The sequence below is a fragment of the Bradyrhizobium sp. Ec3.3 genome, from assembly GCF_000472925.1.
Lineage (GTDB): Bacteria > Pseudomonadota > Alphaproteobacteria > Rhizobiales > Xanthobacteraceae > Bradyrhizobium.
In genome coordinates, this window is record NZ_AXAS01000019.1 from 114,914 (window position 1) to 171,968 (window position 57,055).

The 57,055-nt window shown below is 63.9% G+C and carries 48 protein-coding genes (1 of these 48 only partly in view); 19 read left to right on the forward strand and 29 right to left on the reverse strand.

Annotation, left to right across the window (positions count from 1 at the left end):
* Positions 1–1,998 carry the 3' portion of a DEAD/DEAH box helicase gene (locus YUU_RS0121120; protein WP_027524193.1) on the forward strand. 1,107 nt of this gene lie to the left of the window's left edge, so 1,998 of the gene's 3,105 nt are visible here — the last part of the coding sequence; its start codon lies beyond the left edge, outside the window; the stop codon is at positions 1,996–1,998.
* A 64-nt stretch (positions 1,999–2,062) separates the two neighbouring features.
* Here YUU_RS0121120 and YUU_RS0121125 read toward each other — a convergent pair whose 3' ends face one another.
* The 21 genes from YUU_RS0121125 to YUU_RS0121225 form a co-directional block, all read right to left on the reverse strand.
* The gene (locus YUU_RS0121125; protein WP_027524194.1) at positions 2,063–4,435 is read right to left on the reverse strand and encodes a xanthine dehydrogenase family protein molybdopterin-binding subunit; all 2,373 of its coding nucleotides are present in this window, start codon (positions 4,433–4,435) and stop codon (positions 2,063–2,065) included.
* 15 nt (positions 4,436–4,450) lie between these two features.
* The gene (locus tag YUU_RS0121130) at positions 4,451–4,909 is read right to left on the reverse strand and encodes a (2Fe-2S)-binding protein (RefSeq protein WP_035662919.1); all 459 of its coding nucleotides are present in this window, start codon (positions 4,907–4,909) and stop codon (positions 4,451–4,453) included.
* 16 nt (positions 4,910–4,925) lie between these two features.
* On the reverse strand, positions 4,926–5,819 hold the full coding sequence (locus YUU_RS0121135; protein ID WP_051389825.1) for a xanthine dehydrogenase family protein subunit M: 894 nt from the start codon (positions 5,817–5,819) through the stop codon (positions 4,926–4,928).
* On the reverse strand, positions 5,816–6,829 hold the full coding sequence (locus YUU_RS0121140; RefSeq protein ID WP_027524197.1) for an ABC transporter permease: 1,014 nt from the start codon (positions 6,827–6,829) through the stop codon (positions 5,816–5,818). The genes YUU_RS0121135 and YUU_RS0121140 overlap by 4 nt, the downstream gene beginning before the upstream one ends.
* On the reverse strand, positions 6,822–7,838 hold the full coding sequence (locus YUU_RS0121145) for an ABC transporter permease (RefSeq protein ID WP_027524198.1): 1,017 nt from the start codon (positions 7,836–7,838) through the stop codon (positions 6,822–6,824). The genes YUU_RS0121140 and YUU_RS0121145 overlap by 8 nt, the downstream gene beginning before the upstream one ends.
* Positions 7,835–9,373 (reverse strand): sugar ABC transporter ATP-binding protein, encoded by a 1,539-nt coding sequence (locus YUU_RS0121150; RefSeq protein ID WP_027524199.1) that lies wholly within the window; start codon positions 9,371–9,373, stop codon positions 7,835–7,837. The genes YUU_RS0121145 and YUU_RS0121150 overlap by 4 nt, the downstream gene beginning before the upstream one ends.
* Before the next feature lie 70 nt (positions 9,374–9,443).
* The gene (gene torT / locus YUU_RS0121155; protein ID WP_027524200.1) at positions 9,444–10,541 is read right to left on the reverse strand and encodes a TMAO reductase system periplasmic protein TorT; all 1,098 of its coding nucleotides are present in this window, start codon (positions 10,539–10,541) and stop codon (positions 9,444–9,446) included.
* Positions 10,542–10,647: 106 nt separating this feature from the next.
* Positions 10,648–12,609 carry a hydantoinase B/oxoprolinase family protein gene (locus YUU_RS0121160; RefSeq protein ID WP_027524201.1) on the reverse strand — a complete coding sequence of 654 codons (1,962 nt, stop codon included), beginning with the start codon at positions 12,607–12,609 and terminating at the stop codon, positions 10,648–10,650.
* A gap of 4 nt (positions 12,610–12,613) precedes the next feature.
* Entirely contained in the window at positions 12,614–14,638 is a 2,025-nt protein-coding gene (locus YUU_RS0121165; protein WP_027524202.1) for a hydantoinase/oxoprolinase family protein, read from the reverse strand.
* A 170-nt stretch (positions 14,639–14,808) separates the two neighbouring features.
* Complete coding sequence (locus tag YUU_RS0121170; protein ID WP_027524203.1) at positions 14,809–15,768, reverse strand: helix-turn-helix domain-containing protein; 960 nt, start codon at positions 15,766–15,768, stop codon at positions 14,809–14,811.
* A 106-nt stretch (positions 15,769–15,874) separates the two neighbouring features.
* Complete coding sequence (locus YUU_RS0121175; protein WP_027524204.1) at positions 15,875–16,840, reverse strand: LysR family transcriptional regulator; 966 nt, start codon at positions 16,838–16,840, stop codon at positions 15,875–15,877.
* A gap of 172 nt (positions 16,841–17,012) precedes the next feature.
* On the reverse strand, positions 17,013–17,990 hold the full coding sequence (locus YUU_RS0121180; protein ID WP_027524205.1) for a biotin-dependent carboxyltransferase family protein: 978 nt from the start codon (positions 17,988–17,990) through the stop codon (positions 17,013–17,015).
* Positions 17,980–18,855, reverse strand: coding sequence for an allophanate hydrolase subunit 1 (locus YUU_RS0121185; RefSeq protein WP_027524206.1), 876 nt, complete (start codon positions 18,853–18,855; stop codon positions 17,980–17,982). Before YUU_RS0121185 ends, YUU_RS0121180 begins: the two co-directional genes overlap by 11 nt.
* A gap of 43 nt (positions 18,856–18,898) precedes the next feature.
* Positions 18,899–20,293: an acetyl-CoA carboxylase biotin carboxylase subunit gene (locus tag YUU_RS0121190; RefSeq protein WP_027524207.1), complete on the reverse strand. Its 1,395-nt coding sequence runs from the start codon at positions 20,291–20,293 to the stop codon at positions 18,899–18,901.
* Positions 20,294–20,309: 16 nt separating this feature from the next.
* Entirely contained in the window at positions 20,310–20,552 is a 243-nt protein-coding gene (locus YUU_RS0121195; RefSeq protein WP_027524208.1) for an acetyl-CoA carboxylase, read from the reverse strand.
* A 43-nt stretch (positions 20,553–20,595) separates the two neighbouring features.
* Positions 20,596–21,324, reverse strand: a complete 729-nt coding sequence (pxpA, locus tag YUU_RS0121200; protein ID WP_027524209.1) for a 5-oxoprolinase subunit PxpA — start codon at positions 21,322–21,324, stop codon at positions 20,596–20,598.
* Between the two features lie 88 nt (positions 21,325–21,412).
* A complete protein-coding gene (locus YUU_RS0121205) occupies positions 21,413–22,600 on the reverse strand; it encodes an ABC transporter substrate-binding protein (RefSeq protein ID WP_051389826.1) in 1,188 nt (395 codons plus the stop codon).
* A 30-nt stretch (positions 22,601–22,630) separates the two neighbouring features.
* A complete protein-coding gene (locus YUU_RS0121210) occupies positions 22,631–23,704 on the reverse strand; it encodes a branched-chain amino acid ABC transporter permease (RefSeq protein ID WP_027524211.1) in 1,074 nt (357 codons plus the stop codon).
* A 4-nt stretch (positions 23,705–23,708) separates the two neighbouring features.
* Positions 23,709–24,623: a branched-chain amino acid ABC transporter permease gene (locus YUU_RS0121215; RefSeq protein WP_027524212.1), complete on the reverse strand. Its 915-nt coding sequence runs from the start codon at positions 24,621–24,623 to the stop codon at positions 23,709–23,711.
* 1 nt (position 24,624) lies between these two features.
* Positions 24,625–25,347, reverse strand: a complete 723-nt coding sequence (locus YUU_RS0121220) for an ABC transporter ATP-binding protein (protein ID WP_027524213.1) — start codon at positions 25,345–25,347, stop codon at positions 24,625–24,627.
* A complete protein-coding gene (locus tag YUU_RS0121225; RefSeq protein WP_245288064.1) occupies positions 25,344–26,120 on the reverse strand; it encodes an ABC transporter ATP-binding protein in 777 nt (258 codons plus the stop codon). The genes YUU_RS0121220 and YUU_RS0121225 overlap by 4 nt, the downstream gene beginning before the upstream one ends.
* Before the next feature lie 98 nt (positions 26,121–26,218).
* Between YUU_RS0121225 and YUU_RS0121230 the strand changes: the two genes are divergently transcribed.
* The gene (locus tag YUU_RS0121230) at positions 26,219–27,139 is read left to right on the forward strand and encodes a LysR substrate-binding domain-containing protein (RefSeq protein ID WP_027524215.1); all 921 of its coding nucleotides are present in this window, start codon (positions 26,219–26,221) and stop codon (positions 27,137–27,139) included.
* A gap of 103 nt (positions 27,140–27,242) precedes the next feature.
* Here the strand turns inward: YUU_RS0121230 and YUU_RS0121235 are convergent, their stop codons facing one another.
* Complete coding sequence (locus YUU_RS0121235; RefSeq protein ID WP_027524216.1) at positions 27,243–28,274, reverse strand: LacI family DNA-binding transcriptional regulator; 1,032 nt, start codon at positions 28,272–28,274, stop codon at positions 27,243–27,245.
* 350 nt (positions 28,275–28,624) lie between these two features.
* Here YUU_RS0121235 and YUU_RS0121240 point away from each other — a divergent pair, with 350 nt between their 5' ends.
* The 12 genes from YUU_RS0121240 to iolB all read left to right on the forward strand — a co-directional run bounded on the left by YUU_RS0121240 (position 28,625) and on the right by iolB (position 43,061).
* On the forward strand, positions 28,625–29,419 hold the full coding sequence (locus YUU_RS0121240) for a TIM barrel protein (protein WP_027524217.1): 795 nt from the start codon (positions 28,625–28,627) through the stop codon (positions 29,417–29,419).
* 82 nt (positions 29,420–29,501) lie between these two features.
* The gene (locus YUU_RS0121245) at positions 29,502–30,440 is read left to right on the forward strand and encodes a sugar ABC transporter substrate-binding protein (protein ID WP_027524218.1); all 939 of its coding nucleotides are present in this window, start codon (positions 29,502–29,504) and stop codon (positions 30,438–30,440) included.
* Positions 30,441–30,560: 120 nt separating this feature from the next.
* The gene (locus YUU_RS0121250) at positions 30,561–32,099 is read left to right on the forward strand and encodes a sugar ABC transporter ATP-binding protein (protein ID WP_027524219.1); all 1,539 of its coding nucleotides are present in this window, start codon (positions 30,561–30,563) and stop codon (positions 32,097–32,099) included.
* Between the two features lie 54 nt (positions 32,100–32,153).
* The gene (locus YUU_RS0121255) at positions 32,154–33,176 is read left to right on the forward strand and encodes an ABC transporter permease (RefSeq protein ID WP_051389827.1); all 1,023 of its coding nucleotides are present in this window, start codon (positions 32,154–32,156) and stop codon (positions 33,174–33,176) included.
* A 185-nt stretch (positions 33,177–33,361) separates the two neighbouring features.
* On the forward strand, positions 33,362–34,264 hold the full coding sequence (locus tag YUU_RS0121260) for a sugar phosphate isomerase/epimerase family protein (protein WP_027524221.1): 903 nt from the start codon (positions 33,362–33,364) through the stop codon (positions 34,262–34,264).
* Between the two features lie 25 nt (positions 34,265–34,289).
* Complete coding sequence (locus YUU_RS0121265) at positions 34,290–35,465, forward strand: Gfo/Idh/MocA family protein (RefSeq protein ID WP_027524222.1); 1,176 nt, start codon at positions 34,290–34,292, stop codon at positions 35,463–35,465.
* Positions 35,466–35,475: 10 nt separating this feature from the next.
* Positions 35,476–36,405: a sugar phosphate isomerase/epimerase gene (locus tag YUU_RS0121270; protein ID WP_027524223.1), complete on the forward strand. Its 930-nt coding sequence runs from the start codon at positions 35,476–35,478 to the stop codon at positions 36,403–36,405.
* A gap of 28 nt (positions 36,406–36,433) precedes the next feature.
* Positions 36,434–37,444: a Gfo/Idh/MocA family protein gene (locus tag YUU_RS0121275; protein ID WP_027524224.1), complete on the forward strand. Its 1,011-nt coding sequence runs from the start codon at positions 36,434–36,436 to the stop codon at positions 37,442–37,444.
* Between the two features lie 14 nt (positions 37,445–37,458).
* On the forward strand, positions 37,459–39,369 hold the full coding sequence (gene iolC / locus YUU_RS0121280; RefSeq protein ID WP_027524225.1) for a 5-dehydro-2-deoxygluconokinase: 1,911 nt from the start codon (positions 37,459–37,461) through the stop codon (positions 39,367–39,369).
* Complete coding sequence (gene iolD / locus YUU_RS0121285) at positions 39,366–41,201, forward strand: 3D-(3,5/4)-trihydroxycyclohexane-1,2-dione acylhydrolase (decyclizing) (protein WP_027524226.1); 1,836 nt, start codon at positions 39,366–39,368, stop codon at positions 41,199–41,201. The genes iolC and iolD overlap by 4 nt, the downstream gene beginning before the upstream one ends.
* A gap of 8 nt (positions 41,202–41,209) precedes the next feature.
* A complete protein-coding gene (iolE, locus tag YUU_RS0121290; RefSeq protein ID WP_027524227.1) occupies positions 41,210–42,103 on the forward strand; it encodes a myo-inosose-2 dehydratase in 894 nt (297 codons plus the stop codon).
* 151 nt (positions 42,104–42,254) lie between these two features.
* Positions 42,255–43,061 (forward strand): 5-deoxy-glucuronate isomerase, encoded by an 807-nt coding sequence (gene iolB / locus YUU_RS0121295; RefSeq protein WP_027524228.1) that lies wholly within the window; start codon positions 42,255–42,257, stop codon positions 43,059–43,061.
* A gap of 146 nt (positions 43,062–43,207) precedes the next feature.
* Here the strand turns inward: iolB and YUU_RS0121300 are convergent, their stop codons facing one another.
* Positions 43,208–44,662 carry a short-chain fatty acid transporter gene (locus tag YUU_RS0121300; RefSeq protein WP_035662960.1) on the reverse strand — a complete coding sequence of 485 codons (1,455 nt, stop codon included), beginning with the start codon at positions 44,660–44,662 and terminating at the stop codon, positions 43,208–43,210.
* Positions 44,663–44,711: 49 nt separating this feature from the next.
* Positions 44,712–48,113 carry a molybdopterin-dependent oxidoreductase gene (locus YUU_RS0121305; protein ID WP_027524230.1) on the reverse strand — a complete coding sequence of 1,134 codons (3,402 nt, stop codon included), beginning with the start codon at positions 48,111–48,113 and terminating at the stop codon, positions 44,712–44,714.
* 172 nt (positions 48,114–48,285) lie between these two features.
* On the opposite strand from YUU_RS0121305, the gene YUU_RS51305 reads away from it, so the two are divergent.
* Both YUU_RS51305 and YUU_RS58795 read left to right on the forward strand, forming a co-directional pair.
* Positions 48,286–48,966, forward strand: coding sequence for a GntR family transcriptional regulator (locus tag YUU_RS51305; protein WP_035662924.1), 681 nt, complete (start codon positions 48,286–48,288; stop codon positions 48,964–48,966).
* A gap of 136 nt (positions 48,967–49,102) precedes the next feature.
* Positions 49,103–49,243, forward strand: coding sequence for a hypothetical protein (locus YUU_RS58795; protein ID WP_156944427.1), 141 nt, complete (start codon positions 49,103–49,105; stop codon positions 49,241–49,243).
* A 105-nt stretch (positions 49,244–49,348) separates the two neighbouring features.
* Here YUU_RS58795 and YUU_RS0121320 read toward each other — a convergent pair whose 3' ends face one another.
* Both YUU_RS0121320 and pxpB read right to left on the reverse strand, forming a co-directional pair.
* Positions 49,349–50,401, reverse strand: a complete 1,053-nt coding sequence (locus YUU_RS0121320; protein ID WP_027524231.1) for a biotin-dependent carboxyltransferase family protein — start codon at positions 50,399–50,401, stop codon at positions 49,349–49,351.
* Between the two features lie 8 nt (positions 50,402–50,409).
* Complete coding sequence (pxpB, locus tag YUU_RS0121325) at positions 50,410–51,159, reverse strand: 5-oxoprolinase subunit PxpB (protein ID WP_027524232.1); 750 nt, start codon at positions 51,157–51,159, stop codon at positions 50,410–50,412.
* Between the two features lie 145 nt (positions 51,160–51,304).
* Between pxpB and YUU_RS0121330 the strand changes: the two genes are divergently transcribed.
* Positions 51,305–52,081: a LamB/YcsF family protein gene (locus YUU_RS0121330; protein ID WP_027524233.1), complete on the forward strand. Its 777-nt coding sequence runs from the start codon at positions 51,305–51,307 to the stop codon at positions 52,079–52,081.
* Positions 52,082–52,188: 107 nt separating this feature from the next.
* Here YUU_RS0121330 and YUU_RS0121335 read toward each other — a convergent pair whose 3' ends face one another.
* Complete coding sequence (locus YUU_RS0121335; protein ID WP_198031794.1) at positions 52,189–52,446, reverse strand: hypothetical protein; 258 nt, start codon at positions 52,444–52,446, stop codon at positions 52,189–52,191.
* A 348-nt stretch (positions 52,447–52,794) separates the two neighbouring features.
* On the opposite strand from YUU_RS0121335, the gene YUU_RS0121340 reads away from it, so the two are divergent.
* Positions 52,795–53,169 carry a hypothetical protein gene (locus tag YUU_RS0121340; protein WP_027524235.1) on the forward strand — a complete coding sequence of 125 codons (375 nt, stop codon included), beginning with the start codon at positions 52,795–52,797 and terminating at the stop codon, positions 53,167–53,169.
* Positions 53,170–53,181: 12 nt separating this feature from the next.
* On the opposite strand, the gene YUU_RS0121345 is transcribed toward YUU_RS0121340, so the two are convergent.
* Together YUU_RS0121345 and YUU_RS0121350 are read right to left on the reverse strand one after the other, a co-directional pair.
* Positions 53,182–54,453 (reverse strand): polysaccharide deacetylase family protein, encoded by a 1,272-nt coding sequence (locus YUU_RS0121345; RefSeq protein ID WP_027524236.1) that lies wholly within the window; start codon positions 54,451–54,453, stop codon positions 53,182–53,184.
* A 182-nt stretch (positions 54,454–54,635) separates the two neighbouring features.
* Positions 54,636–55,436, reverse strand: coding sequence for a polysaccharide deacetylase family protein (locus tag YUU_RS0121350; protein ID WP_051389828.1), 801 nt, complete (start codon positions 55,434–55,436; stop codon positions 54,636–54,638).
* 82 nt (positions 55,437–55,518) lie between these two features.
* Here YUU_RS0121350 and mgtE point away from each other — a divergent pair, with 82 nt between their 5' ends.
* Positions 55,519–56,940 carry a magnesium transporter gene (mgtE, locus tag YUU_RS0121355; protein WP_027524238.1) on the forward strand — a complete coding sequence of 474 codons (1,422 nt, stop codon included), beginning with the start codon at positions 55,519–55,521 and terminating at the stop codon, positions 56,938–56,940.
* The last annotated feature ends 115 nt before the right edge of the window (positions 56,941–57,055 follow it).

A 57,055-nucleotide genomic window follows, 5' to 3' on the forward strand; every position in this document is an offset into this window, starting at 1 on the left:
CATCCACAACCCATGGCCAGAGTCTGGAATGCTGCCTTCGACCACGCTGATGTGCCGGAGGTGGGCTCAGTGGTGGTCCATCTGCAGCGAGGACTGGCTTTGCTCGAGGGCTTGCAGACGGTAGCAACCGGGGGTGTATCGTCGCGCGAGATGATCAGGCTCGCATTCGCAGGAGATGATGCCGCTCTCGTTCCGCCGGCCGACCTGACCCTGATCTGGCCGTATGCGTCGGAACTCGGGGGGGTGACTCTGGACAGGGCCGACGGAAGTACATGGTGGGCGCGGCGCACCGAGGCGGAGCGCGAGCTTCAGCTTGCCGGCAAGCAGCTTGCGAAACACATCAGCCAGCGACGCCGCCGGCGAGCCGCGAAACTCGTACCGCCGGGTTCAATCTACGAGAGGTTCGTAGCGCGTTTTCCCTATTTCACGACGGTCGACCAGTCGAAAGCTATTCGGAACGTCCTGGATGATCTTGCCTCAGGTCACCCAATGGACCGAGTGATTTGCGGTGACGTCGGATTCGGCAAGACCGAGGTGGCTTTGCGAGCGGCGGCTGCCGTCGTGCTGTCCGGCAAGCAGGTGGCGATGGCTGTACCGACGACCGTCTTGGCAAGACAGCATGTCGCGACCTTCCGCAAGCGTTTTGCCCCGTTCGGTATCGAGGTCGGAAACCTGTCTCGAGGCGCGTCGACGTCCGAGGCAAGGGCGGCGAAGGAAGATCTCAAGAGCGGAAGACTGAAAATCGTGGTCGGAACGCAGGCTCTCGCCTCGAAGGATGTGAAGTTTGCCGACCTTGGCCTGGTTATTATCGACGAGGAACAGCATTTTGGCGCAGCAGAGAAGGCGAAGCTTTCAGCGCTGACCAAGGGCATCCATGCCCTTTGGATGAGCGCCACGCCGATACCGCGGACGCTCGCGGCGGGTTTGGCTGGCTTCAGAGATCTCAGCGTTATTGCCTCTCCGCCTGTTCATCGGCTTCCGGTCGTCACGAAGATCGCTCCGCTTTCCGACGCTGCAATTGTCGCGGCGCTATTGCGCGAACAGAGGCGCCATGGGCAAAGCTTCCTGATCTGTCCGCGTATCCAGGATCTTGATCCGATGCTGGCGCGAGTACATTCGATGGCTCCCGATCTCCGCATAGTCTGCCTTCATGGCAAGTTGTCCGCCGACCAGATGGACGACCGTATGATGAGCTTCGTCGAGGGCGCCGCTGACGTTTTGCTGGCGACCAACATTGTCGAAAGCGGTCTCGATATCCCGCGGGCCAACACGATTGTGGTCTGCTGGCCTGAGAGGTTCGGTCTCGCGCAACTCCATCAGCTCAGAGGAAGGGTTGGGCGCAGCGGGATACGTGCGTTTGCGCATTTGCTGACAGATTCAGACGCGGAGCGATCCGAGAAGCGGCTGGCCGTTCTCGAGGAATTCAGCAGACCTGGGGCGGGCTTTGCAATCAGCGCCCGCGATCTCGACCTGAGAGGGGCGGGAGACCTGCTTTCGGAGCGGCAGTCGGGCCATTTGCAGGTGTTCGGACCGGTGCTCTACAGCCACCTTCTCAAATTAGCCTCGGAGAAAGCCGACGATAGGGCTGCCGATCTGTGGGTACCTGACCTAAATCTTCCAGTCGTCGACATGTTGCCGCCAGGCTACATACAATCGGAGGCGGTTCGTCTGGAAATCTACGCTCGTGCGGCCAGGTGCCGAAGTGCCGACGAACTAGATGATCTGGAGGAGGAAACCCTGCTTCGTTTCGGCAAACTGCCGCCGGCAGCCCGCGATTTCTTTGCCGCTGCAAAGCTCAGGATCGACTGCAGGCGACGGGGTATCGTAAGGCTGGACGTCGGAGTGGAGGCGGTAGCTGCGACGTTCCTGCCGGGACGACTGCGGAAGTCCAGGGCGAGATCGCTGCAGCGCGACGGCGATCGGGTTGTCTATACCAGCAAGGATCGCGAGGGGGCGTTGAGAAAGGTCGAAGAGTTTCTCGACGCTCTGGATGACTGATCGCGGCGTCGGGCCGGCCGCCGCAACGCATGTACGAACTGCGAGCCTCTTGCCAAGATCATTCCTACGCGTTGCCCTGGGGAGTTTTGTGAGGGCGCACAAGATTGTCCGACCACGTCTCGGCAATGTGGGGAAGGTCTAGGTCGCGCTTCCGATCGAGCAGAAGTTCGAGGACGCGCGGCGGCGTCAATGGCAGCTCTTGGACGCGCTTTCCTGTGGCGTTTGCAACAGCGCATGCGACGGCCGCTCCGACATTGAGAATTGGTACCTCGCCGGCACCTTTGGTCCCGAGCGGTCCCATCGAGGGCGCGCCCTCGTAAAGACTGATCTCGACGGGCACGACATCGAGCGCCAGTGGCACGCGGTAGGTTTCGAAGCCGGTTTGGCAGACCCGACCATTGCTGCCGATGGTTGCTTCTTCATGCAAGGCATAGCCCAGCCCTTGCACGACGCCGCCCTGAATCTGTCCGTGGATCGCACGCGGGTTCAGTGCGCGGCCGACGTCCTGAACCACACGATAGTTCAGTACTTCGACATGCCCGGTCTCCGGATCGACCGCGACCTCGCAGTCGTGGACGGCGAAGACGGGGATGTCGATCGCGTCGATGAAATGGCCGGCGACGCATCCGGGCATCGCCGGCACGCCGGCGCCCGTGAAAGCACCCGTGCCGGAGATCGGGCCGCCCAGCGCCTGGGCCCGCGTCGCAACCTCGGTCACGGTGCGGCCCGAGCCGGGCGCGCCGGCGATCTCGATCCGACCCTCGCGCATCACAAGGTCTTCGGGAGCGGCCTCGATCATGTCGGAGGCGACCTTCAATAGCTTCGTGCGCACCTCCTGTGCCGCCGACAGGCTCGCCGCGCCGAGCGAGACGGTCGTGCGGCCGCCGCCGACGCCGACATCATAGCCGGCAGCATCCGTATCGGCGGCGCGCACGATGACGCTCTCTGGCGCAATGCCGAGCGTGCTCGCGACGATCTGGGGCAAAGCCTGCATCATCGAGCCGGATCCGATCTCGACACCGGATGTCACCAACGTCGCCGTGCCATCGGCATTCATGTTCACGGTCGCAGCCGACGGACCCACAAAGACGAACCAGGTGCCAACCGTGGTCGCACGACCATAGAGCCGCCCGTCGGAACGACCGGGTGGCATCGTGGCCGCGTCGCGCAGCGTGTCCATCCGGTCGAGCATCGGACCGAGCACGTCCGCTTGGAACACTTGGCCTGTAGCGCCAAGATCCTTGTCGCCGAGCACGTTGCGGCGGCGGAAGAGAAGCGGATCCATGCCGATCCTGGCCGCGATCTCGTCGGTATGCCGCTCGAGCGCAAAGGTGTTGTAGACGCCGTTGCAGCAGCGGAAGGCGCCGTTCGGCGTGGTGTTGGTGTAGACCGCGCGTGAGACCAGCCGCACACTGCCCAGCCTGTAATTTCCGCCGAGCGTGTGCGCGGTCATGGTAGTCAGGAAGATCTGCTCGCCGCCATAGGCGCCGCAATCCATCAGCACGACCGCTTCGCGGCCGACGATCTCGCCCTCGCGCGTAACTGCCGAGCGAATCCGGATATCGGCATTCTCGCGGAACAGGCAGGTCAGCATTTCCTCCTCGCGCGAATTGACAAGCCGGACCGGTCGGCCACTGGCGCGGGCGAGGAGGGCGGCGAAGGGTTCGACCCCCAGATCAAACTTCAGGCCGAAGCCACCGCCGACCGGCGGCACCGTGACGCGAACTTGCGATGCCGGCACGCCCAGAAGGCGCGCGGTGGCGTTGCGGATGCCCCAAGGGGCCTGCGTCGATGTCTCAATATGGAAGCGCCCGTCCTCGTAGCTCGCGACTACCGCGCGTGGTTCGAGCGCGACGTGGTTCTGGCGGCCGACCCGGAACGAGCTTTCGACGATTTCGACGTCCGGCCGGGCAAAGGCGGCATCGACATCGCCGCGGACGACGGTTGCCTCCCAGGCGACGTTGCCTTCGCGCGCACCGCCTTCAAACAGGACCTCATAGTCGCGCCAGTTGGGATGGACCAGCGGCGCATCAGGCGCCAGCGCGTCAGCCATCGTGAGCGCAGCGGGCAGGGGCTCGATCTCCACCTCGATCGCCGCGAGCGCCGCTTGCGCCTGCGCCAATGTGGTGGCCGCAATCGCAGCCAGCGGTTCGCCATCATAGTGAATGAGATCGCGCGCAAAGAGCGGATGATCGGCGATGCCGATCCCCATCATACCGGGTGCGTCTGCGTCCGTCACGATCGCACGCACGCCTGGCATGCGGGCGGCTCTGGAGGTATCGAGGCGGACGATCCGGCCCGACGGCACGCTGGCGCGCAGCACCGCGGCGTGCAGCATGCCCGGTAGATAACGATCGGCGGTGTAGCGGGTGCGCCCGCGGAGCTTGTCGGCAGCGTCGCGCCGGCGGAGATCCATGGTCGCGGAAACATCGGACATGTCAGCGTCTCCCGATTATTTCGTGGCCAATGCGAGCAGCGTCGCATCGATGATGCGCTCGTAGCCGGTGCAGCGACAGATGTTCCCGGTCAGCGCCGCACGAATGTCCTCGCGCGTGGCGTCGGGTCTGGTCGTCAGGAGATGCGTCAGACTGACCACCATGCCGGGAAAGCACATGCCGCACTGAACGGCATCGCTGGCGTCGAGCGCGGCCTGGATGCGATTCAACTGGCCGTGTGTCGCAAGGCCCTCGACCGTCTGGATCTCGCAGCCATCGGCGAGCGCGGCCGGCGTCAGGCAGGAGGGCGTCGGCTTGCCGTCGATGAGCACCATGCAGGCGCCGCAAAAGCCCTCGCGGCAGACCGGTTTTGCGCCGGTCAGATGAAGTTCTTCACGTAGGATATCGACGAGCGGGGTGGCAGGATCGGCGGTGGAGGCGAGCCGGTCGCCGTTGACGGTCAGGCTGAGAGCCATATGCATCCCCGATGGTTTAGGCGCCAAGCGCGGTAGCCGCCGCGCGGCGAACTAGGCCCGGCAACACGCTGACGCGATACCAGGCTGGCGCGTCAATGCCGTCGCGGCCGACGAACTCGTCCGCCAGTTCAGCGGCGGTCCGCGCCGCTTCCTCGGCGTCGAGCGAACGTCCAATCAGGGCGGTCTCGAGCCGCTCCCATCGCCGCGCGACCGGTTCGACAGAACCGACCGCAATCCGTGCAGCCTGCACCTGACCTGCCGCATCGACGCTGACCGAGAGGCTGACGATGGCGACCGGATAATCCCCGGCTTTGCGCAATGGAAGGCGGGCGTGAGCAGTCTTGCGCTCGCTGCGCGGCACGACGACCTGCGTGACGAGTCGGTCGGGCGCCAAGGTCGATCGGATCTTGAGGAAGTGCTCCAGCTTCATCCGTTCGCGACCGTCCCGGCCTGCGACCTCGATCTCGGCTTCGAGGCAGAGCAAGGCCGGTACGCAATCGGCCGCGGCGAAGCCTGGCGTTGCAAGATTGCCGCCGATCGTCGCCATCGCGCGGATCGCCGGGTTCGCGGAGCGGCCGGCGGCGGCCGCAAGGACATCGAATTCGGGGAGATCGGCCAAAGCGGCAGCGAGTGCCGCGTGCGTCACCGCGGCGCCGATCTCGACCACATCGGTCCCGATCCGGACGGCTCCGAGTTCGGCGATCCTGCCTATCGCGACATAGCGTGCTCGCAACGGTTCGTGCCGGATCGGTGATCTCATGATCCACGTGCCACCAGCGAAGACGGCGCCGGCTGCGCCGCATTCGCTGAGCGCATCGAGAGCACTCGCAAGCGAAGGCGCGACATAGATTGACGACGCCGCATTATGCGCCTCGGCAGGGGTGCTTTGCACGGAAGAGCCGGTGATCATTGGCCACGCTCCAGTCGCAGGCGATCGAGCAGCACGCCGACAATGACGATCGCGCCCAGCACGACCATCTGGACGTATCCGTCGATGCGGGTGAGGTTCATGCCGTTGGACAGGATCGTGATGAACAGCGCGCCGAGCACGGCAGTGCCGACCCCGCCGCGGCCGCCTGCCAGGCTCGTTCCGCCGACCACGGCACCGGCGATCGCTTGCAGCGATAACGCACCGCCGAGGTTCGGCTCGCCCGATCCGGTCCGCGCCGTCATCATGATCGCGCCGAGCGCGGCAAGGCCCGAGCACAACACGTAGGTCGCAACGAGGATGCGTTTCACCGGCAGGCCGGCGACCGCGGCCGCGCGTGGATTGGTGCCGATGATATAGAGCGATCGCCCGAACACGGTGCACGACAGGATCAGGTGGAGCGCGATTCCGATGACGACGGTGATGACGATGGCCGCTGGTACGCCGAAGACGCTGCCGCCATAGAAAATTTGCGAGAATAGCTTCGGAACACCTTGCACGGGCCGGCCGGAGGAGAGCGTGGTCGCAATTCCGATCGCGATGTTGTAGCTGCCGAGCGTCGCGACGAAGGGATTGACGCCGAGCAGCGCGATGACCACGCCGTTGAAAAGACCGCAGGCGATGCCGAGGCCGAAGCCGGCGCCGAGCCCGGCGAACAGCACCACGCTGGTGTCGTGACCCGTCGCCGTGGCACCGGCCATGGCGAGCGCGGTGCCCACGCTGACCATCGACACCGTTGGGCCCAGCGCAAGGTCGAAGCCGCGCGTCAGGATGACCACGGTCTGGGCCATCGCGAACAGAGCCAGGTAGCTGGTCTGCTGGGCAATATTGAGCAGGTTGGCCGGCGAGAGCACGCCATGGTCGAACGCGGCGAAGCCGAGCAGCAGCGCCACCAGCGCAGCCGGCAGCACCGCATTCCAGACCCAGCGGCCCGACAGCGGCTTGGCACGATCCGTGTCCTTGGCCATGACGGACAATTCGAGGTCAGACACGGGCTTTCCTCCGTCGGCTGAGTTCGTCGAGCGCCACCGCCGCCACCATGATCACGCCGAGGAAGACCGGCTGAAGCCGGGAGTCGACGTGCAGCAGGTTGAGCGCATTGCCGAGAATGGTCAGGAACAGCGCGCTGATGGCGACGATCTCGACCCGCCCGACGCCACCACGCAAGCTGACCCCGCCGATGACGGCAGCCGCAATCGATTGCAGCATCATCCGGTCGCCGCCGAAGCTTGCCTGGCCGGAGCCGACCTGCGCGGTGAGCAGGATACCGGCCAGCGCTGCAAGCACACTCGATACGACATAAGTGCCCACGATGTGGCGCTGGATCGACACGCCCGACACCACGGCCGCATCGACGTTTCCGCCGATCGCGTAGACGTAGCGGCCGAACAGCGTGCGTCGCTGCGCGAATACCATTACTAGGATCACGATCAGCGCGACATGAACGGCGGTCGGCAGGCCGAACGCTTGCGCGCGCCCAAAGCCCTTCACGAAGATGTCGGGCATGCCATAAACGGGGATGCCATTCGTGATCATGAGGCCGACGCCTGCGGTCGCCGACATCGTGCCCAAGGTCACCACGAAGCCGGAGACCTTGAGTTTTGCCACGCAGAATCCGTTGACGAGCCCGACCACCATCCCGCAGCCGAGCCCGGCCGCGACGCCGCTTGCAATGATGAGGGCGGTGTTGCCGGGAAACGCGGTAGCGGTGGTGGCCATCGTCTTGGCGGTCACGACGCTCGCGAGTGCGACGACTGCGCCGACCGAAAGATCGAAGCCGCCAGCGACGATGACCAGCGCCTGGCCGCAGGCAACGATCGCCAGCAGGGAGGCGTTACGCAGGATGTTGAGGATGTTGATGATGCCGTAGAACTGGGGATCGGTCGCGGACATGGCGGCGACGAGCAGCAGCAGAAGTGCCGGCAGAAACCCGATTCGGCCGGCGATCGATCGGAGGCCGATCGAGCTCTGCGGCCCTGCGGTGACCCGCGCCGTGCTCATGCAACCTCCGCCGTGAGATGATCCCGGAAGAAGCTCGAAAGCACGTTCTGCTCGGTCTTCTCGTCACCGGTCAATTCCGCGGCGATGCGGCCGTGATGCATGACATAGAGCCGGTTCGACAGCGCCAGCACCTCCGGCAATTCCGAGGACACCACGATCACCGCGGCGCCTGCCTCGACCAGGCGCTTCATGAACTCGTAGACTTCGAGCTTGGCGCCGACGTCGATGCCGACGCTCGGCTCGTCGAACAGGAACACGGTGAGCTCGCGCGTCAGCGCGCGGCCGAGCATCACTTTCTGGCGGTTACCGCCCGACAACGCGCCGGCGGTTCGCTCGATATTGGGTGGCCTGAGCTGCAACTGCGCCATGATTCCGCCGATCCTGGCGCGCTCCGCGGCCTGCCTCAGTAGGCCGAAGCGGGCGAAGGCGGGCAGGTCGAGCACCGTCATCGAGGCGTTCTCACGGATCGGCCGGGACAGTGCGAGCCCTTCAGCGATGCGGTTGGCGGGGAAATAGGCGATGCCGCGCTTCAGGCTGCGTCGCGGGGCAGGGAATTCATAAGGCGCACCGTCGATCCGGATCACGCCGGACGTCGCCGGCTCGATGCCATAGATGGCCCGGATCAGCTCCGACTTGCCGCAGCCGACAAGGCCGGCGATGCCCGTGATCTCGCCGGCCCGGGCATAGAGGTTCACATCGCGAACGCTGCCGTCGGCGAGCGTCAGGTTTTCGACGTCGACCATCACCTTGTCCGGCTTGTGCGCGATGGTCGGAAACAGCAGATCGATCTTGCGGCCGGTCATCAGCTCCACCAGCTCTCCGTCGGTCGATGTCGCAGCATCGAGGGTGCGGATGTGGCGGCCGTCGCGGAGCACCGTCACGCGGTCGGCCAGCGCGCGGATCTCGCGCATGCGGTGCGACACGTAGATCAGCCCGACATTCTGGCTCTTGAGCCGGGCGATCAGCTCGAACAGCCGCCCGGTCTCGCGCTCCGTGAGCGAAGCGGTCGGCTCGTCGAGGATCAAAAGGCGCACGCGGCCGAGCAGGGCCTTGGCGATCTCCGCCATCTGCTGGTGCGCGCGCGACAGATCGTCAACCCGCAGCGCAGGATTGAGATCGAAACCGAGCTCGTCGATCAGCGCGGTTGCGCGCTTGCGCATCTCTCGGGCCCACAACACGCCGCCTTGCGAGACTTCGCGGCCGAGGAACAGGTTCTCTTCGACGGTGAGACTCGGAACGAGGGAGAATTCCTGGAACACCGGGCTGATGCCGATCGCGCGCGCCCGTTGTGGCGTGAGATGACGGATCTCTTCACTCTCGAAATGGAAAGTGCCTTCGTCGGGCGGAAATGTGCCCGACACCACGTTGATCAGGGTCGATTTGCCGGCGCCGTTCTCGCCGAACAGGACGTGCAGCTCGCCGGCACGGACGTCGAGATCGACCCGATCGAGCGCACGGACGCCCGTGAAATGCTTCGAGATGCCTCGCAGTCGAAGCAGAGGTTCGGCCGGCTTCGGGTCGTCGTCGACATCCATCTGCTGCTCCGCAGGCCGTTGGGACGAGAGGCGGGAGACGCATCTCCCGCCTCAAGAATTAATCGCAGGCTTACTTGGCCTTGACCGAGTAGACCGGGGTCCACTTTGCCGGCGCCAGCACGAGATCCATCTGCAGTTTCGGCACGGTGGTCTTGTCGACCGCGGAGGCCAGCGGCTGGGCGAGGCTCATCACTGGCTTCTTCTCGATCAGGCGCACCGCCTGGTCGACCGAGATGGCGCCTTCGCCGACCGGGTACTGCGTTGCAAAGGCCAGGATGTCGCCTCGGTTCAGCGCATCCAGCATGGCCTGGTTCTCGTAGGACGACATGATCTTCAGGTCGCTACGGCCGGCTTCTGCCACCGCGCCGATCGCAGCCTCGGCGGTGGGCGCGGTGCCCCAGATCACGTTCATGTTGGGATAGGCCTGCAGCGCGTCCTGGATCAACTGCAGCTGGACCGCGACACCGGAGTCGCCGAACTTCTCGGCGAGCACCTTGGCGTTCGGATTCTTCGCCACCGCCTTCTTGAAGCCTTCGTTGAAGGATTCCGCCCAGCCGGAGCCGGCCGGTCCCGGGAAGGTCACGATGTTGAGCTTGTCGCCGGGCTTGGACTGCGCCAGCAGGCCCTCGCCGGTGACCTCACCCATGGCGACGAAGTCGACATAATTGGCGGCGGGCAGGGCATTGGGCGGCAGCGGATTGGCGACGCCGACGACCGGAACGCCCTTGGTCTTCGCTTCTTCGAATTTCTTGCTGAGGCCTGCGCCGGAGATCGCGCCGACGATGATTGCATCCGCGCCGCTCGCCATGCAATCGTCGAACTGCGAGAGCTGCTTGGGCAGGTTCTCGTAGCCGCCGGCTTCATAGAGCGTCATGTTGACGTTCAAGGCCTCGGCCTGCTTCACGACGCCGTAGGCGACCGCCACCCAGAAACTGTCCTTCATGTGCGGAAACAGCACACAGAGCTTGTAGGGCTTCTCGGCCTTCTCCAGCGCCGTATATTCCGCCGGTTTTGGCGTGCCGGACGAGGCGTCGTAAACCTTCATCGGAAACCATGGCGTTTCGGCCGAGGCCGCGGTCATTGCGCAAACAGCGAGGCTCGCGGCGACGCCGAGCGTCGTGCAGATCGGCTGAAGCCGGTTGATGGGAAGGCGCGTCGTGCAGGTCATGGCTCAATCCTCTTGGTTCGAATGATGGGGTGAGGACCGCCGGCGTCGGGTCCTCCTTGCATGCGCGTGCCGCGCCGCCCGTGGGCGACGCGATTGCCAACGGGGATCAGCCCGCGGCCCATTTTGCGACCGAGCGCCGCTCGAAGACCTCGCGGAACTGACGCGTGGATTCGGGGAGGAGCCTGCCGTTCCCCCAGTCGAGGATCACGGCATGCTGGCGGATGACGTCGAGCGCATCGATCTCGCCGCTGCGATAGCGCGCGGCTACGATTTCCGGATCGAGCCTTGCATTGGCGACGCGCTCGGCCCTGAGCTTGGTGCGAAGCAAATCGGTCGCGGTCTTGTCGATCTCGTACTCGCACAGTTCGGCATCGATGATCTGCACCACCACGCCGTAGTCCTTGGCGGCGCGTGCGACCGACACATAGTCGTCCTTGATATCCTCGATCACAAGGCGCGGGTCCCGCTCCAGCGGATCGCCGAATCCGCCGCCGCCGGCTGTCGGACGCGAGAACACGTCGCCTTCGCCGATCGGAACGTCCGAGAAGATCGAGCCGAGGCGCTCCTCGGAATCTGCACCCGCGCGCTTCAACGTCAGGCCGTGCGGCATTGACGGTAGGCCGCCCTCGATGCCCCATACCACGGCACGCTCGCGGTCGCAGATGTAGGAGATCACGGTCTTCTCCGCCTGCAGCATGCGCGAGGTCTTCATCACGCCGGCGCCGCCGCGCCATTTCCCGGGACCGGGCGAGTCGGTCAGGATCTCGCACTTTGTGGTCAGGATCGGATTGGCGCGCTCCTGGCCTTCGACCGGCTGCGACATCAGGCCGGTGCCGAAGCAGGCGGTGGTGACGTTGCTGCCGTCCTTGCCATTGCGGCCGCCCCAGCCGCCCGGCAGCCAGTCGTAGAACATGAAGATCGGCTTGTCGGCGCTGCGGCCATCGAAGCCGCCGGTGAGCAGATATTCGAGATTGAAGGCGCAGGCGAGCGCGCGCTCGGGCATCAGCTTCGACCACATCTCGTAGATCGAGTTCATGATCTTCTCGAAGGGCATCAGGAAGCCGGTGACCGCAATCGGCCACTTCGCGTCGACGATCGAGCCTTCGGGCGCGATGATGTCGAAGCAGCGATAGAATCCGGAATTGAGCGGCAGGTCGGGGAAAAACGTCTTCATCCCGGCCGCCACCGCCGAGAAGGTCGCGCCGAAGGCCGAATTGTAGATCGAGCCGATGGTCGGATGGCTGCCGGTGAAATCGTAGATCGCGCGATCGCCCTTGATCGTCATCTTGATCTTGATCGGAATCATGCCTTCGCCGCCGGCCGGGTCACGATCGATGAAATCGACCGTCTCCCATTCGCCGTCGGGCAAGGCTGCGATGCGCTGGCGCGCGGAACGCTCGACATAGTCCTGGACCGCAGCGAGCCCGGTCTCGACGGTGTCGCGGCCGTATTTGCTGACGAGGCGCAGGATCTCGCGCTCGCACACCTGCGTCGCCTGCGCCTGCGCCTGGATGTCGCCGATGATCGAGGCGGGGTCACGGGTGTTGGAGGCGAGAAGATGCGCGACGTCCTTACGCAAGCCACGTTTGTCGAACAGGCGCACGGGAGTGATGCGCAGGCCTTCGCGGAACATCTCGCGGGCGGCGACGTCGAACGATCCCGGCACGCTGCCGCCGACGTCGGACCAGTGGCCATTCGACTGGCTGAAGGCGATGATCTTGCCGTCGGCGAAGATCGGCCGGATCAGCCGCACGTCGGAGAAATGTGTGCCGCCGGCATAGGGATCGTTGATCGCATAGACGTCCCCTTCATGCATGTCGCCCTCGAAGTGCCGCATGACGTCCTGGCAGGTGAAGTGCAACGTGCCGACATGGACCGCGATGTCCTGATTGCCCTGTGCAGCGCATTCGCCCTTGGCGTCGTGCAGCGCACTTGAGAAGTCGCGGTTGTAGATCACGAAGGAATAGCAGGTCCGAAGCACCTGCTCGCCCATCTGGTCGACGCTGGTGATGAAAGAGTTCTTGAGAACCTCGAAGGTCACGGGGTCGAGCGGGAGATCTGCGGCCATCGGCTCACTCCTTCACGCGGATGATGATGTTGAGATATTTGTCGACCTCGGCGCTGGCGCCGGGGGGCACGACGGTGGTCGCATCGACCTGCTCGATGATCGCAGGGCCCTGAAAGGAGAAGCCGCAAGGCAGGTCGTCGCGCGCGTAGACGGGCGTGTCGAGCCCGTTGCCGTCGAACCAGACCCTGCGGCTGCTGACCGGCTCAGGGATCACGCCGGTCGGCTTGTGGATGGCGAACTCGGCCTTGGGCACGACACCAATCGCCTTCAGATTGAGGCGGAAGAGGCTGACGGGCGAGTCGTCGCGGCGGAAATTGTATTCGCGCTGGTGCTCGGCATGGAAACTCTGCACGAGGTCGGCGACCTTGCCGATCGGGCGCGGCGCTGTGACGGCCAGCGAGCGCCATTGACCGCGATACATCATGTCGATCGAGCGCTGCAGCACGATGTCCTGCCGCGCTACGCCTTCATGGGTCAGTCGCGCCAGCGCTTCCTTCTCCAGCGCGGCGAACTGAGTCTCGATATCGGCGGCATCGGCCTCGTCGGCGCCGACCATGCAGCTTTGCGAGAAATCGTGCTGCATGTCGACCAGGAGGCAGCCGAGCGCAGACGTCACGCCTGGATTGGGCGGCACGATCACAACGGGGATCGCCAGCTCCCGTGCGACGTCGACGCCGTGCAGCGCGCCGGCGCCGCCGAAGGCGACGAGGGCGAAATCGCGTGGATCGTAGCCGCGGCTGATCGAGATCAGCCGCACGGCGTCCGACATGTTGGCGTTGGCGACCTTCAGGATGGCGTCGGCCGCCTCGTGCAGGCCGAGGCCGAACGGTTTTGCGACGCCATCCTCGACAGCCTTGCGGGCGAGCTCGGGGTCGAGCATGACCTTGCCGCCGGCCAGGCTCGTGCCGAGCCGGCCCATCGTGACGTTGGCGTCTGTGTTGGTCGGCTGGGTGTTGCCGTTGCCGTAGCAGGCCGGGCCCGGATAGGCGCCCGCCGACTGCGGGCCGTTGCGCAAGGAGCCGGCCGGATCGGTCCAGGCGAGCGAGCCGCCGCCCGCGCCGATGGTGAGCACCTCGATGGAAGCGAAGCGGATCGGATAACCGAACTCGATGTGCCAGTCCTTGGTGATGCGCGACTGGCCCTCATAAGCCAGCGACACGTCGGTGGAGGTGCCACCCATGTCGAGACCGATCGAGTGCGGGAAGCCGCAGAGGCCAGCGATGTAGCGGCTGGCGATGGCGCCCGCGGCGATGCCGGAGCCGGCGAGGCGGGCGGCGAAATCCTTTACGCTCGCCGGCGTCATGACGCCGCCCCCGGTGTGCAGCAGCAACAGGTCGCGCGTATAGCCTTCGTCGGCGAGACGATCGCCGAGGCGGCTCGTGTAACTCACGACGACGGGACTGACGACGGCGTTGGCGACCGTGGTCGAGAACCGCTCGTGCTCGAAGATTTCGGGGAGCACCTGCGAGGAGATCGAGACCGGGATGTCCGGCATCTCCTGCAGCAAGATCTCGCGCATGGCGCGCTCGTTTTCGCCGTTGAGATAGGCGTTCATGAAGCAGACCGCGATCGCGGCGACACCCCTTCGCTTCAGGATGCGCGCGACGTTGCGCGCGGCGTCGAGGTCAAGGGGCTGGATCACCTTGCCGGCGGCATCGACTCGCTCCGTCACCGTCAGCCGGTCGCGCCGCGGCACGTAGGGCCGGACGACGTCCTTGTAGGTGTCCCAGAGGTCTTCCTTGTTGGCGCGCCGGATCTCAATGACGTCGCGAAAGCCCTCCGTGCTGACGACGGCGGTGCGGGGCAGGCGGCGCGTGATCAGCGCGTTGGTGGCGACCGTGGTGCCGTGCGAGAACAAGGCGACCTTGGACAGATCGATTCCCGCCTTGGAGACGCCGCCCATGATCCCTTCGATCGGATCGCGCGTGGACGAGGTCTTCTCGATCCGGATGAGACCGGTCGTCTCATCCATAATGCAGATGTCGGTAAAGGTGCCGCCGACATCGACGGCCACGCGAAGGTTCTGCACGATGCGTCTTCCTTTCGAACAAGCGTTTCGCCGATCATAGGCAGATCGGCGGCTTGCGTTCTTGACGCTGAGCGCAGGAAGATTTGTGCGAGAGAGCGACGGGCAGGTGTGCCCGGATCGGCGGCGGGTTGCCTAAGAATCGATCACTCGGACGTCAGGTGACGTTGTTTTCAGGAATTGGAAGCGCGCGAGGTCGCTCGCGCCTCGCTCGGTGTGCGGCCGAACCGGCTGCGATAGTTGCGGCTGAATTGTGCCTGGTCGGCGAAGCCCCACTGATAGGCGATTTCCGAAATGCTCTTGCGGCAATTGGGATCGCGCAGCAGGGCATCGCACATCGAAAGGCGCTGGTTGCGAATATAGGCGCAGACGGTCATGCCCTCGCCCTCGAAAATCTGGTGCAGATATCGAAGCGAGATGCCGCAGCCATCGGCGATCATCTGGGGCGTGAGCCGCATGTCGTCGAGGCGAGTACGAATGAAATGCTCGCAGCGGAGCAGGTGGCCATTGCGCACGGACGAGGAGTGCCCGGTCAGCACGCGGTCGTCGGACTCGATGGCCATCGCCAGGAGCTCGATGAGGTGCTTGCCTATCATCGCGCGAGCTGTCTCGTCCATCTCGCCGATGCGGTCGCCGGCGAGGCGCAGCGTGTCGACGAACAGCGCACCGACGCTGCGGCTGGCGTCGATCTGCAGGGTTGCCAGGCGCTCGGGGCGGGAAATCCGCGCGCGCAGCACGGCGCTTGGGATCTTCAGCACCCAGAGCGCGGCAGGATCTTGATGGCTGAACTCATAGGGCAGGTGGCTGCGCTCGATCAGGAAGGCGCCCGGCTTGCAACGCACATCCCTGCCGTCCTGCTCGAATCGGATTTCCGCAAGCTCCGGCACGGTGATCAGGAAGCATTCGTTTCGCTCATTGAGCAGATGGCGTTCATGTCGCTTGTAGAGCAGGCCGTTGGAGGCCTGGCGGGACATCGAGACCGGCCCGAGCGACCACGCGCCCAGTGTGCCGTGAAAGTCCTGCCCCCCGAAAAAACGAAGGTCCAGCGAGTAATAAGTGCTGGAGACGACCTCCTGCCAGTACTGGCGCCGGGCTTGCAATGGAATGTCAGTAGTCGCGTACGTGACTTGCATGTCTCACTCCCGGCCGCCGGCTGTGCCTCCGGTCGTCTTGTCCCAGCGCGAGTGTGGCGAGGGCAGCCGGACGGCGTCAAGTCGAACAAATACGGAAACAGATATCTTAGATTTCGATCGCCTCCTCGGCCCGATGCCGATGGTCGAGGCTCACGGGGGGCCTGGCCGGGCCGACGCCGGCAACCGCAAAGCGCATGAAATCGAGGAATGCCTTGGCGTCTTCCGAGAGTTTTGTGTCGCGCCGCGAGGCGAGGCCCACGTCCATGCTGGGAACCTCATCCTCGATGACACGGGTCTCGATCCGCTGTCCCTCCAGCGACCAGGGCCGGTAGATCAGGTCGGACAGAATGGCGATACCCATGCCGCCTGCAACCATGGAGCGCACCGCTTCGACCGAGGAAGTGCGGAAGACCGTTTTCGGTTCGAGCGCCGCGTGGGTCCAATAGCGCATCGAGGTGTGCTTGGCCTCGTCGACGGTGAGCATAACGTAGGGATAGGTCGCGATCTCCGCGAGATGGACCCGCTCGGCGCGGGTCAGTGGATGTTCAGGCGCAAGCCACAGCCGGCGCGGCGACCGCAGCAGGGTCTCGCTGACGAGCATGGCATTGTCGCGCAGGTTGGAGACCAGCATCACCGCCAGATCGAGCGCGCCGTCGACGAGCGCACGTTCGAGCACGTCGCGCGGGGCCTCGAACAGTTCGATGGTGATACCGGGAAAGCTCGCCTGGAAGCGCATCTGGTGACGCGGCAGGAAATAGCCGGACACCGTGTAGGTCACGCCGATGCGCACCGTCCCGAACAGCGGCCCTGCGGACATATGCGTGCTCCGCACCGCTTCGGCGACCGCAGCAAGAATCTGACGGCCCTGGGACAGGAAACGGCTGCCTTCCATGGTGACGGTCACGCCGTTCGGCGTGCGCTCCAGGAGGCGTGCGCAAACGGTCGCTTCGAGCTGCTGGATCGCCGCGGTTACGGCCGATTGCGAGACGTTGAGGTCCATGGCCGCCTGGCTGATGCGTCCGGTCTCGGCAGCGGCGACGAAATAGCGGATCTGTTTCAGAGAAACGGACATCGCGGTTATTCCGATGTTTGCATAGTTCATGTCTGGTTTCTCAGCCCCAGCGCGTCCGTTGCAACTCTCGTGCCGAACGAGGAGGTTCGACCGCGGACGTGACGCGCAGACAGAGCTATTCACCCCGACCGCTGCCGGTCGGCGCGTTGACAGATCGTGCGTCCCCTGGCGATTACGCCAGGGCTGTCCGGAGCTTGCCCAGCAGCTCCGTCCGGTTCTTGCGGGCCGCAAGCGCCTGATCCATGCCGACCTTGACGAACCTCACCGGCGTGTTGGGCTGAAGCTGGCCGATCAAATCCATGTCTGCAGCAATCACGGTGCCGACCATGAAATAACCACCGCCCGAGACTGCGTCACGATGCAGCACGATCGGCTCGGTGCCGCCGGGCACCTGGATCGAGCCGTAGGGATAGCAGGCATCGGTGATGTTGGACGGATCGGAGCCGGCGCCGAACGGCGGTTCGCGTGGCACGAATTCGAGCGATTTGCCGCCCTTGAAACGGTAGCCGATGCGATCCGCTTCCGGAGCAACCTTCCAGGTGTCAGAGAAGAAGCCGTTGCCGGCGGCTTCGGTGATGCGGTGCCAGTAGAGCCCCGGCATGGCGCGCACCTCCGTCGGCATCCCGGCCGGCTGGCCGCGCAGGTCCCTCGTGACCGTACGGCCATCTTTCACTGCTGCTGCGACCTTGCCGACCGGCAGTTCGTCGCCGGCTTCCAGCTTTCGGCCCTTGAAGCCGCCGAGCGCGCCGAGCGCGTAGGTCGAGCGCGAGCCGAGAACGACGGGAACATCGATGCCGCCGGCGACCGCGATGTAGCCGCGCGCGCCCTGCTTGAGGAAATCGAACGAGAGGATCTGACCACGCCTTACCTTGAAGCTGGTCCAGGTCTCGCGCGGTTCGCCATCGAGCTTGGGTGGCAGCTCGGCGCCGGCAATCGCCACCGTGGCGTCCTCGGTGAATTCGAGTTCTGGCCCCATGAACACGGCTTCGAGCACGGCCGCACCTTCCGGGTTGCCGACGAGCAAATTAGCCGCCGCGAGCGCGTGACGGTCCATGCCGCCGGAAAGGGGGATGCCGATGTGATAGTAGCCGGGACGCCCGAGGTCCTGGACGGTGGTTGCAAGACCCGGCTTTAGAACCTTAATGGCCATGGAGGACTCCATCGAGCTTGCGGTTATAGGCATCAATATCGCGGTTGAACTCGGTCAGCGAGAACGAGACGTCGCGGATGATCGGCGCAAATCGCCCGGCATCGACGTCGGCGACCGCAGCGTCATAGGCCACCCGGTCGATCGGCTTCCACTTCACGATGTCGCCCGGCCTGAACAGGCACATGAAGTCGCGCAGATAACTGATCTTCTGATTTGGATCGTAGATCGGCATCGGCGTGATGCCGAACATCTGGTAGCCGCCCGCACCGCGCACCGAATAGATGCAACTGAAGCATCCACCGTGCCCGACGGTGAGCTTTGGCGTATCCGTGCGCGGCCGCAGGTATTTCGGCGCCTGAAGCTGCCGCTTGCGCTCCACCATCTGGTAGAGGAAGGGCAGGCCTGCGACGAAGCCGACCATCGAAACAAACCAGGGGGCGCTTGAATGCGCCTTGATGAAGGCATCGACGCCATCGAGCCCGTTGATGCGCGCGGCGTATTCGAGATCAGTCCCATTTGGATCCTGATGCCGCTCGCGGAAGCGCATCAGGGTCTCGTGCGTCCAGGGATCGTTGTAGAGCACGGGGATTTCGATGATCCGCGTCTTGATCACCGGCTCGGACTTCTCGGACCCCGTATCCAGTCGCTTCAGCTCGGTGAGGAGATCGTCGGGCTTGATCTGATCTGGATCGAACTTGATCTGATAGGATGCATTCGCCGGGCAGATCTCGGTCACGCCCTTGATCTTGGCGTCCCGCACCGCATTGGTGACGAAGAGACTTTTGAAGAATGCCTCCAGCGACATCGCTTCACCGACTTCGGCGAAGATATGCTCATCGCCGCCGAAGGAAAATCGGGTTTGCATGACTAGCGGCCTCCTGTTGCTGACGGGACGGTTTCTCTCGCGATCATGGCGCAACCTTTGCGGTCGGTAACGGTGCCGCAAGCGTCGCGGCATGGGATTCCAGCCATGGTTCGAGCCAGGCTGTGTGAAAGCGTCCGGCCTGCACGTCGGCGTCGCGGGTAAGCGCCTGATGCAGCGACTTCGTGGTCGCCAGGCCCTCGACGTTGAGCTCGGCAAGGGCGCGCTCGAGCTTTCGGATCGCGCTGGCCCGATCTTCGTCATGTACGATCAGCTTGGCGAGCAGGCTGTCGTAGAAGGGCGGCACCGTGTAGCCCTGATAGAGCATGCTGTCGAAGCGTACGCCGTCGCCGCCGGGTACGCCGAGTGCGCTGACGGTGCCCGGGTTCGGCGAGAAGTTTTTCGAGGGATCCTCGGCATTGATGCGGACCTCGATCGAATGACCGCTGACGCGCACCTCGTGCTGGCGGATTCGCAGGCGCTCGCCGCCGGCGATCCGGATCATCTCGCCCACGAGATCGATCCCGGTGATCATCTCCGTGACGGGATGCTCGACCTGGATGCGGGTATTCATTTCCAGGAAATAGAAGTCGTGGGTCCGGTCGTCGTAGAGATATTCGAGCGTTCCGGCGCCGCGATAGTTGACCGCTTGGGCCAGCGCGACAGCAGAGGCACAGAGTTTTTCACGGACAGCTGGAGCCAGCGAAGGCGAGGGCGCTTCTTCCCAGACTTTCTGGCGGCGACGCTGCAAAGAGCATTCGCGCTCGAAGCAATGGATGACATCGTGCCCGTCGCCGAGCACCTGTACCTCTATGTGTCGCGCGCCTTCGACCAGCTTCTCGACGTAAAGCCCGCCATCGCCGAACGCGGCGAGCGCTTCGGCCTGAGCCTGCGGCATCAGATGACGGAATTCCTCGGCCGAGCGCGCGATGCGGATCCCGCGCCCACCGCCGCCGGCCGCCGCCTTGATCATGACGGGAAAGCCCGTCTTGTCGACCAGCGCGAAGGCCTCGTCAATGGACTCCAGGCGACCGCGGCTGCCAGGGACAGTGGGAACGCCGGCCGAGGCAGCAGCTTCCCGCGCCGCGACCTTGTCGCCCATCAGCCGGATCGATTGCGCGGTCGGACCAACGAAGATCAGGCCTGACGCTTCGACAGCCCCGGCGAATTCGGCATTCTCGGCCAAGAACCCGTAGCCGGGATGGATGGCGTCCGCTCCGGCACTCTTGGCGGCCTCGAGGATGACGGCCTGGTTGAGATAGGATTTTGACGCCTGGGGCGGGCCGATCTCGATCGACTCGTCGGCGAGCCTGGTGGCGAGCGAGTCCTTGTCGGCCTTGCTATAGACCTGCACGGTCACAATGCCGAGCTCGCGCGCTGCGCGAATGATGCGCACCGCGATTTCGCCGCGATTGGCTATGAGGAGCTTTTTGATCGCCATGGAGATGCGACGAGCCTCAAACGTCGATTTCGGCGATCGGCTGACCGGCCATCACGGGCTCCTCGTTCTCGGCGAGGAACCGCAGGATCTTGCCAGCGGCGCCGGCCTTCACCTCGTTGAACGACTTCATCACCTCGACGAGCCCGATCGTGTCGCTGTCCGCGACCACGTCGCCGTCGTTCTTGTAGACCGGCTTGTCCGGTGCAGGCTTGCGGTAGAAGATGCCGGGAAGCGGCGAGAAGATTTGTTGGGTTGCCATGGGTTCCTCATGATGTGATTGCTTTGATTGTTGGCGCACCGGATCAGCGCGCGGTGAGGTAGGGACGGACCGCCTCGCGAACGGCTTCTGCGATCGCCACCGCGTTGGGCGTGTCGGAATGGATGCAGATCGAATCCGCGCCTACGGTGATGTCGTTTCCGGCCACCGTCCGCGTCTTGCCTTCGCTCACGGCGCGCGTGCACCGTGAGGCGGCATCGATGGGGTCCTTGGCCTCGTGTTCGCGGGTGATGATGAGGCTGCCGTCGGCGTTATAGTCGAGGTCGGCATAATATTCGGCGACGAATGTGTGGCCGCGCCGCTCATAAACCTTTTGATGCAGCGTTCCCTTCATGCCGAGCAGTGGCACCTTGTAGACGTCGGCCGCATCAGCCACGGCTTCGGCGATCTCCTCGTTGCGCGACGCCATGCCATAGAGCGCGCCGTGCGGCTTGATGTGGTTGAGCGTCATGCCCTCGGCGTCCAGGAATGCCTTGAGTGCTCCGATCTGATAGAGCAGGCAGTTGGCCAGCTCCTCGCGGCTGATCTTCATCTCCCTGCGGCCAAAGCCCTGCAAGTCCGGCAGCGAGGGGTGCGCGCCGACCTTGACGCCGAACTCCTTGGCGAGCTGCACCGTCTTGCGCATGTGATTGAAGTCGGAGGCATGAAAGCCGCAAGCGACGTTGGCGACGTCGATATGGGGCATCAGTGCCTTGTCGTCGCCCATCTTGTAGAGGCCGTAGGCCTCGCCCATGTCGCAGTTGATCACGACCATCTCTCCATTTCCTCCCAACGGCTTTGCAGACGAAGAAGCAAGGCCGTCCGGGGCGCGCCTGGCGTACCCCGGACGGCGCATTTGCGGGTTACTTGGACACCAGATAGTCGAGCGGAATCTTTTCCGAAATGGTCCACTGATCGACCACCTTCGGCTTGCCGGCCTCGGTGTCGACGATCAGGTAACGGCCCTGGTTCTGGTGGTGGATGTCCTTGGTGAAGGTGCGCGGCCCGAACAGCGTGGCTTCGTTGTTCATCTTCTCGAGCTCGACCACGACAGCGGCCGCATCGGTCGACTTGGCGCGTTCGACCGCCTTGGCCCAGACGTCGATCAGGACGTAGCCGGGATAGACGTACTGGCTGGACGGATCGCCACCGGTGACTTCCTTGTACTTCTTGTTGAACTCATTGACCTTGGGATTGGGATCGTCGCCATACACCGAGCCCTGCACGGGGACATAGAAGTTCGAGAGGTCAGGCACGGCGTTCAGCCAATAGCTGCCGTCGACGCCGGAGCCATTCAGGATCATCGACTTGATGCCGGCGGCGCGGATCTGCTTGATGGCGGAAACGGCACCCGGCATCATCGTGCAGAGCATGATGGCGTCGGGTTCCTTCGGCAGGCTCTTGATGCGCGTGATCTGCGAGGCGATCGAGGCGTCATCGTTCTTGAAAGTGTCGCTGCCGACGAGCTTGGCTTCCTTCAGGTGCGGCATCTGCCAGTCGAAGCCGTCGCAAATTCCCTTGTTGTAGACGGTCCAGCTATCGAGCAGCCGGTAGAAGTTGCGCGCGTTCTTCTTGTTGTAGGCCCATTCCGCCATGGTTGCGCCCTGTACGGCCGCGAGCACCGAGGCTGAGAACGAGAAGGGGCCGACGCCCGGAATGCCGGCCTTGATCGACTCCGCGCAGAGGAAGAAAGAAACCTTGCCGGCCGCCTGCGCTTGCAGCGCTGCGGGTGCGCCGAAATCGTAGTCGCAGGAGACGATGACGAGATCGGCGCCCTGGTCGAGCACTGCGAGGCCGGCTTTGGCGCCTTCGGCCTGGTCGGTCTTGGTGTCGGCGAAGACGGGCTTGATCTTCTTGCCGAGCAGGCCGCCGGCCTTGTTGATCTCGTCGATCCGGATCAGGGCCGCATCCTGCGCCGGCTTGTCGTAGGCCTGCATGAATCCGGATGCCGCGGTCGCGAAGCCGACGACGATCTCGTCGGCCGCCTGTGCCGGCGTGAACCCGAGCGCGGACGCTCCGGCCAGAAAGCCAAGTACTGTATTCAAACGCATGAGCCACTCCTCCAATTGAGCAAACGAACGTCAGTTCAGTTCCTTCAGCGCCGTCTGGACGGGGCGCGCCAGACGCCGCTGCAACGGCCATCCACGCCAGGAGAATTCCTGGTTGCGGGTCAGTCCCATGGGCAGGTACATCAGGATCACGATGGTGATGATGCCGATCGCGATCTCCTGGACGCCGTTCGGCAATGCGACGGTGTGGCCGCCGAGGCTGATGCCCTTCTCGAGATTGCGGAACAGCTCGATCAGTACCGACATCACAACCACGCCCGAGACGGCCCCGCTGAGGCTGTACATGCCGCCGACCACCAGCATCGACAGCGTGACGAAGGTCGTCCGCAGATAGAACGCGCCGGGATTCACTATGCTGAGGAAGTGCGCATAGAGCGCGCCCGCGAGCCCGATGATGAAGGCGCTGACGACGAACGCGATCAGCCGCTCGCGGACAATGTCGATACCGGAGGCGCTCGCCGCGACCGCTTCGTCGCGTGTGGCGCGAAGCGCAAGCCCCGAGCGCGAGATCGAATAGAGATAGGCGATCACGATCGCGACGGCGGCACCGAGCCAGCCGATCCAGACATTCATGGTCGGCGGAATGCCGACGATCGAGCCTTGTCCGCCCGTCACGGAGTCCCAGTTCGAATAGACGTTGTTGACGACGCCAAGCAGGCCGAAGGTCGCGATCGAGGCGGCGATGCCCGACAGGCGCATGATGACGCGCCCGATGATCAGCGCGAACAGTGCCGCGAACACGCCCGAGATCGGGGTCGCCACCCACATCGGCAGTTGCGTGTGCAGGAGCCAGGCCGGCAATCCCTTCAGCGTGATCGACTTCATCACCGGCGGAATGGCGAGCCAGGCGGTCATGTAGGCGCCAAGGCACATGAAGCTGATGTGGCCGAACGACAAGAGGCCGGAATTGCCGACGAAGACATAGAGCCCGACGACCACCATGATGTTGATGAACATCTCGACTGCAGTGCGGTTGAAGGCCCGGCTGCCGAACTGATAGGTGAGGGCGGCCATGATGAGCAGCGCCACGATCAGGATGATCGGTGTTACGATCGTCTGCCGGATGACGGAGGGCCGCGTCGACATACGATCAGACTCTCTGCTTGGAGGATTTCGGTGCGAACAGGCCCTGCGGCCGCACCAGGAGCACGACGATGACGGCGCCATAGACGAAGGCGTCGCGGAACACGCGGGCGTCGTGCGGCAAGGTTGCCTGGAACACGACGCTCGCCCCGCCGATCAGGAAGCCGGCGGCAACCGCTCCTGGAATGCTGCCGAGGCCGCCGATCACGGTCGCGATGAAGGCGATCAGCATCACGTTGGCGCCCATGCCGATATCGGCGGTGCCGGAGTTGGTGGCCAGGATCAGGCCGATCGCAGCGGCCAGCATGCCGCTGATGGCGAAGGCCAGCAGGATCACGCCGTTGGCGCGGACCCCGAGCATGCGGGCCATGGTGAAATTCTCCGCCGCCGCGCGCATCTCCAGCCCATAGCGCGTGCGCTTGAGGAACAGGACGAGCACGACCAGCACGACCAGCGTGATGATGATGGTCAGGATCTGGAGCATCGGAATGTGGGCCCCGAGGAATTCGACCGGCAGGCCCAGGCTCGGCCACAGTGTGATCGATTTCGGACGGCTCGAATACAACATCAAAAGGAGATGCCTGATGACGAAGCCGAGCGCGAAGGATGCAATCATCATCGTCGCCGGATTGGTGTTGCGGAAGCGGCGGAAGACGACGATCTCCGAGAGGACCGAAAGCACGGCACCAATCAGGAGGAGAAGCGGGATCAGCAGATAGAACGGCAGTTGGCCGGCAAATACGATCGCCGCTGCGTCGACCGAGGGCCACAGCATTGCGAACACGCAGAAGGCGATGAAATCGCCGTGGGCGAAATTGACGAGCCGCATGACACCGAAGATCAGGGCGATGCCGAGCGCGCCGAGGGCGTAGAGGCTGCCGAGGCTCAGGGCGTCGAAGACGATCTGCAGGATCTCCGTCATCTCAGTGATCTCCGAAGCCGAAATAGGCCTGCTTCAGGCGATCGTCCTTGATCATGTCGGTGGCCGCCCCCTCCAGAACGATGCGACCTCCGCGGATCAGGATCATCCGTCCACCGGTCATCATGGCGCGGGTCGAGCTTTGCTCGACGATCAGGAGCGTGAGCTTGCGCTGCGCCCGCAGCCGCACCAGGATCTCGTAGACCTGGTCGATGATCTTTGGCGCGAGGCCGAGCGACGGCTCGTCGATCGCCATGATGCGCGGAGCGGCCATCAGTGCGCGACCGATGACCAGCATCTGCTGCTGGCCGCCGGAGAGCATGCCGGCCGGGGTGTGGCGGCGCTCGGCCAGCATGGGGAATTCTTCGTAGACGGACGCCAGATCGTCGGCGATGTTCTTGCGGTCGCGCCGCATGCCGGTGCCGACCTTCAGATTCTCCTCGATCGTCAGCGCGCCAAAGACGTTCCGCCCCTCCGGCACCAGCGAGAATCCGCGCCGGGCGATGTCTTCCGGTGATGCGCCCGCGACTTTTACGCCGTCCATCGTGATGGAGCCTGATCCGGGCGGCACGACGCCCGCGATCGCGTTGAGCAAGGTCGACTTGCCGGCGCCGTTCGGGCCGGTCACGAACAGAACTTCGCCTTCGTCGATTTTCAGTGTGACCCCACGCAGGGCCGTCAAGCGCCCGTAGCTGACCGTGATATCGTCGACGGCGAGCAGCGTCATGACGCGACCACCTCTTCAGCGACGATCGGCGGAATCAATTCGTCGCGCTGCGTGCCCATATAGGCGTGTCGCACCGCATCGCTGTCGCGGATCTCCGCGGGTGTACCGTCTTCGATGATTTCGCCGGAGTCGAGGACGAAAATGCGCTCGCAGAGCTCGAGAACGAGGCCGATATTGTGTTCGATCAGGAGCACGCCGACGTTGAGCTCACCCGCGATCCGCCGGATGATCGCGGCGAGATCGTGGCTCTCATGCTCGGACATGCCCGCCGCAGGCTCGTCGAGCAGCAGATAGCGCGGCGTGCACATGATGGCGCGGCCGATGGCGACACGCCGCTCGTCCGTGTAGGGCAGGGCACCCGCGATGGTATTGGCCAGATGCGAAATGCCGAGCCAGGCCAGGACACGCTCGGCCTCCGCCATCGCATCACGACGGGCCTGGCCGAGGCCGACGCCGGTCACCTCCAGGTTGTCCATCACCGGCAGGTCGCGGAAAAGCCGGCCCGACTGGAAAGTCCGCGCCACGCCTTTGCGTCGCAACTTGTGCGCCGCAATGCCGTTGAGCGGTTCGCCCTCCAGTTCGACGCTACCGATGCCGACCGGCTGAAAACCTGTAAGTACATTGATAAGGGTGGTTTTCCCGGCGCCATTCGGGCCGATCAGCCCGGTGATACGTCCCCGCGGTACGGTCAGGGTAACGCCGGACAACGCTTTCAAGCCTTCGAATTGGACGCTGACATCGCGAGCGACCAACTCCGAGCCACCGGACATCATCTCAACGCCTTCTTACCCGCGAACCGATGGATTGATTTTTCCGTTCCACCGGGTGATTGTAAAATTCGAAATATCGTTCGCTGATATCGGAAATTTTGATGTCTCTGACGTTCCGTCAGGTTCGGCATTTCATCGCCACGGCCGAAACCGGACGCGTTTCGGCGGCCGCGGCCGCTCTGAACGTGACGCAGTCGGCGGTTACGGCCTCGATCAAGGCGCTGGAAGCCGAGCTCGGCCGCAAGCTGTTCGACCGTCACTCGAACGGCGTGACGCTGACCTTCGACGGACAGGAGTTTTTGCAACGCGCCCGCGCCATCGAGGCGAGTGTGTCAGATGCGATGCGCGGTCCGCATCGCTGGGGAACGCAGGTTGACGGCACAGTCGACGTGGCCGTCAGCTACACCGTTGCCGGATATTTCTTGCCGCCGCTGTTGTCCCGCTTCTGGCGTTCCTTTCCAGGTATAACGATACGTCTGCACGAATTTCAGCGCGATGCGATCGAGCAGAGTCTGATCAGCGGCAGTGTCGATGCGGCGGTCATGCTCGTCTCGAATCTGCATGACCGGCACTCCATTCGTTCGCGGCTGTTGCTGCGTTCGCCGCGTCGCTTGTGGACTTGTGCCAATCATCCGCTGCTCCGGAAAGATAGCATCAAGCTGGCAGATCTGGCGAGCGAGCCCTATCTGATGTTGACCGTCGACGAAGCCGAGCGCTCCGCGATGCGTTACTGGCAGCACACGACGCACGTGCCAAACGTTATCTTCCGCACTCTGTCGGTCGAAGCCGTTCGCAGCATGGTCGCGACCGGCATGGGAATCACCATCCTTTCGGACATGGTCTATCGTCCGTGGTCGCTCGAGGGACATCGTATCGATCTCAAGACGCTCGATGACGATGTCCACACCATGGATGTCGGGCTTGCCTGGAAGAGCAAGGCAGAGCTTTCTCCGGCGGCCCGCGCGTTCTGCGAGTTCGTCGCTCATTCCTATCCCGGATCCGAGCCGGTCCAATTCGACTAGCGAGCCGCTTGGCTCTGCCGAGGTGGGTTGAAGCTTGATCTCAATGCCTTCGTCCACGCGCTGGATTTAGGTACTGTTTGGCGCCAGTGGGTTTATTCCCCAGTCATAGCGATTCCGGCAGATAGAGATGAGGTTCCAGAAAGCGCTGCCCAGGTAGGCTTTCGCCGGGGCCCCGCGTGGCATTGACCATTAAAGACACGAGATCCCTGCTGAACTCCTCAAGTGGAGTGCAGACCGCCAACAATACGTAGCGATCAGACAGCGCGGCCCGGGATTCGGGCGTCAACTCGTTCACGATGAGCTTGACCTCTCCCGGCCTGCGCGCTTCGCGCAAAGCCGAGATTGCGCCCTCCATGCCGCCTCCGGCAACGTACAATCCTTTGAGGTCAGAGTGGCGCTCGAGCAGGTCGAGCGTCGCTTCATGCGTGAGTTGAGGTGTCTCCAAGTTGACGAGAGTATCGAGCACTGTGCATCTTGGGTGGTATTCTCGGAAGTAGCTGCGGAAGCCTGTTTCTCGCAATTCATGCCCGTGCCAGCGATGACCGCCGACGAAGACCGCGACTTTTCCCGGCTCGTGCATGGCCGTCGCAAGCATATAGGCCGCGACACGCCCCACCTTGAGATTGTTAAGTCCGACATAGGCTGCGCGTTCACCTTGGGCGTAGTCCGAAAGCAACGAGACTGTCGGCACGCTGGCCGCCTTGAGATCGGTTACGGCTGCAGTGGTGTCCTGATGATTGGCGGCGACGGCGGCCAGCGCATCGACCCGGGAGCCGATCGCGCGCATCATCTGCGCCATGTCCTTGGTTGTCTGTGTCGGGCAGAACTCGATGATCGCCTGCGCTGAAATGCCTGGAGCGGTTTTGACCGCATGTTCCAGATGCCGCGCCATCGACTGATAGAAGCTCTGCTCCGGTTTGGTCAGCAAAAAACCCAGCCGGAAATTCGGCAGATCCGGGTTCAGACGCTGCTCGATCAGCCGCGTGGCGTGATAGCCGACTCGTACGGCGGCCGCGAAGACGCGGTGCGCAGTGTCGGAGCGGACGTTCTGGCGCCCGTTGAGAACACGGTCGACGGTCGAAGGGCTGACACCCGCTTCCCTCGCCACGTCGATGATGGTCGGTCTGTCAGCCATTTGCACCGCTCATCCTGATGTAATTTACATCATTTAGCCTCAACGTATTGATGCTTTTACGGCGCGTCAAGCTTGATCGACTGAATGAGCATTGGAGTCAGTGGGCGAGAAATGAGGTTCATCTATCGGAAAAGCGAGGGACATCTGTTCTGATGGCTATCACGGCTAGCGTGGTGGCGTCGCCTCATAAATACGTCAGGATACGTCATACAATGACGTGAAATACCCCACTTTCCTTGACGTTCACTGCTTCAGCATCGTTACATCCTCGCGTCGACACGCCGAATAAACAAGCAGACATCAACAGGCCGGAGGAACAGGCGGACATGCTGCCCATAGCGATCAATCACATGACGGTGCCGGGGCTGCGCTACGAGGGCCTCTTTGCGCTTGCCAAGCGGCTCGGTTGCATTGGCGTCGAACTGCGCAATGATCTGGCTCAGCCGCTATTCAATGGCGACGCCCCCGGCGTCGTGGCCGCCAAGGCCAAGAACCAGGGGTTGCGGATCGTCGGCCTGTCACAGGTCTATCCGTTCAACGACTGGTCGGATGCCCGTCGCGCCGCTGTAGATGCCCTGATCCGGACGGCGTCGGCTTGCGGGGCGGAGACCATCAGTCTCATTCCGCGTAACGACGGCCGGGGCCTCGGCGCGGGCGAGCGGATCGGCAACCTGCGCCTTGCTTTGCGTGAGATCGCGCCCATGCTGGAGGCGGCGGGCATGATCGCCCTTGTCGAGCCGCTCGGCTTCGAAACTTCCTCGCTCCGTAGCAAGGCGGAGACGATCGAAGTGATCGAGAGTCTCGGTGTGGCGCGCCAATACAGGCTCGTTCACGACACCTTCCATCATCACCTCGCCGGCGGCGGTCCCCTTTTCCCGGAATACACGGGCATCGTCCACGTCTCCGGCGTTGTCGATGTCGATCTCGCGGTAGCCGACATGCGCGATGCCCACCGGGTTCTCGTCGACGAGGCGGACCGGCTCGGCAACATCGCCCAGATCGAAGCTCTGCTGGCAGCCGGATATGCCGGACCGATCTCGTACGAGGCCTTCTCTCCGGCAGTGCACGCGCTGGCCGATCCGGAGAGCGCGCTGCGTCGATCAATTGGCTTCTTGAACGAAAGGGTCTCTCTCACGCCAGCGTAACGGCAGCCGCCGGCATGCGGCGGAAAACACGACCGGCGTAATCAGCGTGGACGCCGGCCACGCAGAAAAACGGGAGGAAATAATGAGGAAGCTTGTGCTCGCGGCCGCCATTTCGGCGCTCATGTCCGGATCGGCCTTGGCCGAGAACATCGGCGTCTCGATGGCCCTGTTCGACGATAATTTTCTGACAGTGCTGCGCAAGGCGATCCAGGACAGTGCCGCGAAGCAGAACGTGAAGCTGCAAATCGAAGACGCACAGAACGATGTCGGCAAGCAGCTGAACCAGATCCAGAACTTCGCCGCGGCCAAAGTCGATGCCATCATCGTCAACCCGGTCGATACCGACGCCACGGCGGCGATGAGCAAGGCCGCGGCGGACGCCGGCATCCCGCTCGTCTTCGTCAACCGCATGCCGGTCAATCTCGAAAAGCTTCCGTCCAATCAGGCCTTCGTTGGCTCGAACGAGGCCGAGTCCGGCACGCTTGAAACCAAGGAAATCTGCCGCGCACTGAAGGACAAAGGCAAGAAGGAAGCCCGGATTGTCGTCATGATGGGCGAACTTTCGAACCAAGCGGCCCGCCAGCGGACCAAGGACATCGAGGATGTGATCGCCACTCCGGACTGTAGCTTCATGAAGATCGTGGAGAAGCAGGCCGCCAACTGGTCGCGCACCCAGGCGGCCGACCTCATGACCAACTGGCTGTCGGCCGGGCTCAAGTTCGATGCTTTCATCCCGAACAACGACGAGATGGCGATCGGCGGCATCGGGTCGATCAAGACTGCGGGCCTCTCGACGAAGGAGATCCTCGTCGGCGGCATTGACGGCACCAAGGACGGACTCGCGGCCATGCAGGCCGGCGACCTCGCGGTGACCGTGTTCCAGAACGCAGCAGGTCAGGGCCAGGGCGCCGTTGAGACCGCGCTCAAGCTCGCCAAGGGCAGCAAGGTCGACAGCACCGTGTGGGTGCCGTTCGAACTCGTCACGCCGGCGAATCTCAAGAACTTTCTCTCCAAGAACTGAGCCGGAAGGTCTTCCGGCCGTAGGCATGCCCTCTTGCGAGCCTGCGGCCGGTGACGGCGGCGGAACGACGACGGGCGCGGAGAAGCCGCCCGCAACCCCACGACGCTGGGAGGAAAGACCATGCTGAGTCCGAAAACGCTGGCAGCGGTCGCTCGCTACAAGGAAAAGATCGAACAGGACGGTCTTCTGGCGATCGAAGGTATTCGCAAGGAATTCCCAGGCGTGGTTGCACTTGACGACGTGCGCCTGCGCGTCCGGCCGGGCACCGTCCATGCGCTCATGGGCGAAAACGGGGCCGGCAAGTCCACTCTCATGAAGATCATCGCCGGCATCTATCAGCCCGACGCCGGCGAAATCCGGCTCTTCGGCTCGCCCGTTACGCTCAAGTCTCCACTTGATGCGCTGGAGCAGGGGGTCGCGATGATCCACCAGGAGCTGGCGCTGATGAACTGGATGACGGTCGCGGAGAACATCTGGATTCGCCGCGAGCCGCGGAACCGGTACGGTTTGATCGATCATGCGCGCATGGCGGCAGTGACGCGGGAGTTGTTCGACCGGCTCAATCTGAGCCTGGATCCGATCGCACAGGTTTCCGAGCTGACGGTGGCGCAGAAGCAGATGGTCGAAATCGCCCGTGCGATGAGCTACAATTCCAAAATCCTGATCATGGACGAGCCGACCTCGGCGCTGACCGAACGTGAGGTGGAGCATCTCTTCGAGATCATCCGCGATCTCAAGGCCGGCGGGATCGGCATCGTCTACATCACCCACAAGATGAACGAGCTGTTCGCGATCGCCGACGAATTCACGGTGTTCCGCGACGGGCGCTACGTTGGCACCCATGCCGCGAAGGACGTGACGCGCGACGACATCATCCGGATGATGGTCGGACGAGAGATCACCGACATGTTTCCGAAGGTCGATTGTCCGATCGGCAATGTCGTGCTGGAGGCGAAGAACCTCACCCTGAAGGGGGTGTTCCACGACATTTCCTTCACGTTGCGCCGCGGTGAGATCCTCGGGCTGGCAGGGCTGGTCGGGTCCAAGCGCTCCAATGTCGCAGAGGCGCTGTTCGGCGTGGTGCCGGCCGAGGCCGGACAGATATTGATCGATGGCAAGCCGGTTATCATCGACAGTCCGGCGACCGCCATGAAGCACGGCATCGCCTTCCTCACGGAGGACCGGAAGGAGACTGGCTGCTTCCTGATCCTTGATTGCCTCGCCAACATCCAGTCAGCACTGATCACCGGCGCGCATGTGAGGGCCGGCTTTGTCGACGAGAAGACGGTGACGAGACTTGCTGCGGAGATGGCGGCGAAGCTCAGGGTCAAGACACCCGACCTCGCCGAGATCGTCGAAAACCTTTCGGGCGGCAATCAGCAGAAGCTGTTGATCGCCCGCTGGCTCCTGACGAAGCCCCGGATCCTCATCCTCGACGAACCGACGCGCGGGATCGACGTCGGCGCGAAGTCGGAAATCCACCGCCTGATCACTGGCCTCGCCGCCGAGGGCGTCGCCGTTCTCATGATCTCATCGGAGCTGCCGGAAGTGCTCGGCATGAGCGACCGCATCATGGTGATGCACGAAGGACATGTGGCCGGGTTTCTCGATCGTGGCGAAGCAAACCAGGTCAAGATCATGGATCTCGCCGCACGCTGAGCTGCTGGGCCGCACAAGTTACGGGAACAAGAAAGAGCAAAGGAGGAATCGATCATGACTGAGGCGGTCGTTCAATCCGTGCAGGCCGTGCCGAAGCCGACGCGGCGGTTGCCGCCCGAGTTGAGCATTCTGCTCGTTCTCATCGGCATTTCCGCGACCTTCGAGATTCTGGGATGGCTGGTCCAGGGGCAGAGCTTCCTGGCGAACCCGCAGCGCCTGTCGATCATGATCCTCCAGGTCTCGGTCGTCGGTATCATCGCCATAGGCGTGACCCAGATCATCATATCCGGCGGCATCGACCTTAGCTCGGGCTCCATCGTCGGCGCGACTGCCATGATCTCGATGAGCCTCGCCCAGGTCAGTACCTATTCCCGCGCTGTCTATCCCGCGCTGACGGATATGCCGGTCATCGTGCCGATCGTCGCGGGGCTGCTTACGGGCCTTCTGTGCGGCGTCGTGAACGGTGCACTGATCGCTTACACCCGAATTCCACCGTTCATCGCGACGCTTGGAATGATGGTGACGGCGCGCGGTTTCGCGAAGTGGTACACGAAGGGCCAACCGATCAGCTTCCCGACGGACAGCTTCGCCGCCTTGGGCTCCAAGCTCACTCCCGTCTTCATTTTCCTGTTCGTCGCCGTGGCGATGCATGTGGTGCTGCGCTACACGCGCTACGGCAAATTCACCTACGCGATCGGAGCCAACCCGCAAGCGGCGCGCGTGACAGGCATCAACGTCGAACGCCACATCGTCAAGATCTATGCTGTCGCCGGTTTGTTGTCCGCTCTCGCCGGCATCGTCGTGGCTGCGCGCGGCCTCACCGCGCAGGCCGGCATGGGCCAGATGTACGAGCTCGACGCGATCGCCATGGCGGTGATCGGCGGAGTATCGCTGTCGGGCGGGCGCGGCTCGGTCCTGGGAACCACGATCGGCATGATTATCTTCGGCGTGGTCGTCTCCGGTTTCACCTTCCTGCGTATCGACGCCTACTACCAGGAGATGATCAAGGGCGCGATCATCGTGGCCGCCGTCGTGACAGATGTCCATCGCCAGAAGAAGCGGCAGAAGAAATCATGAGCTTGATCGCCTGACGTCACAATCGCCGGCGGCAGGCGAGATCTTTCCTTCCGAGGTCTCGAGGCCAGCCGGGAAAACAAGAGCTTCAACCTGTCAGGGACCGCCAGGTCCAAGCCGAAGCCGCCCGCGGTCTACCGATCGGGAGCGGCCCCGGACCGGACCAGTTCACACCAAGGAACAGATAGATGCGTATCGCGCTCGATCCCTTCATGCACCGGCACCTCTCGCTGGAAGCCTTGCCCGTCAAGGTGAAAGAACTCGGCTATGACTGGATCGAGCTTTCGCCGCGGGGTGATTTTCTCGAATGGTTCAAGGCCCCGCGTGTTTTTCCGGAACGCATCCGGTCCTTCAAGCAGGCGCTGAAGCAGGCCGACGTCCGGATTGCCTCGCTGCTGCCGATGTATCGCTGGGCGTCCAACGACGAGGTCGAGCGCTGCGCCGCCGTGCGTCACTGGAAGCGCGCCATCGAGATCGCCGTTGAGATGGAGGTCGATACGATGAACTCCGAGTTCGGGCGAGGTCCGCATCCGGACAAGGGCTCCTGCTATTGCTGCCATACCGGTTCGATGATCGAAACCTGCGAGGACGCGTGGTGGCGCTCGATGGAGGAACTGGTGCCGATCTTCGAGAAAGAGGGCATCAGTCTGCATATCGAACCGCATCCTGAGGATTGGTGCGAAACCCTGCAGCCCGCCGTCGACATCATCCGGACCGTCAATTCCAAGCGCGTGAAGTTCCTCTACTGCGCGCCGCATACCTTTTATTTCGGCGATGACACCAAGGCGATGCTTCGCGAATGTGCCGATGTCCTGGCGCATGTGCATGTCGGTGACACCTTCAATCACAAGGCCTCGTCCGGCCTGCGCTATATCCTCAATCCGCCGGGCACGAACGCCCGCGTGCATCAGCATCTCAACATCGGCCAGGGCGAAGTTCCCTGGGACGATTTCTTCGGCACGCTTGCCGAGATCGGCTTCGACGGCATCATGAGCTCCTGCGTCTTCGCATGGGAGGACAAGGCCGACGAATCCGGCCGGTTCATGCGGCGGAAGATGCAGGAATACATCGACAGGCACTGGAAGAAGTAGTCGGAACGGAAAGCGAGGAGCGTCCATGCTGAACGGCGAGAGAGTGATCCAGCGACCGCTTCGCTGGGGTTTGGTGGGCGGTGGGCGCACGAGCCAGGTGGGCTACAAGCACCGCACCGGCGCGCTGCGGGACAACACGGCCTATACGCTGGTGTGCGGCGCCTTCGATGTCGATGCGGCACGCGGGCGGGATTTCGGGATCAATATCGGCGTCGATGGTGAGCGCTGTTATCCCGACTACCGGACCCTGATAGGCGAAGAAGCGAGGCGACCGGATGGGGTGGAGGTCGTCACGGTGGCCACGCCCAATCACACGCATTTCGAGATCACGAAAGCCTGCCTCATGGCCGGACTTCACGTCATCTGCGAGAAGCCTCTCTTCTTCAAAATGGAGGAATGCCGCGAGATCGAGCGGCTCGCGGGCGACAAGGGATTGATCGTCGGCGTTGCCTACAGCTATTCGGCCTTTCCCATGCTCCTGCAGATGCGGGCCATGGTCGCCAAGGGCGTGCTGGGTGATATCCGCATCGTCGACCTCTGCTACATCCACGGTTTCAATTCGGCTGACGATTCCAACGCGTCCGAAGCGCAGAGGTGGCGGACGAACCCCGCAACGAGCGGGCCGACATTCGTGCTTGGCGACCTCTCCACGCACACTTATTACATGAGCCAGATGGTGCTGCCGCATATGAAGGTCACCAGGCTCCTGTGCGACCGGCAGAGCTTCATCAAGTCGCGCGCGCCGCTCGAAGACAACGCCTATGTGCTCTTCCACTACGACAACGGTGCCGTCGGCCGCTTATGGTGCTCGTCGGTCTGTGCAGGCTCGATGGACTCGCAGACGATCCGTATCGTCGGCTCGCAAGGTAGCCTCATCTGGCGTGACGCCCATCCCAACGAACTCTGGTATGAGGTTCAGGGCCGGCCGGTTCAACTCATGAGCCACGGCATGCCTTACCTCGACGAGCTGTCCCTTGGCAGCGATCGGATGGGCGCCCTGCACGCCGAAGGTCTTGGGGACTCCTGGTCGAACGTCTATCTGCGCCTCGCGCAGGCGATCGACGCGAAGCGGCGAGGCGACCAGGCAGCGCTCGATGGCCTGATCTATCCGGGTCTCAAGGACGGCGCCGAAGGCGTCCGCTGGATCGAGAACTGCGTACGCTCGGCCGATGCCGGTTCGGTGTGGGTGGATTTCCACTGAGGGGTCGGGGATGATCAAGCCGATCACCATCACGACCGCCCCCTGTTGCTGGGGCGTCGACGACGTCAGGAATCCCCATCTGCCGGCGTGGGAGAAGGTGCTTGACGAAGCGGCCGCGGCCGGGTTCGGCGGTCTCGAGCTCGGGCCCTACGGCTACCTGCCCCTCGCTTCGGCCCGGGTCTCGGACGCGCTTGAGCGCCACCGGCTCAGCATCGTCGCCGGGACCATCTTCGATGATTTGGTCTCTCCGGAAAATCGTGACAATCTGCTCCGGCAAACTGATGAGATCTGCGCGCTGATCGTGAGCCTTCCCAAACCCGCGACCCATGATGGCCAGCGTCATGAGGCGCCTTACCTCACGGTCATGGATTGGGGACACGACGTGCGCGACTTCGCAGCCGGCCATTCGGATCGCGCGCCGCGCCTTGGTGCGAAAGGCTGGCGAATCATGGTCGAGACCATTCGCGCCATCGCGGCGCTCGCCCGAAACAAATACGGCGTGCGCGCCGTGATCCATCCCCATGTCGGCGGTTACATCGAGTTCGCCGACGAGATCGAGCGCATCGTTGCGGATGTTCCGTCCGAGCTAGCCGGCCTCTGCCTCGACACCGGTCATCTCGCCTATGCGGGCATGGATCCGGTCGACATGCTGTGGCAATACCGTGAGCGCGCCGACTACATCCATTTCAAGGACATTGACCCAGGCGTCTTCGGCACCGTGATGAACCAGCGTATCCGTTTCTTCGATGCTTGCGCCAAGGGCGTGATGTGCCCGATCGGCAAGGGCTCTATCGACTATCCGGCCATCCGGACGCTGCTTAGCGACATCGGCTATGGCGGTTACATCACGATCGAGCAGGAGCGCGATCCCCGCAATACCGGCTCGATCCTCGGCGATCTCGCGGCCAGCCGCGATTTCCTGCGGCGAGCAGGCTTCTAACACCACCGAACAGAAAGTGAGACCAGCAATGACAGTCAAGATCGGCGTGATCGGCTCGGGAGCCATCGGCCGCGACCATGCCCGCAGGATCAACCACGTGCTCGCGGGAGGCAGGATCGTTGCCGTCACCGACGTGAATCGGGCGGCGGCGGAAGCCGTCAAGGCGGACGTGGCGCCGGATGCGGCGATCTACGCGACGGGGGAGGAGCTGGTCGCGGCGAAGGACGTCGATGCAGTTCTCGTCACCTCCTGGGGCGCGACGCACGAGCAATATGTTCTCGCGTCCATTGCTGCCGGCAAGCCCTGCTTTTGCGAGAAGCCGCTCGCCACGACGGCGGAGGGCGCGCGGCGGATCGTCGAGGCGGAGGCGGCTCTCGGCCGCCGGCTCGTACAGGTCGGTTTCATGCGCCGCTATGATGCGGGCTACGTCGCCCTCAAGGAGGCGATCCGGACGCGAACGGGCGCACCGATCATGGTCCACGCCGCGCATCGAAACCCCACGGTGCCCGAGGCCTACGTCACGCCGATGGCGATCCACGACACGCTGATCCACGAGATCGACGTGCTGCGCTGGCTGCTGGACGACGACTACGTCTCGGCGCGCGTGCTGTTTCCGCGCCGAGCCGCGCGGTCGCATGCCAAGCTGCGGGACCCGCAGGTGGTGGTGCTCGAGACGAGGAAGGGCGTGCTTATCAACGTCGAGATATTCGTGAACTGCCACTACGGCTATGACATCCAGTGCGAAATCGTAGGCGAGGACGGAACCGCGTGCCTGCCCGAACCTATGGCGGTCGAGCTGCGGCTCGGTGCGAAATTGCAGAACGACATCCTGACCGATTGGAAGGACCGTTTCGTCGCAGCCTATGACGTCGAGCTTCAGGACTTCCTGAAAGCCGCGGCGGCGGGGACGGCAACGGGTCCGAGCTCCTGGGACGGCTATGTCGCAGCGATCACCTCCGATGCCTGCGTTGCTGCACAGGAAAGGGAAGGCGCGCCCGTCGCCATCAAGATGGCAGACCGGCCGTCGCTCTACCGCTGACGAGGAGCTGGCCGATGAAGAAACTCGACGTCATCACGATCGGAAGGTCTTCGGTCGATCTCTACGGCGCGCAGGTGGGCGGCCGGCTCGAGGACATGGGATCGTTCAACAAGTATATCGGCGGCTCTCCGACCAATATCGCCTGCGGGGCGGCGCGGCTCGGGCTGAAGTCCGGGCTGATCACCCGCGTCGGCGACGAGCACATGGGCCGGTTCATCCGCGAGCAGCTCCAGCGGGAGGGCGTCGACGTACAGGGGGTCAAGACTGACCCTGCGCGTCTGACCGCTCTGGTGCTGCTCGGCATCCGCGGCGAGGACCAGTTCCCGCTGATCTTCTATCGCGAGAACTGTGCCGACATGGCACTCTCCGAGGACGACATCGAGGAAACCTTCATCGCCGATGCTCGCGCCGTCGTGGCGACCGGCACGCATTTGTCGAACCCGCGCACCGAAGCCGCCGTGCTCAAAGCGCTGCGGCTCGCCCGCGCCCACGGCGCCTGCACCGCGCTCGACATCGACTATCGCCCGAACCTCTGGGGCCTCGCCGGCCATGGCGCAGGTGAAAGCCGCTTCATCGAAAGTGCTGCGGTCACGAAGAAGCTCCAGGGCACGCTCCATCTCTTCGACCTGATCGTCGGCACGGAGGAGGAGTTTCACATCGCTGGCGGTTCGATCGACACGGTCGTGGCCCTCCGGGCGGTCCGCGCGCTGACCCCGGCGACGCTCGTCTGCAAACGCGGTGCGAAGGGTGCAGTCGCCTTCGCTGCCGCCATCCCCGACAATCTCGACGACGGCGAGATGGGCCCGGGATTTCCGATTGAAGTCTTCAACGTGCTCGGCGCCGGCGACGGCTTCTTCGCCGGGCTCCTGCGCGGCTGGCTCGACGACGCGAGCTGGCCGAAGGCGCTCGAATACGCCAACGCCTGCGGCGCCTTCGCGGTCAGCCGCCACGGCTGCACGCCGGCCTATCCGTCCTGGGAGGAGCTCCAGTTCTTCCTGAAGCGCGGCATCAAGGTGAAGGCGCTGCGCCACGACACCGAGCTCGAACAGATCCACTGGGCCACCAACCGGTCGGGCGACTGGTCGGAATGCCGGGTGTTCGCCTTCGACCACCGTTCGCAGCTCGAGCAGATGGACGGCTACACGCTCGCCAGGGGTGGCGCGTTCAAGGAGCTATGCCTTGAGGCCGCGCTCGAGGTGCAGGGCGGGAAGCCCGGCTACGGCATCCTTTGCGACAACCGCATCGGTCGGCGCGCGCTCCACGCCGCCTCCGGTTCGGGCCTCTGGATCGGCAGGCCCTGCGAACGGCCAGGCTCGCGGCCGCTCTCCTTCGAGCCGGAACTGGGGTCAGACTGTGGGGCCCTCGGTGAGTGGGCGCGCGAAAACGTCGTGAAGGTGCTCTGCTTCTGCCATCCGGACGACGACTCGGCGACGCGCGCCGCGCAGGAGGAGAGCGTCAAGCGCCTGTTTGAGGCATCACGGCGCAACAATCTCGAATTTTTGCTGGAGATCGTGGCCTCGAAGGTCGGGGCGGTCGACGATGAGACGATGGCGACGCTGATCCGGCAGTTCTACGCCGCCGGAATCTATCCCGACTGGTGGAAGCTCGAACCGCTGGCAAGCGCTGCCGCCTGGGATGCCGCCTGCAAGGCGATCGAAGAGCACGACCGCTATACCCGCGGCATCGTCGTGCTCGGTCTCGATGCGCCTGACGCCGAACTCGCCGCGAGCTTCCGCGTCGCCGCCGGCTTCCCGCTAGTAAAAGGCTTTGCGGTCGGGCGCACCATTTTTGGCGAGGTGGCGCGGGCGTGGTTCAAGGGTGAGACGTCCGACGAGGCGGCGGTCGCCGAGATGGCACGGCGCTACCGCCGGCTCTGCGAGATCTGGGACGAGGCGCGCGCGACGGCGCGGGAGAAGGCGGCATGACCAAGACGATCCGACTGACCGCTGCGCAGGCCATGGTGCGCTGGCTCTCGGTGCAGATGACCGAAGAAGGCGGACGCTTCATCGAGGGTGTCTGGGCGATCTTCGGTCACGGCAACGTGGCCGGTCTCGGCGAGGCGCTGCACGGCATCGGCACGGCGTTGCCGACCTGGCGGGGCCAGAACGAGCAGACGATGGCGCATACGGCGATCGCCTATGCCAAGACCATGAAGCGTCGTAGGGCAATGGCGGTGACCTCGTCGATCGGCCCCGGCGCCACCAACATGGTGACGGCGGCGGCGCTCGCGCATGTCAACCGCCTGCCGGTGCTGCTCATCCCCGGCGACGTGTTCGCCAACCGTCGCCCGGATCCGGTGTTGCAACAGGTCGAAGATTTCGACGACGGCACGGTCTCGGCCAACGACGCCTTCCGGCCGGTGGTGCGCTACTTCGATCGCATCACGCGGCCCGAACAGTTGTTGACCGCGCTGCCGCGCGCGCTCGCCGTGATGACCGATCCGGCCAATTGCGGCCCGGTGTGTCTGGCCTTCTGCCAGGACGTTCAGGCCGAGGCCTGCGATTATCCGGAGAGCTTCTTCGAGCCCAAGGTCTGGCGCATCCGCCGGCCGCTGGCTGACCCGCGCGAGGTCGAGGAGGTCGCGAGCCTGATCCGCGCGGCCAGGAAGCCGGTGCTGATCTCGGGCGGCGGTGTGATCTATGCCGGCGCCGAAGCGACGCTCGCCGCTTTTGCCAGGAAGCATAACATCGCCTTCCTCGAGACCCAGGCCGGCAAGGGGGCGAACGCCTGGACCGATCCTCTGAACTTCGGCTCGCCCGGCGTGACGGGTTCGGAATGCGGCAACGCGCTCGCGTCCGAGGCAGATCTCGTCGTTGGCGTCGGCACGCGTTTCCAGGATTTCACGACCGGCAGCTGGGCCCTGTTCAAGAACGGCGCCCGCAAGCTCGTCTCGATCAATCTGCATGGCTACGACGCCACCAAGCACGGCGCGATCGGTGTGGTCGGCGATGCCAAAGTAACGCTCGAACAGCTCTCGGCCCTGCTAGGCGACCACAAAGCGCAAGCCCCGGATGCTGCTTCGCGCGCCGCCTGGCACGCCAAAGTGAAGGCTGTTACCGGCGCGCCGGAGGGGATGGCCAACGTGCTGCCGACTGACGCGCAGGTGATCGGCGCGGTGCAGCGGGTCGCGACCGATAAGACGGTCGTCATGTGCGCCGCCGGCACCATGCCGGGCGCGCTGCAGGTTCTGTGGCGGGCGGCCGCGGGTGGCTACCACATGGAATACGGCTATTCCTGCATGGGCTACGAGGTCGCCGGCGCGCTCGGCATCGCGCTCGCTGCGCCGGATAAGGAGGTCATCTGCTTCGTCGGCGACGGCTCCTACATGATGGCGAATTCCGAACTTGCCACCGCCGTCATGCGCCGCGTGCCCTTCACGATCGTTCTGACCGACAATCGGGGCTACGGCTGCATCAACCGTCTGCAGATCGAGACCGGCGGCGCGGAGTTCAACAATCTCTACAAGGACTGCGCCGTCGAGGGCGGGCCGGAGATCGACTTCGTCGCCCATGCCCGCTCCATGGGCGCCCACGCCGAGAAGGCGACGAGCATCGCCGATCTCGAGGCCCGCATCGTCGCCGCGCGCGGCCGGACCAAGCCGACCGTCATCCTGATCGACACCGATCCCGTGCCGGGCACCGGCGCCGGCGGTCACTGGTGGGACGTCGCGGTGCCCGAAGCCGGCGGTCCAGAGCGTCTGGAGCACGCGCGAGAACGCTACGCAGTCAATTCACAATTTCAACGCACTTTCGATTGAGGCCTCTCATGATCCTGTACGGTACCAACCCCATCGCCTGGTCGAACGACGACGACTGGAGCATCGGCGACCATCTCTCGCTCGAAGACTGCCTCGGAGACTGCCGGACGATCGGGTTTGACGGCATCGAAAAGGGCCACAAGATGCCCGATGATGGCCGGGCGCTCAAAGCGAAGCTCGCCGAATACGGCCTGCGTTTTGCCGCCGGCTGGCATTCGACCAATATTCTCGTGAACGATATCGACACCGAGAAGAGGAACCTTCAGAGCTTCATCGACATGGTGAGGGCTGCCGGTGGAGATCATGTCAACGCGTGCGAGTGCTCGAACACGGTGCATGGCAATGACGGTGAAGCGGTCAACAACCGTCCGATCATGACCGATGAACAATGGGATCGCTTTTCGAAAGGATATGAGGAGCTTTCGAAATACGCCCACGATCAGGGCGTGAAGATGGGGTACCACCACCACATGGGCACCATCATCGAAAGCGGAGCCGACATCGACCGCTTCATGGAGATGGCCGGTCCCCATACCCGGCTGCTATTCGATACCGGCCACGCTTTCTTCGGAGGTGCCGATCCAACGGAGGTCGTGCGCAAATATATCGGCCGCATCACGCACATCCATTGCAAGAATATTCGCCCCCCGATCATGCGCGAGGTGCGTGAGAAAGGGTTGAGTTTCCTCGAGGGCGTGCGGCGCGGCGCGTTCACGGTGCCGGGCGATCCGGAAGGCTGCATCGACTTCGAGCCGGTGCTGACGACCGCCGCCCAACATGGCTATTCGGGCTGGATCGTCATCGAGGCCGAGCAGGACAGCCTCGTTCGCGAGCCACTGAAATATCAGGGCATGGGCTTGCGCTCGCTGAAGGAAATTGCCGCCCGCGTCGGGCTTGCGTAACTACTAAAGCGCGATGAGATTGGGATGAACCGTCATCGCGCTTTAGATTATTGTTTGAGCATGATCTTTTCGGAAAACCGCTTCACACTTTTCCGGATCATGCTCTAGCGGTTGTCATGCCGCCGACCGTGCGGCACGTCGGGAGAGACACATGGCGGAATTGCTACGCAAGCCCTTTGGCACACACGGCAAGGTGCACGAGATCACGCCGCAATCGGCGGGCTGGCGCTATGTCGGCTTCTCGCTCTACCGGCTGCGTCCGGGCGAGCGTGCCGCGGAAACGACGGGAGATCGCGAGGTCGTCCTGGTCATGGTCGAGGGCAAGGCCTCCGTGACTGGCGGTGGGCAGGATTGGGGCAGTTTCGGCGAGCGCATGAACGTCTTTGAAAAGACGCCGCCACATTGCGTCTACTTGCCGAACGGTGCGGCCTGGGAGGCGACCGCGGAAACCGAGTGCACGATCGCCGTGTGTTCGGCCCCTGGCAAGGGGCTGCACGCGGCACGCCGGATCGACCCGCAGGGGATCCGTCTGACCGAGCGCGGCAAGGGGACGAATACGCGCTACATCAACAATATCGCGATGGAGAACGAGGACTATTGCGACAGCTTGCTAGTCACGGAGGTCTTCACCCCCGCGGGCCACTGGTCCAGTTACCCCTCACATCGCCACGACGAGGACGATTTCCCGCGCATCACTTATCTCGAGGAGACGTATTATCACCGCATCAATCCATCCGTCGGCTTCGGCATTCAGCGTGTCTACACGGACGATTTGCAGCTCGACGTGACGATGGCCGTGCATGACGGCGACGTGGTTCTGGTTCCGCGCGGGCACCATCCCTGCGGCGCGCCCTATGGCTTCGAGATGTACTATCTCAACGTCATGGCCGGCCCCTTGCGCAAATGGCGCTTCGTGCCGAGTCCGGCGGTCGAATGGATCATGAAACGCGACGCCTGAGATGAGGACGCCTCGTCGTCCGGAGCGCAGACCCGAAACCGGGGCAATTCTGGCGGTACAGATGGCGGCGAGGGAGCGGACATGAGCGACCGGGATGTCGGGTCGGAGAGATCCCGACATCCCGCATTGTCAGGTTCGACGATCGATCACGGCAGAATTGGTGCGTGGTACGTGAAAGTCGTCATCAGGATCGCAGCCAAGATCATGACGATCGGGAAGTGCACGAAGAATTGCACGGAGGTGTAGCCAACCAGGTCTTTCGACTTCAACCCGAGCACGCCAAGCAGTGGCAGCATCCAGAATGGGTTGATAAAGTTCGGCAGCGTCTCGGCGATGTTGTAGACCATGGTAGTCCAGCCCAGATGAGCTCCGATTTCGTTGGCCGCCTTCATGATGTAGGGCGCCTCGATGATCCATTTGCCGCCGGCCGACGGGATGAAGAAACCGAGCACCGCGGAATAGATTCCGATCAGGAAGGAGAAAACGGTCGAGTTGACCGAGACGCTTGCGAACCAGTGAGCGACGGTATCGGAAAGCGTCAGACCGCTGCCGTTCGGGACCTTGGTCAGCATGTGGGCGATTCCGGCATAGAAGGGGAACTGCAACAGCAGGCCCGAGATGCTCGGCGTCCCCTTGGAAAATGCCTCGAGAAGGCTGCGAGGACGCCAGTGCAGGAGAATGCCAAGCACCAGAAACACGAAATTATAGGTGTTTAGGCCCGACAGGGTGATCAGCGGATTGCCGGATTGAAAGGTCTGCCAGAGCCAGCCTGATGCCAGCGCCACGATCAGAATGGTCAGAACGGGGCTGAACTCGAGAAAGTCACCCGGCCGTGCCGGCTTCTTTGGCTCGATCCGGTCGTCGCCGAGAGATACGCCGAGATCCTCTGCGGTTCTGGTCAGCGCCTCAGTTGGCGCCGTCAGGTAACAGATCGCCGCGGACAGTGCGGTCACGACGATGATCGTCACCAGGTTTTGCCATGTCAGGATCGTCTCGGCGAAACCGATGACACCGGTGATCGGCAGCAGCGAACTCGGAATGCTTGCCGCGTTCGCCTGAAGCTGCGCGACCGAAGAGGTGATGCCGAGCGTGAAGCCGCAGCCCAGACCCAGATAGCCTGCCGCACCAGCTGCGCGATAATCGAGCTTGATGTCCTTGCGTCGGGCGATTTCGCGCACCAAGAGGCCCGAGAAGATCAGGCTCAGACTCCAGTTCAGAAGTGACAGAAGGATGCTGAGCACGCCGACGAAAACCACGGCGCCGCGTGCGCTGGAGGGGACGCCGGCCAGCCATCGCATCAACGCTGAGACAGGCGGGGACATCGCAACCACGTAGCCTCCGACGGCGGCCAGAGCCAGCTGCATGGTGAAAGGAATGAGATTCCAGAAGCCGTCGCCGAAGGCGCGGCTGACCGCAAGCGGTGAGCCACCATGCGCGATCGTACCGAGTGCGACCGCGACAACGGCGATCAGCACAAACACGTAAGCATCGGGAAACCAGCGCTCGGCAAAGCTCACCATGTACTGCGAGAATCTTGCAAGCGGGTTGGCTTGCGTTGGTCCTTTGTCCAGGAAGATGGCTTTATCTGTCGTGTCGGTCATTGCGGCCCCCATAGTCGCGTTGATGTTGCGTCTGTTTCGTCATTGCCGATCAAAGTGCGAGCGTGAGTTCCGAGAGCGGAACGGATTGACAGGTCAGGCACTGATCGGTCGCGCTGTGATCGCCGTCGAGCCGTGCGACGTTGCCGTCGACGACGCGCATGAGGCAGCTCTCGCACTGGCCGACCCGGCAGCCGCTGGGTAACGACAGACCGGCCGCCTGGGCCGCATCGAGAAGCGTTCCGAGCTCGGGCGTCCAAGTGAAGCTTCTGTCACCGTCCGCGATGTGGACGGTCTGCGGCTTCAGCGTCCGCGGCACATTCGGGGGTGACGCGAAAGCTTCTGTGAATATGTCGAAGCTGGGGACGCCCCGCTCGATCAGCCGGGTCGCCATTGATGTCGTGAAGTCCGGCGAGCCGCAGAGATAGGTGAGGGGGCTTAGCGGCAGCAACGGATCGATCGCCGACAGGTCCAGCCGGCCCGCGTAATCGTAATCCGCGGGGCATCGATCTTGCGCGCGCGGGGCCGAATACGCCGTCACGAGCTCGAGCTCCGGCAAGAGGTCTGCGAGCTCCCGCAACCGCCGGGCGAAGGCATGCTCGCCGCCATTGCGGCAGCCATGGAGCAGCAGGACCCGGGCGACGCGTTCAGCTGGCCGCTGTCTCGCCAGCGCCTCCAGGTGACTGATAAAGGGCGTGATGCCGATTCCGGCAGCAAGAAAAATCAGGGGCCGGCGTCCTTGCAGCGGTGGAGTGAAAATGCCCTTGGGCGATTCGATCTGAACTTCATCTCCGACCGCCAGACGATGGATGCGATCGGAAATGTGAACCGCTTGGCCGGCAAATCCGGAATCGTCGGACCGGCGCTTCTTGACCGCGATCGACAGCACATTTCGGTCGTCGTGGCCGGTCAACGAATAGGCGCGCGCAGCATCGAATCCCGGCAGGCTCAGCAGCACGTGTTGTCCCGGGCGAAACGCAGGAATCGCACCGCCATCGCGCGGCGCAAGCTCCAGCGCGACGACATCGTCGGCCTCGCGGCGAATGGCGGCGACCGCGAAGCCGCGCTTGCCGGTCCAGTGACCGCGGCTCGCAGCCTCGTCCTTGCGGATGTCGCAACTTGTGGCGCGCAGCGGCACCGAACCGCTGACCGGATCGCGTGTCGCGTCACTCAAGGCATCGTTGATATTCGAGGTCGGCGATCCGGCTGCCTGAATTGCGGCGCGTCCTAGTGGCGGACAATCCTCCCACCAGCCGAACTCGGCGACAGTGACGCGGTCGTCGAGCGCTTCGTTTAGCCGTACGCGCAGCCGGACTTCGCCGGCTGAGGTTGTGACGATCACCCAGTCACCGTCCGTGAGGCCACGTCCCGCTGCGAGCGTTGGGCTGATTTCGAGCGCCGGATCGGGCGTCTTCTTGCGAAGGGAAGCGACGTGACGATGTGAAGTATGGACGAACCAGCCGCTCTTGGCCGTCGTGAGCACCAGCGGAAAGCGGCTGTCGGCGCGCTCAGCGAGCGGACTTTCGGCAGGCTCGATATGGCCCGGCAACGGCGCGTAGCCGTGCTCGAGCATCAACTCCGAATAGATCTCGACGCGGCGGGTGGCGGTGGCAAAGCCCGCAACCGTGCCATCCTGTTGCGGCAGCGCGTATTTCTCGTGACGAAGGAGTTGAGGGAAACGCAGGCCCTCGGGATGGCGGCGCAACTCTTCGACGGTAACACCGAGTGGTGCGAGCTGATAATTCCAGCCGGCCTGGATATCGCCGCCGAAAAACTCATCGGCCAGGCCGAGCCTGACCGCAAGTTCGGCGACAATTTCATAGTCCGCCTTGCACGCGCCGAACCGCGGCAACATCTGCGGGCGGAACTGGATCGTTTCGACGGCCTCCTGCGTGATCTCGAAGCCGATCTTCAGGGCGTCTCGTTCCCACGGCATGTTTGCCGGCAGCACGATATCGGCGTTCTCGGCCGTCGGATTCATGAACATATCGACGTGGACGTGGAAGTCGAGCGCGCGCAGAGCTTCGCGATTACGCGAAGAGTGACCCTGCGACACCACGAAATTGGTGCCGAAGCTCATCAGCGCCTCGACCCGGTAGGGTTCGCCGGTCAGAACCGCGCGGCTGAAATCCCGTGCCGTGATCCAACCCCGGCTTGGCGGTCCGAGCGGGAATTCGCTGAGGCCGAGCGCCTTGGCCTGCTGCTCCGGCGGCAACAAGGTGTAGTCGTTGACGGTTCGCGTCGGGGGCGGTGCTGGCCAGACATTGCCGCCACCCCTGTCGCAGGCGCCAGTGAGTGCGTAAAGCGTTGCAATGGCTCGCTCAGTCATGGTCGCGTTGGTGTGCTGGCCGACGCCGGTCCAGGAATGATACGCGAGCCGCGGACAGCTCTCGAACAACTCGTAGAAGGCCGTGATCTTGCTCTCGTCGAGCCAGGTCAATTCGGCCACACGAGCGACCGTATAGGGAGCTGCCTCGGCAGTCAGCAGACTGAAGGCTGTCGCTGCAACGATCGTACGACCGTCCTGCGCGGTGAGCGTTACCCAAGCATCCAATTCGCAGCTGCCGGGATCGAACGCCGCAACGCGGGTATCGACGGCGCGCGCTCCGGACCTGTCCAGCGCAACGAAATTGTCGTTTGCTTGATCAGCCCAGAGTTCGCTCGCGCGAACGAAGCGATCCGTCTCGGTGTCGATCAGCAGCGGTCCGTTGGTCCACCGCGTCACGAAGTCCGCGTCGAACGATCTCGTCGTGATGAGGTGCCGGATCGCGCCCATCGCCAGCGCGCCGTCCGCGCCGGGACGAATACGCAACCAGATGTCGGCCTGTTGCCCGGATCCGTTCGGTTTGGGATCGACCACCGCGACGCGCGCGCCACGCCGCCTTGCATCGGCGACGCGTGTTGCCTGGGCAAGCCAGGTGCGGGCCGGATTGTGTCCCCATAGCACGATAGCGTCGGCGCGCTCATAATCGGGAACGCCGATGCCGCGCCCGAAAGTCAGGGCATGGGCAAAGTCCTTGTGCCAGCCGCAGATTTCGATCGCGTAGACCAGGTTTGGACTGCCGAAGCAGCGGATGAATCGCTCGACCCATTCGAAGCTGTCGACCATCGGCGTGCCGCTCGGCGTGGTGAGGGCGAAGGCCACCGCTTCGGCACCGGATGTCTTGCGGATATCGCCAAGCTTTTGGGCGATCTCGCCCAGCGCCTCGTCCCAGGAAATCTCGGTCCAGCCGGGATCGGCAGCATCCCGTGGCGCCGTCCGGCGAAGCGGTTTGGTCAGCCGGCGCGGACTGTGCACCATCTCGGGCGCGGCACGGCCTTTCGCACACAGCGCTCCGCCGGTCGGATGTCCGGACAACGGCTCGACACCGATCAGTCGCCCATTCTCGATCACCATGCTCGAGCCGCAGCGGGATCGGCAGAGCGTGCAATAGCCGGGTACGCGCTGCGCCATAGGGGAGGCCGCACCGTTCCAAAGGGTCAATAGTGGCGCATTACAGTAAAGCGCTACATAGTTTCATCTGCTGCATACCCTTCGTCAAGCCCATTTATTGTGCCGTAGCCAAACGCGACTATTGTGCCGCGGACGAGCCGGATGATTCCGGAGCCGACGAAGCGGGAATGAAATGGACCAGAATTTGCGGGAGCAGGTGCTGCAGCAGGTGCGCACGGAGATTATTTCCGGCCAGAGCATGCCGGGGTCGATGTATTCCGTGCCGACGCTTGCCGCGAGCCTTGGCGTGTCGACGACCCCGGTCCGGGAAGCACTGCTCGAACTGGCGCGCAGCGGGTTGATCGAGCCGATGCGTAACCGCGGCTTCAAGGTGGTCGAGCCGACCTTGACCGAGCTTCGCAATCTCTTTGATCTGCGCGAGGTGCTGGAGCTCCACGCAGCGACCATCGTCGCGCGCAAGAAGAAAAATCTCAAGGAGCTGGTTCGCTTTGCCGACGAGGTCGCCCGTGCGGTCAAGATGGAGGACATCAGGCTTTACCTCGAAGCCGATCGCACCTTTCACCAATTGCTGACGGCAGCCGCAGACAATGCGCGCCTGACCGAAATGGTGATGGGGCTCCGCGATCAGATGCGGCTTTACGGCATCAAGTCGCGTGCGGGTCTTGCCCGCCAGAACGAATCCGCCGCGGAGCACTATCAGATCATCGAGCTTGCGATGGCCGGCGAGGAAGACGCCCTCGCCGATCTGCTGCGGCGTCATATCAGGGCGTGGGAACCGATCTTCATCGAGGCCTTGTCGCGGATGGCGAACCCGCGCGAGCCAATCGTCGCCAGTCGCGGCCATGGCCGGTGATTGCCGGCCAAGATCAAAGCGCCCGAGCGGCCGCCTGCGCGCATGCGCGTGAACGCCGGCGGAGCATCACCTTCAGCAATGGGCTCGATGATCGCGAGGTGCTCGCGGCATCATCACGAACGCTGCGGCTATCGAAATGGCCGCCGAACCAATTTCGCGCCGGCAGCAGTTGTTGACGTTTCTGTCAGTTGAGTTCTTTGAGGCGGCGAGTCTGACGCGCTATCAGACGTTCGATATCGGCAATGAGTCGGTAAACGGTGTTACAGCGATCACGTAAACGCCGCTCGCAGTTTCGCTAAGCAAAGCCATGGATAGTTTCCCTTTGTCTTCAGGAGGCTGTTAGGCATGGGACGGTCAGTCGATCTCGCAACGGCAGACAGAACTAGGATGTCGCGACATCGGCTTGAACCCATTCGAGAGCAGAGATCACGCCGCTGATGAGGTTGCTGGCCAGGAGATGCTCACTTGTGAGATTGCTGCCGCCATGGACCTCGATCATTGAATCGCCCACACGATCGATCTGCCGTCGCATCTCACGCACGAGCTTCACGGCTTCGTCTTCCTCGATCGATTGAAAATGGACGCGCTCACCAGGGCGAAGCTGGGCCAGCCGGGGAAGATCTGCGGAGATGACGGTGGCGATCTTCGGATAGCCGCCGGTCGTCTGGCGATCGGCAAGCAGGATGATCGGCTGTCCGTTGCCGGGGATCTGGATACTGCCGAAGACGATGCCATCGGAGACGATCCCCACGGCGCTCGCATGGGCGACCCGGGGTCCTTCGAGCCGGCAACCCATGCGATCGGACAAGGGAGTGACAGCGTAGTCGGACCCGAGGAACGTTGCGATACCCTCGGCGCTGAAGGCGTCGTCCTGCGGGCCAAGGAGGACGCGGACAGGTCCATTGGGTCGGACGCGGTTGGTGGGGGACACCATGAGATGCGGCCTGCCCGGCAGGCCCGGGAGCGCCAGCGGCAGCAGGTCGCCCTTGCGCAGCGGACCGCCGTTCAGCCCACCGAGTTGGCTACGCGAATGCGTCGCCACGCTGCCGAGCATCGGCTTGATCTGGAAGCCGCCAGAGACGGCGAGAACGGCACGCGCGCCGTCCCGCGCCGCGCCGATCACGAGATGCTGGCCTGATTTCAAATCATGCGTCTCGTGGGAGGCAACCGGACGGCCATCGATCGCCATCGCAAAATCGGCGCCGGCAAGCGCGATGCGCGTGTCGCCATTGATGCAAGCGAGCACCGGTCCGGCCAGAGTGACTTCGAGCGCAGCAGTCCCGACGGTGTTGCCGACCAGCGCATTCGCGGTTGCAAGCGCAACGGGATCCATCGCCCCGGACTCGGAAATGCCGAACCGTTGCCAGCCGCGACGGCCGAGATCCTGAATTGTCGTGGCGAGACCGGGCTCGATCACTTCGAGATGTACAGACATCGCGCCGCTCACACCGTGTGCTCTTCTTTTTCGGCGATGATCTCGCCGGCTTCCGCGGCGCGTTCGAGTGCAGCACATTCGGCGCCGTCGATCGGACGAAAGCGAACGAGATCGCCGGCGCGAAACAAAAAGGGCTCGGCCTCGCGCCGCGGATCATAGGAGCGCACCGGCGTGCGTCCCAGCATGTGCCAGCCGCTCGGCGCGGGGAGCGGCGGAGAAATGGCGGCCTGCTGGCCTCCGACGGAGACGCTGCCTGGAGGCACGACCAGCCTCGGCTCGGGGCGCCGGTCGACGTGAAGGAAGGGGTCGAGCCCGCCGAGATAGGTCAGCCCGGGCATGAAGCCGATCATGTAGACGCGATATTCAGCCGCGCTGTGCCGCGCCACGATGTCGTCGGTCGTCGTATCGAGGCGCTGCGCGAGCCAGTCGAGATCCATCCCGTTGTCGCCGCCATAGGCGACGGGAACGGTCCAGCGACGACGAACCTGTCCCGCCGGCGGCGCCGGTGGCCACAGCGACATCACCCCGGTTTCGACGGCGCGTCGCGATAGCACCGTCGGATCGAAGCAGACCAGCAGCGTGCGGTAGGTCGGTACGATCTCCACGATACCGCGCAGTGCGCGCTCGGTCAGCGCGCGGTCGAGATCGACGACGCGCGCATTGACGTCCGCGTCGATGCCGTCTCCGACTTCGATCGTCAGTGCTGCGTCGCCGGACCGGCGGAAACGCGGCAGAGCGTAAAGAGCGTCGGTTGTCATGCTGGTTGATCGCTCGTCATGAGATTTATGGCCGCGCATCTACTCTTCGAAAAGTGACGCCGTTCCATGCAAGCAGCGCGCCGGATTCCTCGTGACCTGCGCCTCACGCCATGTCGATATCGCACACGCGCGAAACGAGGACGAGATGACTCTGATCGATATGAACTGCGACATGGGTGAGGGTTTTGGTGTCTATACGCTCGGCGATGACGCCGAGATGTTGCGAACCGTCACCTCCGCCAACATCGCCTGTGGCTTCCATGCCGGTGATCCCCTGGTGATGCATCGCACCTTGACGGAGGCGAAGGCCAACGGCGTGCAGGCCGGCGCGCATCCTGGCTTTCTCGATCTCTGGGGTTTTGGCCGCAGGCCCATTCAAGGCGAGCGCCCCGCTGACATCGAGAAGATCGTGCTCTATCAGGTGGGCGCACTGATGGCGTTGGCATCCGACGTGGGTCACGTCATCCGCCACGTCAAGACCCACGGCGCGCTCGGCAACATCGCCGCCGAGGACCGCGATCTCGCCGAAGCGGTGGCGCGGGCGATCCGCACCATCGACCGCAACCTGATCTTCGTGGTGATGCCCGGTCAGGAGACCGAGCGGGCAGGCGAGAAATTCGGCCTGCCGCTGGTGCGCGAGATCTATGCCGATCGCGCCTATGCCGACAACGGCAATCTGGTGTCGCGTCGTCTTGCGGGCGCCGTGATTCATGATGCGGAGGTCGCTTCCGAGCGCGTCATTCGCATGGTGGAGGATGGCGCCATCACCTGCCTGTCGGGAACGCGGCTGCCGACCCGGATTGACAGCGTCTGCGTCCACGGCGATACGCCGGGTGCGGTCGCAATGGCACAGCGCCTGCGCGAGCGCCTCGCCTCGGCCGGCATCACCCTTGCCCCGATGTCGAAGGTCATTGGCGCTTGATCCTCGTGCTGGTCGTCATCGCCTCACTCTAGGATCTCCGAGCGGCCAACCTTCCTTGTTTCCCGGTTTTCCGGAACGCGCGGGCCGGACGGGCCTTCGGGCTTCGCTCAGCCATATTCCTCGCCGATCCCGTATTCCTTGTAGATCTCGAGCGGATCGGTGTCGGGGAACAGGCGGCATTTGGCCTGGGCGAGGTGCAGGCTCACGGTCGCCGGCTCCTTGCCGTTGGCGAGCATCTTGCGGATGTCTTCCATATGGGCGCGCGGCTGGTGCTTTGGCGCGAGCTGCTCCAGCGCGACCAGCGCGGTTGCCAGCGCCTCGGTGAGCACCCATTCGTCGTGGCCCGTGATTCCCTTCTTCGGCATCGGCAGACCCCACATCGGCTGGCAAAGTCTGGTAGCAAGCGCAGTGTAACGCGACTTCCGCCGAATCTCCATTGAGCCGATGTGGCCGCCGCTGTCTACGCGCGGCGTCGCGGCAAGCCGCCTGGGCTCTCTTGCAATATGGCCAAGCGCAGCTAAAAGGCGCAGTCGCGCGCGTCCGGCCACCCGGTCGATTCCCGGCCTGCACCGCGCGGGCACTCTTAATCTTGGCTGCACAAAGTTGGCGTAGACCAGCACCCACAGCATTCCAGGCCGGCCGTTCCGGCTTGCGTGCAACATCTCCGCAATTCGCAACGTCGCACGATCGCGCCGCCCTTCGCTGGAGCCAGCATGGTCTTTCTAAGCTTCGTCTACCGCTTCGTGACCAACTTCGCGTTCCTGGCGATGGTCTATTTCAGCCTGAACTTCATGGAGAAGTATCCGAACCGCGCGATGCTCGCGATTCTCGTGCTGGTCTACACCGGCATGCGCGCGGCCTCGACGCTGCGCGCGTTCTATTTTTACCAGAAGATCGAGAAGCTGGAAGGCGAGACCCGGCGCCTGCAGGCGCCGATCAATGACGGCAGCGGCGGAACCAATGCGCGCAAGCAGATCGTGACCGACGTGGCGCGGCTGCGCCGCGACGGCGAGCTCAAGTCCTATATGGACCTGTTCTTCCTGGCGCTGATCGTGCTGCTCTGCGTCGCCGCCATCGTGCGGCAGTAGGCGACTTCCAGGCTACTGCGGCCGCTTCTTCAGGCTCGCGAGCTTGGTCGGGCGTGCCGCGCTTGCGTTGGCGTTTTGTGCCATGCGCTTGGCCGTGGCGCGTGCGGCCGGTGGGTGCTTGCCACCATGCGTTGCGACCGCCGCAGCCCGGCCGCGGCCCTTCGCATTTCTTGACGAGATCGCATCGGCCGCGTTGGTCCGCGCCAGCCGCGCGACATGACGCGACGCCGACGTGGACATCAGGACCTCGAGCGAGCCTTCCTTGATCTCGAAAAGGTCCCGGCTCGGAACGGCCAGGCTCTCCGCGCCGGCCTTCGCAACGCCCCAATGCGACGAGCCTGCCTGACGCGGCAGCTCGGCATTCAGATCCGACAGCAGCGGGGCCCGCAGCGTTTCGTTCCGCGTGAAGACGAAGCTCGGAATCTTCGGCCAGCGCACCACGGCGACGTTCTCGCTCGCCGGATGCAGCATCCATTCGACCGGCTCGGTCGGCGTTGCCGGCCGATCGGCAGTGGCGGGCACCACATGCACGATACGATAGCCGCGTGCCTTCAGATCGCGGATGATCTTGGGTAGCGCCGCGACGGTGCGCGGCTGGATGTCGTGCAGGAGCAGAATACCCTTGCCCTTGGCCTCCAGCCGCTGGATGGCAAGCTGATAGACGCGCTCGGGCGAGACGTGCCGCCAGTCGTCGGCCAGAAAATCGGCGCTCCAGAGCTGGATGCCGCGAGAGGCGAGCAGGTTCTCCACGCCCTCGGCGCGGAGCAGGCCGGGAATGCGGAAGAACGGCGCGAGCGCGGACGGATCGGTCATCGCCGCCGTAACCGAGGCGATGCCCGTATCGATCTCGGTCTGCGCCTTCTCGATCGGCATTTTCTCGAAGGTGAGCGGATGGTTTTGGCTGTGCGTGCCGACGGTATGGCCGGCGGCGACCAGCTTGCGCACGCCTTCGGGATTGGCCTGCGCCTGCGCCCCAATGGTGAAGAAGGTGGCCTTGATGCACTCATTGGCCAGGATCTGGAGCACCTGGTTCGAGTATTTCGGCAGCGGCCCGTCATCGAAGGTCAGGACCACCTCGTGATCCCGCAGCGGCAACGTTTCCCGGTACTGCATCGTGCCGATGCGTGGGTGCTCGCGCGGATCGACCACGATCGTGCGCGAGGTGCCGAGTGCGTCGGGATGGCCGGGACAGTCGGCCGCGAGCGCCGCGGCTGGGCCGGCGGTCAAAAATCCGAGGCAGACGATCCAGGACCGTGTCCGGCAGGAAACTCTACGACCGATCATTGCTCTTCGTTTGCCCTCGTACGCGATCCGCGACCGAACATCCACGCGATATCAGAACCTTGGTCGAAGCCCGGCCGAAACGGTTCAGGCCCGGGTCCCCATCCAATTTGCATGGCCTAGCATGAACGGAGGCTTAATTGCCCCGCGATCACCCCAATTTGGGCCGCCGTGACATTCCGGCATCAATGCGCATTGGCGCTCTTTTGCGTCACTGCCGGGACAATGTGAACGACGTGGTAGCCGTTGTCGTGCAGGTACCGCAGGAACGCGGGCATCATGGCCGCGGTTCGCGCCTGCGCGTCATGCAAGAGGATGATACCCTTCCTGGCGGCCTCGAGCCGCTCGGTGACCTTCTTCAATTCCTGCTCCGGGGTCATCTCTTCCCAGTCGCTGGCCCAAAGGTCTGCCCCGAACACGGCGATCCCGCGTGATTGCAGGAGATCGAGGGTTGCGGGCGTCGAGTCGAAATAGGGGAAACGGAAGAACGGGGTCGAGGGTGTGCGGGTCGCAATCCCGTGGAGCGCCTTCTCGTCGGCCTCGATCCCGCGATCGATGTCTTCTTTAGCGTGCTCGAAGGAGATCTTCGACGACATCGGATGCGACCAGCTGTGATGCGCCACCGTATGGCCTTCGGCAGCGATCCGTTTGACCAGTGCCGGAGATTCTGCCGACGACTGGCCGACCAGGAAGAAGGTGGCGCGCACGCACTCATGCGCGAGCGCCGCCAGCACCTTCTGCGTGTGCGGCGGCCGGGGTCCGTCGTCGAAGGTCAGCACGACCTCGTGATCGGCGAGCGGCAGGGTCTGCGGAAAGCTCTTCAGCCCGACCCGCGGATAGGTCTTGGCATCGACGCTGAGTACGCGCGCAGTGCCGAGCGCATCCTCGCGCGGGCAGTCGGCCGCGTCCGCCGCCGTGATGCCGGCAAGCACCGCCGTCGCGGCAGCGAGCAGCAGGGGCCATTGGTGCAGACGCATCTTTCTCATTGCGCTCGATGTTGCCTTGTGACTATTGCCTGAGCCCCAGCTCAAACCAATTGAACCATCCTGTCAAACGGCGAGGCGCGCCATGGACGAACATATGGACGTTGCCGCAACCGCCGAGGCCTCGGTCCTCGACCATGTTCCCATGCGCAACGAAGATGGCGAAATTCGTCACGAATTCGTCACGGAGATCGCGCGGGCCATCGAAGCCTCAGACAGCGCCCAGCTGCGGGCCATCGTCGCGGAACTGCACGAGGCCGATCTCGGCGACCTCATCGGGGCGCTGCAGCCGGACGACCGTGTCCGGCTGGTCGAGCTGACGGGGCGCGATTTCGACTTCTCGGCCCTGAACGAGGTCGACGAGGCCGTGCGCGAGGAGATCCTCGAGGAATTGCCGCCGGAGACGGTCGCCGAGGGTGTCCGCGAGCTCGAATCCGACGACGCCGTCGAGCTGCTCGAGACCCTCGACGAGGCGGATCAGGAGGAGATCCTGGAGAAGCTGCCGCTGCCCGAGCGCGTCGCGCTCGAGCGCAGCCTGCTTTATCCGGAAAACTCGGCCGGCAGGCGGATGCAGACCGAGTTCATCGCGGTGCCCCAGGATTTCACCGTGGGCCAGGCGATCGACTACATGCGCGAGACGCCCGACCTGCCGGACCGCTTCTACGAGATCTACGTCGTCGACAAGGAACAGCATTGGCAGGGCGCCGTTCCGCTCGACGTGCTCTTGCGCACCCGCCGCCCGGTGCCGCTCACCGACCTCTGCGACGAGGATCGCCGCCGTGTCTCCGTCCTGGAGGACCAGGAGGAGGTGGCGCGCATGTTCGGCAAGTACAATCTGGTTGCCGCTCCCGTCGTCGATACCCAGGATCGCCTGGTCGGCGTCGTCACCGTCGACGACGTCGTCGACGTCATCGAGGAGGAGGCGGACGAGGACCTGAAGGCGCTCGGCGGCGTCACCAGCGACGAAGAACTGTCCGACAGCGTGCTGACCATTGCGCGCGCCCGTTTCAACTGGCTCCTGGTCAATCTCGCCACCGCGTTCCTGGCGTCGTCCGTGCTCGGCCTGTTCGAGGGGCAGCTCGAGAAGATGGTGGCGCTCGCCGTGCTCGCGCCGATCGTGGCGAGCCAGGGCGGCAACGCCGCAACCCAGACCATGACGGTCGCGGTGCGGGCGCTCGCCACCCGCGAGCTCGGCTCCTCCAATGCCTGGCGCGTGGTGATGCGCGAGACCTTCGTCGGCCTCGTCAACGGCCTCGCCTTTGCGGTGATTACGGGCATTGCCGCTGTGGCCTGGTTCAAGATCCCCGGACTCGGCGTGGTCATCGGGCTTGCGATCATCTGCAACCTCGTCGCCGGCGCGCTCGGCGGCATTCTGATCCCGATGGGGCTCGAACGGGTGCGGGCCGATCCCGCGGTTGCCTCCGGCACCTTCGTCACGACGGTCACCGACGTCGTTGGCTTCTTCTCCTTCCTCGGCATTGCGACCTTGTGGTTCGGGCTGAAATAGGTCTCGTGTCCCGGGCGCGCTGCGGCGTGTAAGCGCTGCTGCGCAGAACCGGGACCCAGCGACACGGACCGCCCGTTGAGATGGGCCCAGGCTCTGCAGCGCGCCGCTGACGGGA

Excerpts from the sequence above, each read along its gene's own strand:
- YUU_RS0121125 (WP_027524194.1), bottom strand. The coding sequence starts at position 4,435 with ATGTCCGATGTTTCCGCGACCATGGATCTCCGCCGGCGCGACGCTGCC.
- YUU_RS0121130 (WP_035662919.1), bottom strand. The coding sequence starts at position 4,909 with ATGGCTCTCAGCCTGACCGTCAACGGCGACCGGCTCGCCTCCACCGCC.
- YUU_RS0121135 (WP_051389825.1), bottom strand. The coding sequence starts at position 5,819 with ATGATCACCGGCTCTTCCGTGCAAAGCACCCCTGCCGAGGCGCATAAT.
- YUU_RS0121145 (WP_027524198.1), bottom strand. The coding sequence starts at position 7,838 with ATGAGCACGGCGCGGGTCACCGCAGGGCCGCAGAGCTCGATCGGCCTC.
- YUU_RS0121150 (WP_027524199.1), bottom strand. The coding sequence starts at position 9,373 with ATGGATGTCGACGACGACCCGAAGCCGGCCGAACCTCTGCTTCGACTG.
- torT (WP_027524200.1), bottom strand. The coding sequence starts at position 10,541 with ATGACCTGCACGACGCGCCTTCCCATCAACCGGCTTCAGCCGATCTGC.
- YUU_RS0121160 (WP_027524201.1), bottom strand. The coding sequence starts at position 12,609 with ATGGCCGCAGATCTCCCGCTCGACCCCGTGACCTTCGAGGTTCTCAAG.
- YUU_RS0121170 (WP_027524203.1), bottom strand. The coding sequence starts at position 15,768 with ATGCAAGTCACGTACGCGACTACTGACATTCCATTGCAAGCCCGGCGC.
- YUU_RS0121175 (WP_027524204.1), bottom strand. The coding sequence starts at position 16,840 with ATGTCCGTTTCTCTGAAACAGATCCGCTATTTCGTCGCCGCTGCCGAG.
- YUU_RS0121180 (WP_027524205.1), bottom strand. The coding sequence starts at position 17,990 with ATGGCCATTAAGGTTCTAAAGCCGGGTCTTGCAACCACCGTCCAGGAC.
- YUU_RS0121185 (WP_027524206.1), bottom strand. The coding sequence starts at position 18,855 with ATGCAAACCCGATTTTCCTTCGGCGGCGATGAGCATATCTTCGCCGAA.
- YUU_RS0121190 (WP_027524207.1), bottom strand. The coding sequence starts at position 20,293 with ATGGCGATCAAAAAGCTCCTCATAGCCAATCGCGGCGAAATCGCGGTG.
- YUU_RS0121195 (WP_027524208.1), bottom strand. The coding sequence starts at position 20,552 with ATGGCAACCCAACAAATCTTCTCGCCGCTTCCCGGCATCTTCTACCGC.
- pxpA (WP_027524209.1), bottom strand. The coding sequence starts at position 21,324 with ATGGTCGTGATCAACTGCGACATGGGCGAGGCCTACGGCCTCTACAAG.
- YUU_RS0121205 (WP_051389826.1), bottom strand. The coding sequence starts at position 22,600 with ATGCGTTTGAATACAGTACTTGGCTTTCTGGCCGGAGCGTCCGCGCTC.
- YUU_RS0121210 (WP_027524211.1), bottom strand. The coding sequence starts at position 23,704 with ATGTCGACGCGGCCCTCCGTCATCCGGCAGACGATCGTAACACCGATC.
- YUU_RS0121215 (WP_027524212.1), bottom strand. The coding sequence starts at position 24,623 with ATGACGGAGATCCTGCAGATCGTCTTCGACGCCCTGAGCCTCGGCAGC.
- YUU_RS0121220 (WP_027524213.1), bottom strand. The coding sequence starts at position 25,347 with ATGACGCTGCTCGCCGTCGACGATATCACGGTCAGCTACGGGCGCTTG.
- YUU_RS0121225 (WP_245288064.1), bottom strand. The coding sequence starts at position 26,120 with ATGATGTCCGGTGGCTCGGAGTTGGTCGCTCGCGATGTCAGCGTCCAA.
- YUU_RS0121230 (WP_027524215.1), top strand. The coding sequence starts at position 26,219 with ATGTCTCTGACGTTCCGTCAGGTTCGGCATTTCATCGCCACGGCCGAA.
- YUU_RS0121235 (WP_027524216.1), bottom strand. The coding sequence starts at position 28,274 with ATGGCTGACAGACCGACCATCATCGACGTGGCGAGGGAAGCGGGTGTC.
- YUU_RS0121240 (WP_027524217.1), top strand. The coding sequence starts at position 28,625 with ATGACGGTGCCGGGGCTGCGCTACGAGGGCCTCTTTGCGCTTGCCAAG.
- YUU_RS0121245 (WP_027524218.1), top strand. The coding sequence starts at position 29,502 with ATGAGGAAGCTTGTGCTCGCGGCCGCCATTTCGGCGCTCATGTCCGGA.
- YUU_RS0121250 (WP_027524219.1), top strand. The coding sequence starts at position 30,561 with ATGCTGAGTCCGAAAACGCTGGCAGCGGTCGCTCGCTACAAGGAAAAG.
- YUU_RS0121255 (WP_051389827.1), top strand. The coding sequence starts at position 32,154 with ATGACTGAGGCGGTCGTTCAATCCGTGCAGGCCGTGCCGAAGCCGACG.
- YUU_RS0121260 (WP_027524221.1), top strand. The coding sequence starts at position 33,362 with ATGCGTATCGCGCTCGATCCCTTCATGCACCGGCACCTCTCGCTGGAA.
- YUU_RS0121265 (WP_027524222.1), top strand. The coding sequence starts at position 34,290 with ATGCTGAACGGCGAGAGAGTGATCCAGCGACCGCTTCGCTGGGGTTTG.
- YUU_RS0121270 (WP_027524223.1), top strand. The coding sequence starts at position 35,476 with ATGATCAAGCCGATCACCATCACGACCGCCCCCTGTTGCTGGGGCGTC.
- YUU_RS0121275 (WP_027524224.1), top strand. The coding sequence starts at position 36,434 with ATGACAGTCAAGATCGGCGTGATCGGCTCGGGAGCCATCGGCCGCGAC.
- iolC (WP_027524225.1), top strand. The coding sequence starts at position 37,459 with ATGAAGAAACTCGACGTCATCACGATCGGAAGGTCTTCGGTCGATCTC.
- iolD (WP_027524226.1), top strand. The coding sequence starts at position 39,366 with ATGACCAAGACGATCCGACTGACCGCTGCGCAGGCCATGGTGCGCTGG.
- iolE (WP_027524227.1), top strand. The coding sequence starts at position 41,210 with ATGATCCTGTACGGTACCAACCCCATCGCCTGGTCGAACGACGACGAC.
- iolB (WP_027524228.1), top strand. The coding sequence starts at position 42,255 with ATGGCGGAATTGCTACGCAAGCCCTTTGGCACACACGGCAAGGTGCAC.
- YUU_RS0121300 (WP_035662960.1), bottom strand. The coding sequence starts at position 44,662 with ATGACCGACACGACAGATAAAGCCATCTTCCTGGACAAAGGACCAACG.
- YUU_RS0121305 (WP_027524230.1), bottom strand. The coding sequence starts at position 48,113 with ATGGCGCAGCGCGTACCCGGCTATTGCACGCTCTGCCGATCCCGCTGC.
- YUU_RS51305 (WP_035662924.1), top strand. The coding sequence starts at position 48,286 with ATGGACCAGAATTTGCGGGAGCAGGTGCTGCAGCAGGTGCGCACGGAG.
- YUU_RS58795 (WP_156944427.1), top strand. The coding sequence starts at position 49,103 with ATGGCCGCCGAACCAATTTCGCGCCGGCAGCAGTTGTTGACGTTTCTG.
- YUU_RS0121320 (WP_027524231.1), bottom strand. The coding sequence starts at position 50,401 with ATGTCTGTACATCTCGAAGTGATCGAGCCCGGTCTCGCCACGACAATT.
- pxpB (WP_027524232.1), bottom strand. The coding sequence starts at position 51,159 with ATGACAACCGACGCTCTTTACGCTCTGCCGCGTTTCCGCCGGTCCGGC.
- YUU_RS0121330 (WP_027524233.1), top strand. The coding sequence starts at position 51,305 with ATGACTCTGATCGATATGAACTGCGACATGGGTGAGGGTTTTGGTGTC.
- YUU_RS0121335 (WP_198031794.1), bottom strand. The coding sequence starts at position 52,446 with ATGCCGAAGAAGGGAATCACGGGCCACGACGAATGGGTGCTCACCGAG.
- YUU_RS0121340 (WP_027524235.1), top strand. The coding sequence starts at position 52,795 with ATGGTCTTTCTAAGCTTCGTCTACCGCTTCGTGACCAACTTCGCGTTC.
- YUU_RS0121345 (WP_027524236.1), bottom strand. The coding sequence starts at position 54,453 with ATGATCGGTCGTAGAGTTTCCTGCCGGACACGGTCCTGGATCGTCTGC.
- YUU_RS0121350 (WP_051389828.1), bottom strand. The coding sequence starts at position 55,436 with ATGAGAAAGATGCGTCTGCACCAATGGCCCCTGCTGCTCGCTGCCGCG.
- mgtE (WP_027524238.1), top strand. The coding sequence starts at position 55,519 with ATGGACGAACATATGGACGTTGCCGCAACCGCCGAGGCCTCGGTCCTC.